This window comes from Mesorhizobium sp. P3_B5, from assembly GCF_056402815.1.
In genome coordinates, this window is record NZ_JBFUGR010000004.1 from 393,254 (window position 1) to 437,260 (window position 44,007).

At 64.0% G+C, this 44,007-nt stretch carries 38 protein-coding genes and 2 pseudogenes; 29 read left to right on the forward strand and 11 right to left on the reverse strand.

Going from position 1 to position 44,007, the window contains the following annotated elements; genetic code table 11:
* The first annotated feature begins 110 nt into the window (after positions 1-110).
* The 12 genes and pseudogenes from AC1DVW_RS13975 to AC1DVW_RS14030 all read left to right on the forward strand — a co-directional run.
* Positions 111-1,103, forward strand: coding sequence for a LacI family DNA-binding transcriptional regulator (locus AC1DVW_RS13975; RefSeq protein WP_477323748.1), 993 nt, complete (start codon positions 111-113; stop codon positions 1,101-1,103).
* A gap of 150 nt (positions 1,104-1,253) precedes the next feature.
* The gene (locus AC1DVW_RS13980; protein ID WP_477244995.1) at positions 1,254-2,225 is read left to right on the forward strand and encodes an NUDIX hydrolase; all 972 of its coding nucleotides are present in this window, start codon (positions 1,254-1,256) and stop codon (positions 2,223-2,225) included.
* Positions 2,226-2,285: 60 nt separating this feature from the next.
* Entirely contained in the window at positions 2,286-3,266 is a 981-nt protein-coding gene (gene nadA, locus AC1DVW_RS13985; protein WP_477323750.1) for a quinolinate synthase NadA, read from the forward strand.
* A complete protein-coding gene (locus tag AC1DVW_RS13990; protein WP_477323752.1) occupies positions 3,263-4,804 on the forward strand; it encodes an L-aspartate oxidase in 1,542 nt (513 codons plus the stop codon). The genes nadA and AC1DVW_RS13990 overlap by 4 nt, the downstream gene beginning before the upstream one ends.
* The gene (nadC, locus tag AC1DVW_RS13995; RefSeq protein ID WP_477323753.1) at positions 4,804-5,658 is read left to right on the forward strand and encodes a carboxylating nicotinate-nucleotide diphosphorylase; all 855 of its coding nucleotides are present in this window, start codon (positions 4,804-4,806) and stop codon (positions 5,656-5,658) included. The genes AC1DVW_RS13990 and nadC overlap by 1 nt, the downstream gene beginning before the upstream one ends.
* A gap of 102 nt (positions 5,659-5,760) precedes the next feature.
* Positions 5,761-6,762, forward strand: coding sequence for a biotin synthase BioB (gene bioB, locus AC1DVW_RS14000; protein ID WP_477323807.1), 1,002 nt, complete (start codon positions 5,761-5,763; stop codon positions 6,760-6,762).
* Positions 6,759-7,898, forward strand: a complete 1,140-nt coding sequence (locus AC1DVW_RS14005; protein WP_477244140.1) for an 8-amino-7-oxononanoate synthase — start codon at positions 6,759-6,761, stop codon at positions 7,896-7,898. Before bioB ends, AC1DVW_RS14005 begins: the two co-directional genes overlap by 4 nt.
* Positions 7,895-8,530, forward strand: a complete 636-nt coding sequence (gene bioD, locus AC1DVW_RS14010; RefSeq protein ID WP_477244139.1) for a dethiobiotin synthase — start codon at positions 7,895-7,897, stop codon at positions 8,528-8,530. The genes AC1DVW_RS14005 and bioD overlap by 4 nt, the downstream gene beginning before the upstream one ends.
* A complete protein-coding gene (locus AC1DVW_RS14015) occupies positions 8,530-9,795 on the forward strand; it encodes an adenosylmethionine--8-amino-7-oxononanoate transaminase (RefSeq protein ID WP_477323754.1) in 1,266 nt (421 codons plus the stop codon). Before bioD ends, AC1DVW_RS14015 begins: the two co-directional genes overlap by 1 nt.
* A complete protein-coding gene (locus tag AC1DVW_RS14020; protein ID WP_477323756.1) occupies positions 9,792-10,775 on the forward strand; it encodes a beta-ketoacyl-ACP synthase III in 984 nt (327 codons plus the stop codon). Before AC1DVW_RS14015 ends, AC1DVW_RS14020 begins: the two co-directional genes overlap by 4 nt.
* A gap of 69 nt (positions 10,776-10,844) precedes the next feature.
* Entirely contained in the window at positions 10,845-11,342 is a 498-nt protein-coding gene (gene panD, locus AC1DVW_RS14025; protein ID WP_477323809.1) for an aspartate 1-decarboxylase, read from the forward strand.
* Positions 11,251-11,454, forward strand: a pseudogene (locus AC1DVW_RS14030) (tyrosine-type recombinase/integrase); the annotation flags it as partial. The gene panD and the pseudogene AC1DVW_RS14030, both read left to right, overlap by 92 nt.
* 317 nt (positions 11,455-11,771) lie before the next feature.
* On the opposite strand, the gene AC1DVW_RS14035 reads toward AC1DVW_RS14030, so the two are convergent.
* Entirely contained in the window at positions 11,772-12,707 is a 936-nt protein-coding gene (locus AC1DVW_RS14035) for a GlxA family transcriptional regulator (protein WP_477323811.1), read from the reverse strand.
* 903 nt (positions 12,708-13,610) lie between these two features.
* On the opposite strand from AC1DVW_RS14035, the gene AC1DVW_RS14040 reads away from it, so the two are divergent.
* Positions 13,611-14,288: an HD domain-containing protein gene (locus tag AC1DVW_RS14040; protein WP_477323757.1), complete on the forward strand. Its 678-nt coding sequence runs from the start codon at positions 13,611-13,613 to the stop codon at positions 14,286-14,288.
* 629 nt (positions 14,289-14,917) lie between these two features.
* Here the strand turns inward: AC1DVW_RS14040 and AC1DVW_RS14045 are convergent.
* Positions 14,918-15,820 (reverse strand): GNAT family N-acetyltransferase, encoded by a 903-nt coding sequence (locus tag AC1DVW_RS14045; protein ID WP_477323758.1) that lies wholly within the window; start codon positions 15,818-15,820, stop codon positions 14,918-14,920.
* Between the two features lie 241 nt (positions 15,821-16,061).
* On the opposite strand from AC1DVW_RS14045, the gene argE reads away from it, so the two are divergent.
* The 6 genes from argE (at position 16,062) to AC1DVW_RS14075 (ending at position 22,637) form a co-directional block, all read left to right on the forward strand.
* A complete protein-coding gene (gene argE, locus AC1DVW_RS14050) occupies positions 16,062-17,186 on the forward strand; it encodes an acetylornithine deacetylase (RefSeq protein WP_477323760.1) in 1,125 nt (374 codons plus the stop codon).
* 11 nt (positions 17,187-17,197) lie between these two features.
* Positions 17,198-18,121 (forward strand): 2-hydroxyacid dehydrogenase, encoded by a 924-nt coding sequence (locus tag AC1DVW_RS14055; protein WP_477323761.1) that lies wholly within the window; start codon positions 17,198-17,200, stop codon positions 18,119-18,121.
* Positions 18,122-18,144: 23 nt separating this feature from the next.
* The gene (locus AC1DVW_RS14060) at positions 18,145-18,498 is read left to right on the forward strand and encodes a cupin domain-containing protein (protein WP_477323762.1); all 354 of its coding nucleotides are present in this window, start codon (positions 18,145-18,147) and stop codon (positions 18,496-18,498) included.
* 146 nt (positions 18,499-18,644) lie between these two features.
* Positions 18,645-20,108 carry an aldehyde dehydrogenase family protein gene (locus tag AC1DVW_RS14065; protein ID WP_477323764.1) on the forward strand — a complete coding sequence of 488 codons (1,464 nt, stop codon included), beginning with the start codon at positions 18,645-18,647 and terminating at the stop codon, positions 20,106-20,108.
* Between the two features lie 10 nt (positions 20,109-20,118).
* Positions 20,119-21,162 carry a tartrate dehydrogenase gene (locus tag AC1DVW_RS14070; protein ID WP_477244119.1) on the forward strand — a complete coding sequence of 348 codons (1,044 nt, stop codon included), beginning with the start codon at positions 20,119-20,121 and terminating at the stop codon, positions 21,160-21,162.
* 17 nt (positions 21,163-21,179) lie between these two features.
* On the forward strand, positions 21,180-22,637 hold the full coding sequence (locus tag AC1DVW_RS14075) for an NAD-dependent succinate-semialdehyde dehydrogenase (RefSeq protein WP_477323765.1): 1,458 nt from the start codon (positions 21,180-21,182) through the stop codon (positions 22,635-22,637).
* 38 nt (positions 22,638-22,675) lie between these two features.
* On the opposite strand, the gene AC1DVW_RS14080 is transcribed toward AC1DVW_RS14075, so the two are convergent.
* The gene (locus AC1DVW_RS14080) at positions 22,676-23,950 is read right to left on the reverse strand and encodes an NAD(P)/FAD-dependent oxidoreductase (RefSeq protein ID WP_477323766.1); all 1,275 of its coding nucleotides are present in this window, start codon (positions 23,948-23,950) and stop codon (positions 22,676-22,678) included.
* A 16-nt stretch (positions 23,951-23,966) separates the two neighbouring features.
* Positions 23,967-24,635 carry a haloacid dehalogenase type II gene (locus tag AC1DVW_RS14085; RefSeq protein ID WP_477323768.1) on the reverse strand — a complete coding sequence of 223 codons (669 nt, stop codon included), beginning with the start codon at positions 24,633-24,635 and terminating at the stop codon, positions 23,967-23,969.
* Between AC1DVW_RS14085 and AC1DVW_RS14090 the strand changes: the two genes are divergently transcribed.
* The 8 genes from AC1DVW_RS14090 (at position 24,634) to AC1DVW_RS14125 (ending at position 33,350) form a co-directional block, all read left to right on the forward strand.
* On the forward strand, positions 24,634-24,774 hold the full coding sequence (locus tag AC1DVW_RS14090; RefSeq protein ID WP_477277947.1) for a hypothetical protein: 141 nt from the start codon (positions 24,634-24,636) through the stop codon (positions 24,772-24,774). The genes AC1DVW_RS14085 and AC1DVW_RS14090 overlap by 2 nt on opposite strands.
* 180 nt (positions 24,775-24,954) lie before the next feature.
* Positions 24,955-25,794, forward strand: coding sequence for a GNAT family N-acetyltransferase (locus tag AC1DVW_RS14095; protein ID WP_477323769.1), 840 nt, complete (start codon positions 24,955-24,957; stop codon positions 25,792-25,794).
* 10 nt (positions 25,795-25,804) lie between these two features.
* Positions 25,805-27,178 carry an aminotransferase class III-fold pyridoxal phosphate-dependent enzyme gene (locus AC1DVW_RS14100; protein WP_477323770.1) on the forward strand — a complete coding sequence of 458 codons (1,374 nt, stop codon included), beginning with the start codon at positions 25,805-25,807 and terminating at the stop codon, positions 27,176-27,178.
* A 267-nt stretch (positions 27,179-27,445) separates the two neighbouring features.
* Positions 27,446-28,138 (forward strand): HAD-IA family hydrolase, encoded by a 693-nt coding sequence (locus tag AC1DVW_RS14105; protein ID WP_477323813.1) that lies wholly within the window; start codon positions 27,446-27,448, stop codon positions 28,136-28,138.
* A 64-nt stretch (positions 28,139-28,202) separates the two neighbouring features.
* Positions 28,203-29,813, forward strand: coding sequence for an ABC transporter substrate-binding protein (locus AC1DVW_RS14110; RefSeq protein WP_477323772.1), 1,611 nt, complete (start codon positions 28,203-28,205; stop codon positions 29,811-29,813).
* A gap of 86 nt (positions 29,814-29,899) precedes the next feature.
* The gene (locus tag AC1DVW_RS14115; RefSeq protein ID WP_477244106.1) at positions 29,900-30,850 is read left to right on the forward strand and encodes an ABC transporter permease; all 951 of its coding nucleotides are present in this window, start codon (positions 29,900-29,902) and stop codon (positions 30,848-30,850) included.
* Positions 30,847-31,698, forward strand: a complete 852-nt coding sequence (locus tag AC1DVW_RS14120) for an ABC transporter permease (protein WP_477323773.1) — start codon at positions 30,847-30,849, stop codon at positions 31,696-31,698. Before AC1DVW_RS14115 ends, AC1DVW_RS14120 begins: the two co-directional genes overlap by 4 nt.
* Positions 31,695-33,350, forward strand: a complete 1,656-nt coding sequence (locus AC1DVW_RS14125) for an ABC transporter ATP-binding protein (protein WP_477323774.1) — start codon at positions 31,695-31,697, stop codon at positions 33,348-33,350. The genes AC1DVW_RS14120 and AC1DVW_RS14125 overlap by 4 nt, the downstream gene beginning before the upstream one ends.
* 128 nt (positions 33,351-33,478) lie before the next feature.
* Here the strand turns inward: AC1DVW_RS14125 and AC1DVW_RS14130 are convergent, their stop codons facing one another.
* Positions 33,479-33,955, reverse strand: a complete 477-nt coding sequence (locus AC1DVW_RS14130) for an Lrp/AsnC family transcriptional regulator (RefSeq protein ID WP_107648477.1) — start codon at positions 33,953-33,955, stop codon at positions 33,479-33,481.
* A 223-nt stretch (positions 33,956-34,178) separates the two neighbouring features.
* Here AC1DVW_RS14130 and AC1DVW_RS14135 point away from each other — a divergent pair, with 223 nt between their 5' ends.
* A complete protein-coding gene (locus tag AC1DVW_RS14135; RefSeq protein WP_477323776.1) occupies positions 34,179-35,504 on the forward strand; it encodes an NAD(P)/FAD-dependent oxidoreductase in 1,326 nt (441 codons plus the stop codon).
* A gap of 37 nt (positions 35,505-35,541) precedes the next feature.
* On the opposite strand, the gene AC1DVW_RS14140 is transcribed toward AC1DVW_RS14135, so the two are convergent.
* From AC1DVW_RS14140 to AC1DVW_RS14160, 5 genes are all read right to left on the reverse strand, one after another.
* Complete coding sequence (locus tag AC1DVW_RS14140) at positions 35,542-36,897, reverse strand: FAD/NAD(P)-dependent oxidoreductase (RefSeq protein ID WP_477323815.1); 1,356 nt, start codon at positions 36,895-36,897, stop codon at positions 35,542-35,544.
* An 8-nt stretch (positions 36,898-36,905) separates the two neighbouring features.
* Positions 36,906-37,208 (reverse strand): (2Fe-2S)-binding protein, encoded by a 303-nt coding sequence (locus AC1DVW_RS14145; protein WP_477323777.1) that lies wholly within the window; start codon positions 37,206-37,208, stop codon positions 36,906-36,908.
* Positions 37,205-39,190 (reverse strand): hydantoinase B/oxoprolinase family protein, encoded by a 1,986-nt coding sequence (locus AC1DVW_RS14150; protein WP_477323779.1) that lies wholly within the window; start codon positions 39,188-39,190, stop codon positions 37,205-37,207. Before AC1DVW_RS14150 ends, AC1DVW_RS14145 begins: the two co-directional genes overlap by 4 nt.
* Before the next feature lie 4 nt (positions 39,191-39,194).
* Positions 39,195-41,273 (reverse strand): hydantoinase/oxoprolinase family protein, encoded by a 2,079-nt coding sequence (locus AC1DVW_RS14155; protein ID WP_477323781.1) that lies wholly within the window; start codon positions 41,271-41,273, stop codon positions 39,195-39,197.
* 91 nt (positions 41,274-41,364) lie between these two features.
* Positions 41,365-42,270, reverse strand: coding sequence for a LysR family transcriptional regulator (locus tag AC1DVW_RS14160; RefSeq protein WP_477323783.1), 906 nt, complete (start codon positions 42,268-42,270; stop codon positions 41,365-41,367).
* 117 nt (positions 42,271-42,387) lie between these two features.
* On the opposite strand from AC1DVW_RS14160, the gene AC1DVW_RS14165 reads away from it, so the two are divergent.
* On the forward strand, positions 42,388-43,506 hold the full coding sequence (locus tag AC1DVW_RS14165) for an NAD(P)/FAD-dependent oxidoreductase (RefSeq protein ID WP_477323785.1): 1,119 nt from the start codon (positions 42,388-42,390) through the stop codon (positions 43,504-43,506).
* A 296-nt stretch (positions 43,507-43,802) separates the two neighbouring features.
* On the opposite strand, the pseudogene AC1DVW_RS14170 reads toward AC1DVW_RS14165, so the two are convergent.
* Positions 43,803-44,007, reverse strand: a pseudogene (locus AC1DVW_RS14170) (3-methyl-2-oxobutanoate hydroxymethyltransferase); the annotation flags it as partial.

Sequence of the window (44,007 nt, forward strand, 5' to 3'; positions counted from 1 at the left end):
GCTACCGGTAGCAAACTGCATGCGTTATAAATTGTCCTATCGAAAAATCAACTGTTCATTTCGGGTTGTGAGAATATGGAATATACATTCCGAAAGCAGGAGACTCGGACATGAAGCGGGCGACGGCTCAGAAGGTGGCAGCGGAGGCCGGTGTATCCAAATGGACGGTGATACGGGCCTTCACGCAGGGAGCATCGATTACGGAAGCGAGCAAGGCAAAGGTGCTGGCCGCCGCCGAGAAACTCAACTACCGGCCTAACCTTCTGGCACGCAGTCTCGCCACCAACCTGACGCATCAGGTCGCGGTTCTCGTCGACGACTTCGAGAACCCCCACAAGCTGCCCTTCCTGGCAAAGCTGACCTTGGGGCTGCAGGCGGAAGGGCTGCTGGCGGTCCTGATCAACATCAACGACCACTACAATCACATCCACGCAATCCTCAACGCCGATCAGCGCCAGGTCGATGCGATCGTTCTGTTCGGCACCGCTTTTCGTGACGAGACCTTGAACGATCGGAAACTCGGGCCCGACGGCGCCCCGCTTTTCGTCGTGGCCAGGGACTGCCAGATCGAGGGCGTGCCGGCGATCACTTGCGATACCGATATCGCCATGGAGGAAATCGGCCGTCACCTTCTGGCGCGAGGGTACCGGCGACCGGGTTTCATGGCGGGGCGGAGAACCTTGTCGACAGCACTCGGGCGGCGGCGCAAATTCAAGGAATTCTGGCGCCGGGAGCGCGATGTCGAGCTGATGGAAATCGCGGCCGAGCGCTACAGCGTCGATGCTGGCGCGGACGCGGCGCGTGCCTATCTCGAGAGGACTCTGCCAGAAGAACGCATCGATGTGCTGATGTGCGAGAACGATGCGCTGGCATTCGGCGCCATGGACGTGATCCGCAGCGAGTACGCGTTGCGAATACCGCAGGACATTGCCGTCGTCGGTTTCGACAACACCGCGTTTTCAGGATCCCCGACCTACGATCTCACGACTTATGAGCAGCCGGAGTCCGAAATGGTTGACGTCATGATCGCCATGCTTCTCGGCCACCGGGAGAAAGTAACAACCTATTTGCCGGGCCGGCTGATCGTGCGGACGTCCAGCTGACTGGAGCCGTATCAGCTGGCATTCCCGGCCTCAGGGAAGGATAGAGTCCCCATCCTTCTGTGATGCACGTTGACGGGCGGCGTGCGGCAGTTCACCTTCGCTCCGCTTGCCCCATTCGAGCGCCTTCACATCAGAATTCCATCGACCCCCATGCAAGACAACACAACACAGGCGACAAGGCAGGCTGCAAGCGACAATCCGAGCCGGGCCGTCAGCGCGGATCTGATCGCCGTTGTGATCGCGGTGACCGACGGTGAACCACGCGTGCTAACCATCGGGCACGCGGACGCTTTGCCGTCCGGCCCTTTTGAATTCGACCATCGCTCCTTGCAGTCGGGTTTGCGGGCGTGGGTAGAGCGGCAGACCGGTCATCCGCTAGGCTATATCGAACAGCTCTATACGTTCGCCGATCGCGATAGGATTGGCGGCAAGGGCGTGCAGCAAGTGATCTCGATCAGTTATCTTGGTTTGACGCGAGAAGAGCAGGCAGAACGTTCACCAACGCATGGTTGGCAAGGCTGGTACCAGTATTTTCCATGGGAAGATCACCGTGCCGGCGTGCCGCCCATGTTGGCCGATACTCTCATGCCTAGACTTTTGGCCTGGGCTGGTGAAGCCGAGGCCCGGAACATGGGCGGCGATCGACGGCAACGCGTGGAATTTGCCTTTGGCCTGGATGATCGCGGCTGGAACGAGGAACTCGTCCTGCAGCGATACGAACTGCTCTATGAAGCCGAGCTGGTGGCTGAAGCCACACGCCGCTCGGACAATGGCAGCCCGCTATCTGTCCCTGGCTGGCCGATGATCGCCGACCACCGCCGTATTCTGGCGACGGGCATCGCCAGGCTTCGAACCAAGATCAAATACCGCCCCGTCGTGTTCGAACTGATGCCGCCAGCATTCACGCTGCTGCAGCTGCAACGCACCGTTGAAGCACTCGCCGGCAGGCTCGTTCACAAGCAGAATTTCCGGCGTCTCATCGACCAGCAGGATCTGATCGAGGAGACGGGCGAGACAATGTCCGACACAGGCGGGCGCCCGGCGAAGCGTTTCCGCTTCCGCCAGACGATTCTGGCGGAGCGAACTGTCGCAGGAACGAAATTGCCACTTTCACGCGCTTGACAATCCTTATGCTCAAGTTAAGCATATGCCTTCGTTATACTCATTTGGAGCATAAGAAGGTTGGCCAAGCTCACCGGTTCCTCACGTACCGCCGCGCTCTATGATCGGGTACGGCGGGTCATCCCACCGATCGAATGGCCGGCATTCACCGATGATATCGACGCCATTCTCGACCTGAAGCGGCAGCGAAATGCCGTCATCCTGGCGCACAATTACCAGACGCCGGAAATCTTCCACTGTGTCGCCGACATCGTCGGAGACAGCCTGGCGCTTGCCCGCAAGGCCATGACGGTCGAAGCCGATGTCATCGTGCTCGCCGGCGTGCATTTCATGGCCGAGACGGCCAAGTTGCTGAACCCGGACAAGACTGTGCTGATCCCAGACACGGCAGCCGGTTGCTCGCTCGCCGATTCCATTACCGCCGAAGATGTCCGTCTCATGCGGCAGCGCTACCCGGGCGTGCCAATCGTCACCTACGTCAACACTTCCGCCGCAGTGAAGGCTGAGTCCGACATTTGCTGCACCTCGGGCAATGCCAAAGCCGTCGTCGAGTCGCTGGGTGTTCCCCGGGTGATCATGCTGCCGGACGAATATCTGGCCCAGAACATCGCCGCCCAGACCGACGTGGAGATCATCGCCTGGAAAGGGCATTGCGAGGTGCATGAGCGCTTCACGCCGACCGACATCCGTCAGCTGCGCGAGGACCATCCGGGCGTGACGGTACTGGCGCATCCCGAATGTCCGCCCGAAGTGGTGGCCGAGGCAGACTTCTCCGGTTCGACCGCCGCCATGTCAGACTATGTCGGGCGGCAAAAACCGCCTCGCGTCGTGCTGATGACGGAGTGCTCGATGAGCGACAATGTCGCGGTCGACCACCCAGAGGTCGAGTTCATCCGGCCCTGCAATTTGTGCCCGCACATGAAGCGCATCACGCTCGCCAACATCCGCATGGCGCTGGAGCAGAACCGCCATGTCGTGACCATCGCACCCGAGATCGCCGGGCGCGCGCGGCTGGCCGTCGAGCGGATGCTGGCCGTATGAGCATTGACGTCCACCATCTCGCTGGGCGGCCGGTCATCATTGGCGGCGGCATAGCCGGGCTGATGACCGCACTGCATCTGGCGCCCGAGCCGGTACTTCTCCTGTCGAGATCGCCGCTTGGCGCTGACGCTTCCAGCGTCTGGGCGCAGGGCGGTCTGGCCGCCAGCCTGGGCGACGATGATGAACCGGCGTTCCATCTTGCCGATACGCTCGCCGCAGGCGACGGCCTTTGCGATGCGGAGGCAGCAAGGCGCATCGTGTACGCCGCGCCCGCGGCAATCGAGAATCTGGCGCGCCTTGGGGTTCGCTTCGATCGGACACCCGAAGGAGCGCTGCGTCTCGGGCTGGAGGCCGCGCACAGCCGACGACGCATCGTTCATGCTGACGGCGACGGCAGCGGGCGCGAGATCATGCGCGCACTTGTCGCCGCCGTGCGCTCCACGCCGACAATAGCAGTCGTCGAGGGCATCGAAGCGCGGCGGCTGGCCGTGGAGGACGGCGGGGTCGCCGGGGTGCTGGCGAACTGTTCGACGGGTCCGGTGTTCCTCGCCACCGGACGGGTCGTTCTCGCCACGGGCGGGATCGGCGGCCTGTTTCATGACTCAACCAACCCGTTGGGCAGTTGCGGACAGGGTCTGGCGCTTGCAGCGCGTGCGGGTGCTGTCCTTGCCGACCTGGAGTTCATCCAGTTCCACCCGACCGCGCTTGACGGGCCGGGCCGCCCGATGCCGCTCATCAGCGAGGCGGTTCGCGGTGAAGGCGCAACGATCGTCGACGAGACAGGGCGGCGTTTTCTCGACGGCGTGCGAGGGGCGGAACTCGCGCCGCGCGACATCGTCGCGCGCGCCGTTTGGCGACATCTTGCCGACGGCCATCGCGTCTTCCTCGACGTGCGGGAAAAGCCCGGCCTGGCATTCGCGCGGCAGTTCCCGACGATCGCCTTAGCCTGCAGCAAGGCCCGCATCGATCCGGGGCGTGATCTCATCCCTATCCGACCGGCCCAGCATTACCACATGGGTGGCGTCACTGTGGATCTGGCCGGGCGCACATCGGTTCCCGGACTTTGGGCTTGCGGCGAGGTCGCCTCGACCGGCCTGCACGGCGCGAACCGGCTTGCCAGCAACTCGCTGACCGAAGCCATCGTTTGCGCGCGCTGGGTCGCCGAGAGTGTAGCCGCTTCGCTTGGGCACCGCGGGGAGCCAGCGATGGCCTTTGACCTGCCCGCGCCAGATCCAAGGCCTGTGCGCCCTCTCCTGTCACGTGCCCTCGGTGTCATGCGAGATGGCAAAGGGTTGAAAGAGGCCGCGCGGGCCTTGCTGCCGCTGTTGCAGCGACATGACATTGCGTCCGATCCCGCCGCCGTCGGGCTGATGATCACCGTTGCCGCCTTGCTGCGCCAGGAAAGCCGCGGAGCTCATTTCCGGACGGACTTCCCCCTCCATGCCGCCGGCGCCCGCCGTTCCCAAATTACGCTCCACGCGGCCATTGCCGCAGCGCGGGAATTCGAATCCTCCCCAATGCTGGAAGGCGTCGCGTGATGAACCTATCCCCACTGCCCGCAATCATGCTCGAGCCGCTGGTGCGGGCAGCTCTTCTCGAAGACCTCGGCAGAGCTGGCGACCTGACCTCGGATGCGGTCGTGCCGAAGGACCGTCAGGCCACAACCGTGCTTCTGGCGCGCCAGGCTGGAACTGTCGCCGGGCTCGATCTGGCGATGCTCGCCTTCCGGCTCATCGACCAGAACATCGACATGACCGTGTGTCGTGCGGACGGCAGCGAGGTCATGCAAGGCGAGATCATTGCATCGGTGAGCGGTCCGGCCAGGGCCATACTCACGGCGGAGCGGACGGCGCTCAATTTCCTCTGCCATCTGAGTGGCATCGCCACGGCGACCGCATCGGTCGTCGCGGCGGTTCGCGGGCATGGTGCAAAGATCGCCTGCACGCGCAAGACGACACCCGGATTGCGGGCGGTCGAAAAATATGCCGTGCGCGCCGGTGGCGGCTCCAATCACCGTTTCGGCCTCGACGACGCGATCCTGATCAAGGATAACCACATAGCCATCGCCGGCGGAATTCGCCCTGCAATCGAGCGCGCGCGAAGCGGTGTCGGCCATCTCGTCAAGATCGAAGTCGAGGTCGATACGCTGGCCCAGTTGGAAGAGGCCCTGGCGCTTGCCCCCGACGCCGTCCTGCTCGACAACATGTCGATCAACGAGCTTCGCCAGGCGGTGGCCATGGTTGCCGGGCGAGCGATTACCGAGGCGTCGGGCCGCATTACGCCCATGACGGCGCCGGCCGTCGCCGCGACCGGTGTCGATTTGATCTCTATCGGCTGGTTGACTCACAGTGCGCCAATCCTCGATATCGGTCTCGACTACCGGCAGCTTTGATCTTCGGACCTGACCATCGGCGGTCGATCGGTCACGTCTCGACGCGGTCCGTTAGGCTCAAGGGCGCCTACGTCGCCACAACGCAAGGGGAACAGCATGGAAATGCACGCAGCGATTTCGGAAAAGACCCTGCCTGGAGATCAAGCCTTCGACGGCCGCCGGTTGTGGACCCTGGAAGAGGCTCGGGCGCTCCACGACGCCCCTTTCAATGACCTTTTGTTTCAGGCGCAAACCGTTCACCGCCAAAATTTCGATCCCAACAAGGTCCAGCTGAGCCGGCTTCTCAGCATCAAGACAGGCGGATGCCCGGAGGATTGCGGCTATTGCAGCCAGTCGGCGCATCACGAAACCGGGTTGAAGGCGTCGAAGCTGATGGAGGTCAGGCGCGTCATAGCCGAGGCGACCAAGGCACGTGACGCCGGCGCCACCCGCTACTGCATGGGTGCAGCGTGGCGCAATCCCAAGGCGCGCGACATGGATGCGGTCGTGGCGATGGTCGAAGGCGTCAAAGCGCTGGGCATGGAGACCTGCATGACGCTCGGCATGCTCGATCTTGAGCAAGCCTCTCGTCTCAAACAGGCGGGCCTCGACTACTACAACCACAACATCGATACGTCGGAACGCTACTACTCAGAGGTCATCTCGACCCGCACGTTCGCCGACCGGCTGGATACACTCGCCAATGTCCGCGACAGCGGCATCAAGGTCTGCTGCGGCGGCATTGTCGGCATGGGCGAAGAGCCCGTGGACCGGATCGACATGCTGGTGACGCTGGCCAATCTGCCGGAGCATCCCGAAAGCGTTCCGATCAACATGTTGATTCCGATCGAGGGCACCCCGCTTGCCGAGGCTAAACCCATCGAGCCGATCGAATTCGTGCGCGTGATCGCGCTGGCGCGCATCATGATGCCGAAATCGCATGTTCGACTTTCGGCCGGTCGCACCGCCATGACCGACGAGATGCAGGCGCTGTGCTTCTTTGCCGGCGCCAACTCGATCTTCGTCGGCGACACGCTGCTGACGGCGGACAATCCCGGCGAGGACAGGGATACTCTGCTGTTCCGCCGTCTCGGCATCGCGCCGATGGAACGCGAGGCGCAATGAACGAAGCACTTCTTGCCCGGTATGATGCATCCTTGCGCGGACTGGCGCGCAAGGATCGCCTGCGGACGCTTGCCCCGCGCGCCGGGCTCGACTTCTCGTCGAACGACTATCTCGGGCTTGCCGCCTCCAAAAGACTTGGCGAAGCGGTTGCGGCGGCGATTGCGCGGGGCACGCCGGTCGGAGCCACCGGCTCGCGATTGTTGCGCGGCAATGCACCGGAGCATGAGCAGTTGGAGGCAGACGCCGCGGCCTTCTTCGGCGCCGAACGCGCACTGTTTTTCGGCAGCGGCTACATCGCCAACTTCGCTCTCCTGACCGCGCTGCCGCAAAAGGGCGACCTGCTGGTCCTCGACGAACTCGCCCATGCCAGCATGCATGAGGGCGCGCAGGCCGGGCGCGCCGAGGCCAGGCTGGCCGCGCACAACGACGTCGACGCCGTCGAGGACGCGATCACAAGCTGGCGCGCCGAAGGCGGAATGGGGCGCGTCTGGATCGCGGTGGAAAGCCTCTACAGCATGGACGGCGACCGCGCGCCGCTGGAGAGCCTCGTCGCGCTTGCCGATCGGCACGAGGCCTTCATCCTCGTCGACGAGGCGCATGCCACAGGCGTCTGGGGACCGGACGGACGCGGCTTCGCCGCCGCCTTCGAGGGCCGCGACAACATCGTCGCGCTCCACACCTGCGGCAAGGCGCTTGGCGCGTCCGGCGCGCTCGTCACCGCTCCACGAACGCTGTGCGACTATCTCGTCAACCGGTGCCGGCCATTCATCTACGCCACCGCGCCATCGCCGCTGATGGCGATCGCGGCGCGTGAGGCGCTGACCATTCTCTCCGACGAGCCCATGCGTCGTGCTCAGTTGCATGGGCGTGTCGCTTCCGCCGGCCGGCAATTGGCCGAGCGCTGTGGCGTGGCGCCGAGCGGCTCGCAGATCCAGCCATTTATCGTCGGCGACGTCGGGCGCACCATGGCGGTGGCGGCGGCACTGCAGGCTCGCGGCTTCGATATACGCGGCATTCGTCCGCCGACCGTGCCCGAGGGCACGTCGCGCCTGCGCATCTCACTGACGCTCAATATCGGCGAAGCCGACATTTCCGCCATGGTCGAGGCGCTCGTCGAGGTGTTGGGCACAGAATGACCAAGCGGATCGTCGTCACCGGAACAGACACCGGAATTGGCAAGACAGTATTTTCGGCGGGGTTCGCCAACCTGCTCGATGGCTTCTACTGGAAGCCGGTGCAATCGGGCCTCGACGGCGAGACCGACAGCGAGGTCGTTGCCCGGCTTTCCGGCTTGCCCGCCGAGCGCGTGCTGCCGGAAGCCTATCGCCTGCAGAGCCCGCTGTCGCCGCATCGTTCGGCCGAAATCGACGGCGTCTCGATCGAAACGGCAGAGCTCTCGCTTCCGGCCGTGCCGGGTCCGCTCGTCATCGAGGGTGCGGGCGGACTGATGGTGCCGCTCAACCGGCAGACAAGGTTCATCGACATATTCGAGCAGTGGCAGCTGCCGGTCATTCTGTGCGCCCGCACCGCGCTCGGCACCATCAACCACACTTTGCTTTCGATCGAGGCCCTGCGGGCGCGCTCCATCCCGCTCATCGGCATCGTCTTCATCGGCGACGAGGTAGCCGATACGCAGAAGACCATCGTGGAATTCGGCGGCGTGCCGCAACTCGGCAGGCTGCCGCACCTCGACCCGCTGACGTCCAAAACACTGAGGGGCGCGATGACTGCCGGCTTCGACCTTGCCTCGATTACCGGAGGCGAATGATGTCGCAGTCCCGTGTGTGGCATCCCTTCACCCAGCACGCGCTCGAGCCGGCGATCCCTGAAATCGTCTTGACCGAAGGCGCCTATCTCCACAAGGCCGACGGCTCCCGCATCCTGGACGCGATTTCCTCCTGGTGGGTCGTCACCCATGGCCATCGCCATCCCCGCATCATGAAGGCCATCGAGACGACCGCGTCGAGCCTAGACCAGATCATCTTCGCCGGCTTCACGCACGAGCCGGCAGAACGCTTGGCCAAGGCGCTTGTCAGCCTCGCTCCCGCCGGGCTCGATTGGGTGTTCTATTCCGACAGTGGCTCGACCGCCGTCGAAGTCGCGCTGAAGATGGCGCTCGGCTATTTCGGCAACATCGGCGCTCGGCGCTCGCGCATCGTCGTCATGGAGCACAGCTATCATGGCGACACGATCGGCACGATGAGCGTCGGTGCCCGCGGGGTGTTCAACGCCGCCTACGAACCCTTGCTGTTCGAGGTCGACACCATCCCCTTCCCGGCCGCCGGGCGAGAGCAGGAAACGCTGGATCGGTTCGAGGCCGTCAGCCGCGACCAGCGCGCCGCCGCGCTGATTGTCGAGCCGCTGGTGCTTGGCGCCGGCGGCATGCTGATGTATCCGGCCTGGGTTCTGACCGAATTGAAGAAGATCGCCGAAGCCTCCGGCACCTTGTTGATCGCCGACGAGGTGATGACCGGCTGGGGGCGCACCGGGACCATGTTTGCCTGCGAGCAGGCGTCTATCTCTCCGGACATATTGTGCACCTCGAAGGGGTTGACCGGCGGCGCCATCCCGCTGGCCGCCACGCTTGCCACCGATGCCATCTTCCAGGCCCATTATTCGACGGACCGGAAGAAGACGTTTTTCCACTCGAGTTCCTACACCGCCAATCCGATTGCCTGCGCGGCCGGCCTCGCCAATGTCGAGATCTGGCGCGACGAGCCGGTGGCCCAGCGGATCGCGACCTTGAGCGCGATGCAGACCGCCGGGCTTCAGCGCTTTCGCGACAACACCTTCTTCAGCGACAGCCGGGCGACCGGCACGATCGCAGCACTCGATTTGCGCGCCGGCTCAGCCGGCTATCTGGCCGAGATCGGGCCAAAGCTGCGCGCGTTCTTCCTCGACCGGGGGCTGCTTGTGCGTCCGCTCGGCAATGTCCTCTACCTCCTGCCGCCCTATTGCGTCACCGGCGACGAGTTGGCCGGTCTGTATGACGCCATCGAGGAGGCCGGCGAACGTTTCGGCTCAAAGTCATGAGCAGGTCGTCGCGCATTCTCGGGTTTGGCCATCATGCGCCTGGGCGCAAAGTGGCGAATGCCGAGATCGAGAACAATCTCGGGCTCGAACCTGGCTGGATCGAGCGGCGCACCGGAATTCGTTCGCGCTTCTGGGCAACGGGCGAAGACACGCTGTCGGGCATTGCCGCGCAAGCCGGCGACATGGCGCTAGCCAACGCCGGCATTGACCGCAGCGACATCGGTCTTCTGTTGCTCGCCACCTCGACGCCCGATCATCTCCTGCCACCGAGCGCGCCGCTGGTCGCACATCGGCTGGGACTGGGCCGTGCCGGTGCGATTGATCTCACCGGCGCTTGCGCCGGCTTCATCTACGCGCTGATGTTCGCCGACGGCTTCACCCGCCTGCAAGGTAAGGCGGCCCTTGTCATTGCCGCCAACATCCTCAGCCGCCGCATCAATCCGGCCGAGCGCGCCAGCTCGGTCCTCTTTGCCGATGCCGCCGGCGCCGTGGTGATTGGCCCATGCGAGGATGCTGATCGGGGGATTCTCGGCGCCTCCGTGGATTCGGATGGCTCGCGCTACGGGCTGATCCAGATCCCGGCGGGCGGAAGCAACATCCCGTTTCATGGCGGCCTGGATCTCGGACAAACCCGCATGACGATGACCGACGGCCGCGAAGTGTTCGCCAAGGCTGTCGAGATGATGACCGATTGCTCGATAAGCGCACTTGCCACTGCCGCAGTGCGATCACAGGACATCGGGCGGTTCGTTCCGCATCAGGCGAATGCCCGCATTTTCGATGCGGTCGGCAGGAACCTCGGCATAGCAGATCAAGCGATCGTCAAGACGATAGCGGAGTACGGCAACTCTTCCGCCGCGACGATCCCGCTGTCGCTGTCGCTGGCCAATCAGACGGAGCCGTTTCGGTCTGGCGAGAAGATTCTTCTGGCGGCCGCGGGTGCCGGTCTCAGCGGGGGTGCGCTCGTCGTTGGAATTTAGCGGGGCGACCCGACCGCCAATGGGACGACAAGACTGACCTTGTACGATCGAGAGGGGACAACGGAACCAATTCGAAAAATAGTCGCCGGCAAACTGCACGGTATCCACGTCACAGAAGCGAACCTCAACTACCATGGTTCGACAACGCTCGACCCTGTCCACTGCGAGGCAGCCGGGATCCTGCCCATGGAATTCGTGGAGATATGGAACAAGAATTCCGGCGCGCGCATTTCGACCTATGTCGTTCTTGGCGAGCGAGACTCGCGGTGCTGCATCCTCAACGGTGCTGCCGCCCGCACCTGTCAGCCCGGCGACCAAATCATAATCTGCAACTCCATTTACCTGGACGAAACGCAAATCACTTCGCTGAAACCGCGGATCGTCACGTTCGACCAGGACAACCACATACGCGACCGCCTGAGCTACTCAGTAGATCTCGATGCAGGCGGGCGATACAGTTTCTCGATCCTTGACGACGCGAACACAGGGATTGCCGAAGGGCCTTACGCTGCACGGTTTGAGGACGTCACTCTGGGTCCATCTTGCCGAAGCGGAGGCATCCATTAGGCAGATGATGGACATTCTCGGCCACGACGACATCGATCATGCAGAGCTCTATTCCCGGGAAGCGTCGCAGGTGCGCTTGGCTGTGCAAGGCATGGACCGAGTCTTACGGCTGGTTACGCGCAACCCACTGCTTGGCGAACCTCGTGGCGAACCGGTCAATAAGGCATTGATAAATAACGATAATGGTAAGCCCGGAGGACGTATTGAGATCGTTGATTTTATTCCCCAGTGTTCCGGATCGTCTCGCGGCCATTGCCACTATTTCAGAACGATGCCGATGGTACCGTTGGCCGGGATCAGCGCATGACGGCTTCTTCGGACTTTTAGCAGTGCCACTCTGTCGTCGGAACTACCCATTGGACCAGTTTGGACGCCTGGTCGTGGCGCTTCTCCACGCACTCGGGCGGTTGTGCTACGACACGCTCAAGCTCAGATCCGAGCGGCCCGCCTGATCGATTGGGGCGGTCGCCCGTAGATCCGGATAAATGCCCGCCTCATGTTCTCGGCGTCGCCAAAGCCCACTGCCTCCGCGATGCGTTCGACAGGTTCGGCTGTCGCCTCTATGCGGCCTCTCGCCAAATCCGCTCGAAGCCGTTCCACGACACGCGCAGGCGTGGTGCCGGTTTGCGCTCGGAATGTCCGGCTGAACTGGCGCAGGCTCATACCAGCCGCCTCAGCCAGCCGCTCGACCGGAAGTTCCTCGGCAATGTGATCTCGTGCGTGGCCAAGGGCAGCGGTGATCCGATCGCTCTTTGGCGCAAGATCGATCGACGTGGCGAATTGCGACTGTCCGCCATGGCGACGGTGGTAGACAACCAGATGCTGGGCCACGGCTTTGGCGATGGCGAAGCCGTGATCTTCCTCGATGAGAGCCAACGCGAGATCGATGCCGGCAGTGATGCCCGCCGACGTCCAAACATTGCCGTCCCTGCAGAAGATGTGGTCGGCCTCGACGCGAATGGCGGGATAATCGCGCTGGAGCCGGGCGGCATGTCGCCAGTGGGTTGTCGCTCGGCGCCGGTCCAACAACCCAGCCGCCGCCAGCGTGAATGCCCCGGTGCAGACGCTCGCAACGCGGCGGGACCGACCCGCAGCCTCGACTATTCCGTTCAAAGCCTCAGCGGGGAGCGTCGGGTCGATCCGTCCCCCGATAACGATCAAAGTATCGAACATGCCGTCGTCGAGTGCTGCAGCAGTCGTGGAGATGCCAAGGCTGCTGGCGACAGCCCCAACGCCGGCCGCCACGATATGGACCTCGTAGGCCGGACCTCCGATCTCGCCATTTGCCGCCTCGAACGCGCCGGCCGGACCAGCCAGGTCGAGCATCTGAAATCCTGGAGAAATGTAGAAGCCGAGCGTATTCATGGCCGAATGATAGGGAAGTTTGACGTTTAGGTCAAACACCCTTTCACGTATTTTTGCTACAGGAGGTAAGCGATGCCACAGCAAATCAGTGTGGTGATGCCGGTGTACGACGGCGTCACCCAACTGGACTTCACCGGTCCGCACCAATTTCTTTCGCGCACGCCCGACCTGGACGTCCGGGTGGTGTCGCTGGGCGGCCAATCGATCACGGCGGACCGTCTCACCTTCTCTGACCTGGAGGACCTTGCCGCCATCGAGTCCTGTGACGTCCTTCTGGTGCCAGGCGGCGGTGGTTGCCTCGCTGCTATCGAAAACTAGCTCTACCTGAACGAGATCATCCGGCTGGGGACGTCCGCTCGCTATCTGACGTCTGTATGCTCGGGCTCGCTCATCCTCGGAGCTGCCGGCTTCCTTGTAGGCCGCCGGGCGGCTTGCCATTGGGCGTGGCGAGAACTGCTGCCGCTCTTCGGTGCCATCGTCGACGACAGCCGCATCGTCCGGGACGGCAATATTCTGTCCGGGGGCGGCGTCACAGCAGGCATCGATTTCGTTCTGGCCCTCATCGCCGAACTGAGCGGCCAACGAGTAGCCGAAATGGTGCAGCTTGGTCTGGAGTACGCGCCCCAACCGCCCTTCAATGCGGGTCGCCCGGATACGGCGTCGCCTGAAATTCTGGAAGCTGTGAACGCGCGCAACGCGACGAACCGAGCGCAACGGCGGGCACGTCTCGAAGGCTGGGTGGCTGCCCGCCAAACGTGAGGTGACAGACATGTGCGGGCTTCACGCCTTTGTTATCGCTACAGGATCGCAAGGCGCCGCATCCTTGGTCTGGGCATCGCGATGCCAATCTCTTCAGCCAACGGGGACGAACCACACGTGTCCGCGAAACGCGTGGAGCGCGAGATGAGCGACTGCGACAAGCCAAACTTCTTTGATGCGCTGGCAGTCGGTCGGGCATTGGATCTTACCCTGCCCGACAGTCGCGCCGTCCGGGATGCCTACGAGGCTGCGCAGACCGAGTCGCCGCCTTGGCTCCTCAATCATGTGGTACGTTCCTGGCTCTATGGCGCGAAGCTCACCCAGAAACGTGCGCTCACCCCGGACGCGGAACTGGTTGCCGTCGCGGTGCTTTTGCATGATCTCGGCCTTGCGCGTGGCGGCGCTCCAGACCGTCGCTTCGAGGTTGTCGGAGCGGACGCTGGCCGCGCCTTCGCCCTCTCCCACGAGATGGGAGAGCGGCGCGCGGACACAATATGGGACGCGATCGCCTTACACACCACCGGATCGATTGCCCGACACAAGGGGATCGACGTCGCATGCTGCCTGACTGGTATCGGGTGTGATTATGGCGGCGCCGGGTATGATGAATTGAGCGACGACAACAAGGACGCGATCTTGTCAGTCTATCCTCGCCTTGGCATGAAGAACCATCTGACGACTTGCCTTTGTGACATTGCGAGAAACCATGCAAATACGACGAGGGACAATTTCATCGCCGACTTCGCTTTGAAATATGTTCCAGGATATACGCGCGGCCGTTTGTCGGTCGACTTCCTGCGTGAATCGCCTTTTGCCGAGTAGCCGGTACAACTGTGGCACGATGTCCATGCCCGGCAGCCCGAAGAAGTGCATTTGCGGCCAAGGTAGAAGAATTCGCGTCCTGACGAGCGGTTGTACACACTGCCGGCCAAGAGATGTCTGCTTCGGGTCACAATTTCCGGTTCCGCCAGGACATGGCGCGCCGAACGCGTCGCCGCCTCGCCAAGCGACGCAAGCCCCGCGCGCTATCGATCACGAACCCCCGCCTTGTATACTGAGTGACCGATTCTCAGGGACCGACGGGGTTCGAGGCCAAAAGGCGGCGTCGAAATGAGTCATAAAATATAGTGAAATCAAACGGTTAAAATGTTGGTGGGCCCGGAGGGGGTAATAAGATCGTTGATTTCATTGGCTTTTTCGTGGGCCAAAATCAGAAGTCTTCCCGTATCGTTCCGTATGGTTCCGCGACGCTTTCATCGTCAAAACTTGGCTAGATATGCGCCACATTGATGCGCGCCTGCCTTGGGTAACTTCGAAGGCTGGGACAATCCACTTTGGTCTGCTGCGTTTGGTCCAGTATAGCTGCAGAAACCGTACTTTTGGACGTTAGTTCTCCTAGCGCCACAAGAATGCGTGTGAAGGCCTGAACAGCAACGCCTGCCTCGACTCAATTACCCTAGAGTTTGACTGGCAAGCGCATAGGTCACCGGTGTGGTTGCACCGCCGACGGCAAAATCGTTGAGGGGCTTGCCCATCGACATGGTGAGCACCGTGTCGAAAACCGGCATTCCGCTGTGCGACAGAAAGGCGGCGAACTCGCCATTGTCCAAGTGAGTGTCGATGCGCAGGAAAGACCCCGAATGGTCGGCCACGTGCGGCCGCACGATCGCCACGGCGTCGGCGTCGCTTTCCGCCACGACCGGCCCCACGACATGGCCCCGCCCGAAGGGCCGACAGAGCGCGAACGCGTTCAGCTTGTCATCCTTGAAAAGACCATATCCGGCCGAGTGCGCGAAAAGCCTTTCGATGAGCGCCGCCCGCCTCACGCCAAATCCTGCCGCGTCGAGCGCGATTGCTGCGGGAATATCCCTTGCGTCCAAAGTCCGGACATCGCCTCGAATATCGGCCGGCCTGGCCATCGTCGGCATCCGGGCGATACCCTGGCATTGATAAACGGTCTTCTCGGGCTGGAAGTCGAGCGAGAGATAGAGCCGCCTTGCCGCGCGCGTTGCATTAAGGCGCAAGTCGCGGCCGACGACCTTGTCGAAGACCCGCTTCATCAGCCATTGCCCCGCTCCCAGCGTCTGGAGTCGCGGCGATGTGATGACCATCCCCACGGTGGCGAAATCGGCACCATGCGCGAACCACATAGCGGAACCCAGGACCCGGCCGATATCGTCGAGCGCTACGAACCCCTCTCCCGATTCACGCAGGAATTGCCAATCCTCGGCGCGATGCGGCCATCCCACGGAGAGCGAGAGTGCGTGCAACCGGTCCAGCTCAACGCCTTCGATGTCGCCGATACGCATCGAGAAGGTGTCGATTTTCAAGTTTCCGGGCGGCTTCAAGTCCATGCCTCTGAAATATCCCCGCAAATTGACCGGCGACACGCCGCAGCCGCCCTTTGTCCACCAACGCTAAACAAACAGGCCCGTACGATTTGCTCGAAAGCCCCCTGCCAACGCAAGATTCAACTGAAACATTTCCGCTTTCGGCACGCAATCGCGGGAGAACGCAGACATTCTCCGCGGAAATGTAGCAGCACACAATCGTCGGCATCGATCCCGGCGATCCCGATATGCCTTGAGGGCTGGAATGGACGTCTTCGACATCCTCGACCGTCTCGTCGCCTTCCCATCGGTGGCCGGCAAGCCGAATGGTGATATCACTGGCTGGATCGAGGCCTATCTCGCGGGGTACTGCGCGCAGGTCACGGTGCTGCCGGGGCCGGAAGGCGACCGTTCCAATCTTTTCGCGACGATCGGCCCTGCCGATGTCCCGGGCTACATCCTGTCCGGCCACATGGACGTCGTCCCCGCCGGCGAACCGCAGTGGAGCTCGGCCCCTTTTGCGCTGCGCCGGGAGGGCGAGCGGCTCTATGGACGCGGCACCACGGACATGAAGGGGTTTCTGGCCGCGGTGCTCGCGGCCGTGCCCACGCTGGCGAAGCTGCGTCTTGCCAGGCCAATCCACTTCGCCTTCTCCTATGACGAGGAAGTAGGATGCCGCGGCGTGCCGCATCTGATCGCCCGCCTCCCCGACCTTTGCGCAAAACCGCTCGGCGTAATCGTCGGCGAGCCGAGCGGCCTGCGCGCCGTGCGCGGCCACAAGGGCAAGGCGGCCGCCCGCGTGACGATCCAGGGCCGCTCCGGCCATTCCTCGCGACCCGACCTCGGCCTCAACGCCGTCCACGCCATGGCCAGAACGCTGGCTGCGGTCGTCAGCGAAGCCGAGCGGCTGACGCATGGCCCGTTCGACCCAGCCTTCGAGCCGCCCTATTCCTCGCTGCAGGCTGGCGTGATCAAGGGCGGACAGTCGGTCAACATCATTCCCGACAGCTGCACGCTGGAGCTGGAGGCGCGCGCCATTCCGGGCGTCGACCCGGCCAGCCTGCTTGCACCGGTAAGGGCGAAGGCAGAGGCCTGTGAGGCCGACGGCTTTCGGGTCGAATGGATGCCGCTCAGCGCCTATCCGGCGCTGTCGCTGGCACAGGACGCGCCGGTGGCGGCGCTGCTACAAGAGCTGACCGGCGAAACGCCGATCGCCGCCGTCAGCTACGGTACCGAGGCGGGGCTCTATCAGGCCGCCGGCTTCGACGCGATCATCTGCGGCCCCGGCGACATCGGCCGCGCCCACAAGCCGGATGAGTACATTCTCACCGACGAACTCATCGCCTGCCAGCGACTGACCGAGGCGCTGGGCGCCCGCTGCGCGGCTTAAGGGGAACCGGAATGACATTCCTGTTCAATTCCGATGCGCGGCGCGGGGCGATCTTCGGCGAAGCCTTCGCTAGAGAACTGCCGGACGTCCCCTTCACGATGGATGCCGCAACGGTCGATCCGGACGCGGTGCGTTATCTCATTTCCTGGACTGCACCAGAAGACCTCGCGCGCTACCGGAACCTGGAAATCCTGTTTTCCCTGGGCGCGGGCGTGGACCAGTTTCGTTTCGATGCGGTGCCCACGAAGGTGAAGATCGTGCGGACGATCGAGGAGGGCATCATGCGCATGATGCAGGAATATGTGACGCTTGCGGTGCTCGCCCTGCATCGCAACCTGCCTGCCTATCTGGCGCAGCAGCGCGCCGGCGAATGGCGCGACATCTCACAGCTGCAGGCCGGGTCGCGCCGGATCGGCGTGCTCGGCCTCGGGCAACTCGGCCAGGCCGTCCTCGATCGCCTGAAGCCCTTCGGCTTTCCGCTCGCCGGCTGGAGCCGCTCGCCGCGGCAGATCGAAGGCGTGACCTGTCATCATGGCGAACCTGGACTGGAGGAGATGCTCGTGGCCAGCGACATACTGGTCTGCCTGCTGCCACTGACGGAGGAAACGCGCGGTTTCCTCGATGCCGCCCTGTTCGCGAAGCTTCCCCAGGGCGCAGCGCTCGTTCACACGGGCCGGGGGCCGCAGCTCGACCACGAGGCGCTTGTCGCCGCGCTCGACCGCGGCCACCTTTCGGCGGCGATGATCGACGTGACGGATCCCGAACCGCTGCCTGCGGGCCATCCGTTCTGGCCGCATCCGAAGATCATCCTTACTCCGCATGTCGCCAGCGTCACCCAGCCCGCGACCGCTGCGCGCGCCGTCATCGAAAACATCCGACGCCACCGCGCCGGGCTCGACCCCATCGGGCTCGTCGACCGGTCGCGCGGTTATTGAAATCCAACCTGAAAGGCCATCCCTTGTCCCTGCTCAAGACCGTCGATACCAGCCCTGCCTTCCCGCCGCGTGAATCCCGGGCGCTGCCCGAACGGCTGATTGCCGGCAACCCCGCTTTCAAGACCTGGGCGCAGGACGCGGCCAAGGGCGATCTCGTCCATACCGGCGTCTGGGAAGCGACGCCCGGCGAGACGCGCTCGATCAAGGGGGAGACTTTCGAGTTCTGCCATATCCTCACCGGCGTGATTGAAATCACGCCCGATGACGGCGAGGCGGTGACCTACCGCGCCGGCGACAGCTTCGTGATGAAGCCTGGCTTCACCGGTGTCTGGAGGACCATTGAAACGGTGCGTAAGATCTACGTCACGGTAGGGTAACGCCCGAGCGAGGTGCTGGCCCCGCAACAGATTTTGCCGTCCCTCATCGCCAGCACGCAACAATCATCCGCGACTGATCGTCGAACGGTGCATGCTGCGCTCCTGCTCGCGCTAGGCTCCCACAGAATGCTGCAAGGTGGTCGCCTATGACGTTGAGCTTCGATCCGGATACCGTCTCCCTTCCCGTCGGCCATTTCATTGACGGAGAGCTGGTCGCGGCCGAGGGTGCGATCGAGATGCGCCGACCCTCGGATGGCAAGGCATACGCCGCCAGCCCCGTCGCCGACCTCGATATGGTCGACCGTGCGGTGGAGAGCGCCAAGGCGGCGTTGAAGGCCAGCAACTGGGGCGGCGTCCGTCCACGCGAGCGCACCAGGACACTCCAGGCCTGGGCCGACCTGATCGAGGCGGAAGCCGAAACGCTGGCAAAAATCGAGGCGCTGTGCTCGACGCGGCCCGTCGGCCAGCTCGTCGCTGGCGACATTGCCATAACCGCCGAGCAGATCCGCTTCTTTGCCGAATTCGCCGACAAGGAAGGCAGCGAACTGGTGCCGACCGATGACGCCAGTCTCGGCATGATCATGAGCGAGCCCTATGGCGTGGTCGGCGCGATCACGCCCTGGAATTTTCCCATCTCTATGGCCGGATGGAAGCTCGGTCCGGCGCTGGCCGCGGGCAATGCGGTGGTGCTGAAGCCGTCGGAAATGACACCCTTCTCGGCCGTCTATATGGCAGAGCTCGCCGTCAGGGCTGGCCTGCCGGCCGGGCTTATCAACGTGGTGCTCGGCGACGGTCCGACGACCGGTACGGCGCTGACCGGTCATCCCGAGATCGCCAAGGTCAGCTTCACCGGCTCGACCCGCGCCGGCTCGGCCATCATGGAGAACGTCGCCCGCACCGGCGTCAAACCGATCACGCTGGAACTCGGCGGCAAAAGCCCCCAGATCGTCTTTGCCGATGCCGACCTGGACAAGGCGGCGACAGCCATCGCCGGCAGCGTCACCTTCAACGCCGGCCAGGCCTGCGTCGCCGGCACGCGCCTGATCGTCGAGAGGAACGTAGCCGACAGGCTGACGGCCGCCATCCTGGAGAAGATGAAGGCGGTGCGGCCCGGCCCGACCTGGGATGAGGCAACCCACTATTCGCCGATCATCTCGGAACGGCAGCGGGCGCGCGTCGATAGCATCGTGCGGACCGCGATCCAGGCCGGCGGCGAATGCCTGACCGGCGGCGCCGCCATGGACAGCCCCGGCTATTTCTACGAGCCGACACTGATCGCCAATGTCGACCAGGCCAACCCGGCGATCGTCGAGGAAATCTTCGGCCCGGTCCTGACCATCCAGACCTTCGAGACCGAGGAAGAGGCGCTGGCGCTGTCCTGCCATCCGACCTACGGGCTGGCTTCCGGCCTGTTCACCTCCGATCTGTCCCGTGCCATCCGCCTGGCACGCAGGCTCGAAGCGGGCACCGTCTGGGTCAACCGCTACAGCCGCTCGCGCGACCATATCCTGCCGACCGGTGGCTACAAGCGCTCCGGCATCGGCAAGGATCTCGGCCGTGACGCCTATCTCGCCAACCGCAGGACCAAGAGCGTCCTGATCAGCCTCTAGAGAGATGCCGATGAAGTCCTACTCGATCGCTTTGATCCCCGGTGACGGCATCGGCCGCGATGTGACCGCCGCCGCCTGGACGGTGCTGGAAACCACGGCCAAGACCTTCGGCTTTGCCCTGACGGGCACCGAGCTCCCCTGGTCCTGCCGCTTCTTCAAGGAGACCGGCCGCATGATGCCGGAAGACGGCATCGACACCTTGCGCGGCTTCGACGCCATTCTTTTCGGCGCCGTCGGCTGGCCGGCGGAAGTGCCGGATTCGGTCTCGCTGCACGGCCTGCTGCTGCCGATCCGCAAGGCGTTCGTGCAATATGCCAACATAAGACCGCACCGCCTGCTGCCGGGGGTCACCGGCCCGTTGCGTGCGGAAAACTTCGACATCCTCTGCATCCGCGAGAACACCGAAGGCGAATATTCGGGCGCCGGCGGGCGCGTGCATCAAGGCACACTGGACGAGGTCGCAGTGGAGACCTCGATCTTCACCCGTGCCGGCGTCGAGCGCATCCTGCGCTTCGGCTTCGAGCAGGCGCGGTCGCGTCGACGCAAGCTGGCCTCGGTCACCAAGTCAAACGCGCAGAAATATTCGATGGTGTTCTGGGACGACATCACGCGAAAGCTGGCCGCGGAGTATCCGGACGTCGAAGTGACGAGCTATCATGTTGATGCGCTCGCCGCGCGCATGATCATGGCACCGGAGAGCCTCGACGTGGTCGTCGCCTCCAACCTGTTCGGCGACATACTGACCGACATCGGCGCGGCGATCCAGGGTGGGCTCGGCTACGCTGCCTCCGCCAATATCAATCCCGACCGCTCGGCGCCGTCCATGTTCGAGCCTGTGCACGGCTCCGCGCCCGACATCGCCCATCTCGGCATCGCCAATCCGATCGCCACCATATGGTCCGGCGCCATGATGCTCGACCATCTCGGCGAAGCGGCCGCCGCCGGCCGGGTCATGCAAGCGGTCGAAGCGACAACCGCGCGCGGCATTGGAACCACTCCGGGCAAAGACAGAACGGAGGCCATCACGGCCGCCGTCGTCGCAGCCCTCTCCTGATTGCAAGGTCGTTTTCGATGAAAAACCTGAAAGACAAAAACCTCTTCCGCGAAGCCGGCCTGATCGGCGGCAAATGGGTCGCGGCCGCTTCCGGAAAGACGGTCGATGTCGTCGATCCGGCGACCCAGACGACGATCGGCACGGTGCCCGATATGGCCGGTCCGGAGACCCAGGCCGCCATCGAGGCAGCGGCGTCCGCTTATGCTGGCTGGAAGAAGAAGACCAACGCCGAGCGCGCTGGCCTGCTGGAGGCCTGGCATGGTCTGATGCTCGCGCATCTGGACGATCTCGCCCTGATCCTGACGACCGAACAGGGCAAGCCGCTGGACGAGGCCAAAGGCGAAATCCGCTACGGCGCGTCCTTCGTCAAATGGTTCGCCGAGGAAGCGCGCCGGATCAATGGCCACACAATCCCCTCGCCGACGCCGGACCGGCGCATCATCGTGCTGAAGGAGCCGGTCGGGGTGTGCGGCATCATCACGCCGTGGAATTTCCCCAACGCGATGATCACCCGCAAGGTCGCGCCGGCGCTGGCCGCCGGCTGCACGGTGGTGATCAAGCCATCCGAATTCACGCCCTATTCGGCGCTGGCACTCGGCGTGCTTGCCGAACGGGCAGGCATCCCCGCCGGCGTCATCAACATCGTCACCGGCATGCCGGCCGAAATCGGCAACGAGATCATGGCGAACGAGACCGTTCGCAAGATCTCCTTCACCGGCTCGACGCGGGTCGGTTCGCTGCTGATGCGCGGCGCGGCCGACAGCGTGAAGCGGCTCAGCCTCGAACTCGGCGGCAACGCGCCCCTCATCGTCTTCGACGACGCCGATCTCGATCTCGCCGTCGAGGGCGCGCTTGTCTCGAAGTTCCGCAATGGGGGCCAGACCTGCGTCTGCGCCAACCGAATTCTTGTCCAGGCTGGGGTCTATGACGCATTCGCTGCGAAGCTCACTGCTCGAGTCAACGCCATGACGGTGGGGCCAGGCACCCAGCCCGGCGTCGCCATCGGGCCGATGATCAACATGGCGGCGGTCGAAAAGATCAACCGCCACGTCGAGGACGCGCTCGCCAAGGGTGCTTCGATCATCACAACGAGGCCGGCATTGCCCGACGGTCCTCAGTATGTGGCGCCGCTGGTGCTGACCGGCGCCACAAAGGACATGCAGCTCGCCGCCGAGGAAACCTTCGGCCCGGTCGCGCCGCTTTTCCGGTTCGAGACGGAAGAGGAGGCGATCACGCTCGCCAACTGTACGCCCTACGGGCTTGCTTCCTACTTCTACACCGAGAACCTGAAACGCGCCTGGCGCGTCGGCGAGGCGCTGGAGTTCGGCATGGTGGGGCTCAACACCGGCTCGGTCTCGATGGAAGTGGCCCCCTTCGGCGGCGTCAAGCAGTCCGGCCTCGGCCGTGAGGGCGCGCAGGCCGGCATCGAGGAATATCTCGAGATGAAGAGCTTCCACATGGGCGGGCTTAGCTGAGGCAATTTGGCTGAAGCCCGAGCCGGCTGGATCGACGATCACTGAATCCGGTCGAGCGCCTTGTAGTAGAGGCCGACCATCGGCAGGAACCAGGGCTTGCCGGAATAGCCGGGAATGGAAGGCCACTCGAGTCCCTTCATCGGATTGCGGTCTTCGCGGCCGAGCATCGCGTCGGCCAGGATCATGCCGAGATGCGTGGAAAGCTGCGCGCCGTGGCCGGAATAGCCCATCGCGTACCAGACACCGTCTTGGTAGCCGGCCCGCGGAAAACGGTCCTTGGTCATGTCGACCAGCCCACCCCAGCAATAGTCGATCTCGACCTTGGCGAGCTGCGGGAAGATCGCAGCGAGGCCGGCCTGCAATATCTGTCCGCTCCTGGCATCGGAGCGCTGGTCCGATGTCGCCGAGAAGCGTGCGCGACCGCCGAAGATCAGCCGGTTGTCCGGTGAAAGCCGGAAGTAGTTGCCGATGTTCATCGAGGTCACGCATGTCCGGTTGCCGGGCATGGTCGCGGCGATCTCGGCGTCACCCAATGGCCGCGTGGCGATGATGAAGCTGCCGACGGAGATGATCCTGCGGCGAAAATAGCCGAAATTCGGCGTGGTATAGGCGCCGGTCGCCACCAGCACATTGTCGGCGCTGATCCGGCCACGGGAGGTCGTCAGCTCATGCCTGCTGCCGACCTGCTTGCGGTCGGTGACCGCCGCGTTCTCGTGGATGATGGCGCCGTGGCGGGCGGCGGCCGTGGCCAAGCCTGCCACATAGCGGCCCATATGCATCATGGCGCTCTTCTTCGACAGCATCGCGCCATGGAAGGGCGAGCCGATCTCGGATTTGAGGTCGGCCGCCGACAGCAGTGCCGTATCCGGATCCACTTCCGCATGGAGGGCTTCGAAGTTGCGGGCGATCGCTTCGAAATGCTGCGGCTTGGAGGCGAGCTTCAGCTTGCCGGCGCGGCGGAAATTGCAGTCGATGCCCTCTTCGGCAACCAGCGCCTCTATGGTGTCGACGGAGTCGTCGAGCGCGCGGTAGAGCGCGATCGCGCGTTCCTTGCCGAGCTCCGCCTTGGCAGAGAGGTAGCTGTGGGCGAGGCCGTTGTTCAGGTGCCCGCCATTGCGACCGGATGCGCCCCAGCCCACCCACTCCGCCTCCAGCACCGCCACCTTCGCGCCGGCCTTCGCCAGTTGGCGCGCCGCGGCGAGACCAGTGAAGCCGCCACCGACGATGACGGCGTTATAGTGCCCCTCGACCGGGCCTGGCGCCCCGCCGGTAAAAACAGGGGCAGTGTCGTGCCAGTAGGAGACCAGTTTCATCGACGATCCGCCTGTTTCAAAGCCCGACCACGCCCGGGAGACCGGAAATGTCCGGTATCTCGACATAGCCATAGTACGGGTTGGCCGGTTCGTGGCCGCGATTGACCCAGACCTTGTTCTTGATGCCGAGATCGTGTGCCGACATCAGGTCGTAGCGGAAGGAGGACGAGCAGTGAAGAATATCTTCCGGGCCGCAACCCAGCATGTCGAGCATGTATTCGAACCCCTTGAACCGGGGCTTGTAGGCCTGCGCCTGCTCGGCCGTATAAACGGCATGGAACGGCGCGCCGAGCTTCTCGACATTGGACATGATCTGCGCGTTCATGGCGTTGGACAGGATGACCAGCGGAATTTCCTTGGCCACCTTCGCCAGGCCGGCCGGAACATCTGCATGGGGGCCCCAGGTCGGGACACGTTCATAAACCAACCTGGCGTCGTCAGGGCTGAAGGCAACACCATTGCGCTTGCAGGCCCGTTCGAGCGCGTTGTGGACAACGTCGGCATAAGGCTTCCAGTCACCCATGATCTCGTCGAGCCGATAGGCGGCGAAGTTCTTGATGAACTCCTTCATACGCGGTTCGTCGAGCCGGCTGCCGTAAAGGTCTCGCGCCACTTCCGCCATCTGGAAATTGGTCAACGTGCCATAGCAGTCGAAGGTGATGTATTTGGGCCTGAAAGAAGCCATGTCCGTCGATCTCCAGTGGAACCACATTCGCGTTGGGATGTATTTCATCATAGGACGGGTGACGGCGACCCACCTGACCGAAATCGCCCTCCCGAAAGCAGAAAGTTCCGTATCCACCATCCGGTTTGGCACGCTGTAGCATCTGGTGTGTCGAACGCGACGCCGCGCGTGACGTGACGCGCGTCCGCCGTGGCGGGCGCCAGCACAAGATGCGGCGTACCCCTCGCGCTACGGCGAAAGATACCGCCGAAGCCGAAGCCTTCAGACGATTTGCGACGCGCCAATGGTCGAGACTTGAGGGCAGACGGAAGGATGCCTCATGCACCAGGGCGAGATCGAGATTCAGGACTTCGGGCCGGACCATATCGAGGGAGCAGTGGCGCTTTCTCGCCAGGAGAATTGGCCGCATCGCCGGCAGGACTGGCAGATGGYGCTGCGGCTCTCCAGGGGCGTGGTCGCGCTCGACGACCAGGGTCGTGTCACCGGAACCATCCTGGTGACGCCCTACGGCACGGATTGCGCCATGATCAACATGGTGATCGTCGACAGGAACGTGCGTGGCAAGGGGCTCGGGCGCCGGCTCATGGATCAGGCCCTCGCCCTTGCCGGCGACCGTCCGCTGCGGCTCGTCGCGACGACTGACGGCATGCCTCTCTATGAGAAGCTCGGCTTTGTATCCTCCGGCACGATCCGGCAGCATCAAGGTACGGTTGCAGCGCTCGGCGCACCCGATGGCGTGGAAGCAGCAGGCGCCGGCGATCTGCCTGACATCAAGACGCTGGACCGCGACGCCTATGGCGCCGACCGGGAAGCCCTGATCGATGCGCTGGCCGAACGCGGCCAATTCGCCGTTATCCGCCGCAACGGCACCATCGAGGCCTATGCCGCGATCCGCCCGTTTGGACGCGGCGAGGTGATCGGACCGGTCATCGCGGGAAGCGCCGACTCCGCCAAAGACCTGATCGCCTTCTTCGCCGCGCCGCGCCGCGGTGCTTTCCTGCGCGTGGACACCGACAGCAGGACTGGCCTTGCCGGTTGGCTCGAGGAAATCGGCCTTGCCCATGTCGGCGGCGGCGTGGCCATGGACCGTCCACCCAAGAACGGCGCGGAACAGGCCAGGCCAAAAGTTTACGCCCTCGCCAACCAGGCGCTCGGCTAGGAGGACAACAATGCTCGCCAATTCCCTGATCGAACTCGACCGCGCCCATCTCATCCATCCGGTCTCATCATATCGCGGCCATGAGGCGCTCGGCGTGCGCGTCTTGAAATCGGCGAAGGGCGCGACCGTGACCGATGCGTCCGGCAAGCAACTCGTTGACGGTTTTGCGGGGCTGTGGTGCGTCAATGCCGGCTACGGCCATGACAGCATCGTCGAGGCGGCGGCCCGGCAGATGCGCGAGCTTCCCTACGCCACCGCCTATTTCGACCTCGGCTCGGAGCCGGCCATCCGCCTCGCCTCGGAATTGGCTGAGCGCGCGCCCGGGGATCTCAATCACGTCTATTTCACGCTCGGCGGGTCGGACGCGGTCGACAGCACGATCCGTTTCGTCCGCTACTACTGGAATGCCAGGGGCGAGCCGAAGCGCGACCAGTTCATTTCCATCGAGCTGGGTTATCACGGGTCATCGGTGGTCGGCGCTGGCCTGACCGCATTGCCCGCCTTTCACGCCGGTTTCGGCATTCCTTTCGAATGGCAGCACAAGATCCCCTCCCCCTATCCCTATCGCAACCCGGTGGGCGAGGACGCGAACGCGATCATCGCCGCATCGCTCGCGGCGCTGAAGGCCAAGATCGAGGAGATTGGACCGGAGCGGGTCGCGGCCTTCTATGCCGAGCCGATCCAGGGCTCGGGCGGCGTCATTGTCCCGCCGAAGGGCTGGATCAAGGCGATACGCGAACTCTGCCGGAAGTACGGCATCCTGTTCATCGCCGACGAGGTGATCACCGGCTTCGGTCGCACGGGACCTCTGTTCGCCTGCACGGAGGAGGACATCGTTCCCGACTTCATGACGACCGCGAAGGGGCTGACCTCGGGCTATGTTCCTATGGGCGCCGTATTCATGTCTGATCATGTCTACAACGTCATCGCCGATGGCGCTGGCGCTTCGGCGGTCGGCCACGGCTACACCTATTCCGCCCATCCCGTCAGCGCCGCCGTCGCGCTCGAGGTGTTGAAGCTCTATGAAGGCGGCCTGCTGGAGAATGGCATCAAGGCCGGCGCTCGCCTGATGGCGGGATTGGAAGGCCTCAGCGATCACCCGCTCGTCGGCGATGTTCGCGGTCGCGGGATGCTTGCCGCGATTGAACTGGTGGTCGACAAAAAGAAGAAGACACCGCTTCCCGCATCGGCCATGCCGGCGCGGCGCGTCTTCGACAGGGCGTGGGACAATGGCCTGATCATTCGAGCCTTTGCCAACGGGGTTATCGGCTACGCTCCTCCGCTCTGCTGCACCGACGACGACATCGACGCGATCATCGAGCGCACGCGCCGGACGCTCGACCAGACGCTGGACGATGCCGACGTCCGCCAGGCCCTGGCATGACGGGCGGCAAATACCACGTGTTTCGAAATAGCGCCGGGGCAGACGATTTCGCAATTTTGTGCCGCAGCCCAGCGCCTTTTCGGCGAATCCAGCGCGGGGGAAGTGCCAGACTGCTCATAAGACAAGGCCAGAAGCCCCGAACTTCCGGGTTTTTGAAAAGGCCGATGCCCCGGACAGCACGGAATTTTGTTCTGTTCAGCACCATGCAATTCGGCCGCGCGCAGAGGAGAGCCAGTCTTGGCCAGGGGCTTTAGCGAATTCAAATACATGACCTTCGACGTCGTCGGCACGCTGATTGACTTCGAAGGTGGCATCACGACCTGCTTGGCCGGGATTGCCGCCGACGCTGGCGTTTCCGTCGATGGCGAAGCCGCGCTGGCCCTGTATCGGCAGGCCCGCTACATGCCCGATGCGGGCCTGTTCCCCGACGATCTCGTACGTGTCTACATGGTCATCGCGCCGCAACTCGGCCTGCCGGTCGAGGAGAAATATGGCGTGCGCCTACGCGACTCCGCCAGCGCCTGGCAAGGTTTCCCCGACAGCGCTGCGGCATTGGCCGAGCTTGCGAAATCGCACAAGCTGATTGCCATGACTAATGCCCGGCGTTGGGCGCTTGACCATTTCGAGAAGCGGCTCGGATCGCCCTTCTTCGCCACCTTCACCGCCGACGATACCGGAACGGAGAAACCGGATCCGGCGTTCTTCCAGAAGATCTTCGATTTCGTCGCCTCCCGGGGTGACAGCAAGGACGACATCCTGCACGTCGCGCAGAGCCAGTATCACGATATCGGCATATCCCGGGCGCTTGGCTTGACCAATTGCTGGATCGAACGCCGGCACGCCCAGAAGGGCTATGGCGGCACGATTGAGCCGGAGCGCTTCACCGCGCCGGACTACCACTTCACCTCAATGGCCGCATTGGCGGCGGCCGTGCGGGAAAGCCTGAAGGAACGAATCTGAGCCCAAGCCCGGAAAGCCGCGACAAGACGAGCATCCCGACCAAACAACCAGAAAGGGGAATACCATGACCGACAAGATCACGAACTGGACCAGCGCAGACGATGCCATGGTCGAAAACGCCATCCGCCGGGGCGCGAGCCGCCGCGAACTTCTCAAGATGCTGTTGGCCGGCGGCGCCGCGATTGCCGCGGGCAGCCTGGTGCTCGGCCGCGCCACCAATGCCGTCGCCGCCGAGCCGGTTTCCGGCGGAACTTTCAAGGCCGCCGGCTGGTCGTCATCGACCGCCGACACGCTCGATCCGGCAAAGGCGTCGCTCTCCACCGACTATGTCCGCTGCTGCTCGCTCTACAACCGCCTGACTTTCCTCGACAAGGGTGGCGTCACGCAGATGGAGCTCGCCGAGAGCTTCGACAGCAAGGACGCCAAGACCTGGACCGTGAAGCTGCGCAAGGGCGTCACGTTCCACGACGGCAAGGACCTCACGGCCGACGACGTCGTCTTCTCGCTGAAGCGTCATCTTGATCCGGCGGTCGGCTCCAAGGTTGCCAAGATCGCCGCACAGATGACCGGCTTCAAGGCGGTCGACAAGTCGACCGTGGAAATCACGCTCGCCGACCCGAATGCCGACCTGCCGACCATCCTGGCGCTGCACCATTTCATGATCGTCCAGGACGGCACCACGGACTTCTCCAAGGGCAAAGGCACCGGCGCCTTTGTGCTGCAAACTTTCGAACCGGGCGTGCGTTCGGTGGTCACCAAGAACAAGAACTACTGGAAGTCGGGCAAGCCCTATCTCGACTCCTTCGAGTTCATCGCCATCAGCGACGACAGCGCCCGCGTCAACGCCCTGCTTTCCGGCGACATCAATTTTGCGGCCTCGATCAATCCGCGTGCGATGAAGCTCATCGGCGGCCAGCAGGGCTTCGAATTGTCGAAGACGACTTCGGGCAACTACACCGACCTCAACATCCGGCTCGACATGGATCCGGGCAGCAAGGCCGACTTCGTGGCGGGCATGAAGTATCTCGTCAACCGCGAGCAGATCGTCAAATCGGCATTGCGCGGCCTCGGCGAAATCGGCAACGACCAGCCTGTCTCGCCGGCGAATATCTTCCACAATCCCGACGTCAAGCCGAAGGCTTTCGACCCGGACAAGGCGAAGTTCCACTTCCAGAAGGCCGGCCTGCTCGGCCAGTCCATCCCGGTGATCGCCTCCGACGCCGCCACCTCGTCGATCGACATGGCGGTGATCATCCAGGCCGCCGGCGCGGATATCGGCATGAAGCTCGACGTCCAGCGTGTCCCGGCCGACGGCTACTGGGACAATTACTGGCTCAAGGCGCCAATCCATTTCGGCAACATCAATCCGCGCCCGACGCCGGACATCCTGTTCTCGCTCCTCTACGCTTCCAACGCGCCGTGGAACGAAAGCCAGTACAAGTCCGAGAAGTTCGACAAGATGCTCATCGAGGCGCGCGGCTCGCTCGACCAGGCCAAGCGCAAGGAGATCTACGGCCAGATGCAGGCTATGGTCTCCGAGGACGCCGGCACCATCATCCCGGCCTACATTTCCAACGTCGACGCCCTCTCCAGCAAGGTGAAGGGTTTGGAAGCGAACCCGCTCGGTGGCATGATGGGCTATGCAATGGCGGAATATCTCTGGCTCGAAGCCTGAGAGAAGCCAGCCGGGGGCCGGTCAGCCAGCCCCCGGCACTTCATTGCGCAAGATTGCTTGGCCGAACAACCGCAGGGAGCGCTTCCATGACGTCTGGGGTTCTCAACCTCGTGCTGAAGCGGCTGGGGATCGCGGCCGTCACGCTTTTGATCGTGCTGTTCGCTGTCTTCTTCGCCACCAGCATGCTGCCAGGAGACACCGCATCGATCCTGCTTGGCCAGGCGGCGACTCCGGAAGCGGTCGCCGGCCTGCGCGAGGCCATGCATCTCAACGATCCGGCGATCCTGCGCTTTCTGCTCTGGCTTGTGGGACTGCTCCACGGCGACCTCGGCACCTCCTATGCCAATGAGATGCCGGTCGCGACGCTGATCGGCGGACGCCTGGTCAACACCATGAAACTCGCGGGCATCACTACGCTGCTCTCGGTGCCATTGGCGCTGACGCTCGGCATCACCGCCGCCATGCTACGAGGGTCCGTCTATGACCGCACCGTCACCATCCTGTCGATCGGCATCATCTCCGTACCGGAATTCATGGTCGCGACACTCGCGGTCCTGCTCTTCGCCGTTTATCTCAAATGGCTGCCGGCGCTGTCCTCGGTCAACGAAGCGCATTCGCTGACTGACCTCGTGCGCATCTATGCAATGCCGGTGATCACGCTCACCTTCGTCATCTCCGCCCAGATGATCCGCATGACGCGCGCCGCGGTGATCGAAACGCTTTCCACGCCTTACGTGGAGATGGCGCTTCTGAAAGGCGCCTCGCGCGGCCGCATGGTGCTGAGGCACGCGCTTCCCAACGCTCTCGGCCCGATAGTGAACGCGGTCGCGCTCTCGCTGTCCTATCTGGTCGGCGGCGTCATCATCGTCGAGACGATCTTCAACTATCCCGGCATCGCCAAGCTGATGGTCGATGCCGTCGCCACCCGCGACCTGCCGCTTATCCAGAGCTGCGCGATGATCTTCTGCCTTGGCTATCTCTTCCTCATCACCGCAGCCGACATCGTCGCCATCATGTCCAACCCGAGGCTCAGATGACGATAGCGCGCGCGACAACCTCCCGACGGTCCTTCCTGGGTCACAGCTACAGCCTGGTCGGCGTCTTGGCCGCACTGGTCATCCTGGCCTGGACGCTCATCGCGATCCTGGCGCCCTACGCCATTCCCCATTCGATCGGCGACATTGTCGACGACGACTATTTCGGCCCGATGCGCCAGGGACTGTGGCTCGGCTCGGACTATCTTGGGCGCGATATGCTCTCGCGGGTTCTGATGGGCGCCCGCTACACGGTCGGCATATCGCTCGCCGCCGTCTCCATCGCCTGTTTTTCAGGTGTCGTTCTGGGGATGATCGCGGCCGTCACCGGTGGCTGGCTCGACACCTGCCTCAGCCGCTTCCTGGACGCCATGAACTCCATTCCCAGCAAGCTGTTCGGCCTTGTTGTCGTCGCCGCGGTCGGCTCGTCGATCCCGGTGCTGATCCTGACACTCGCCGTCATCTATATCCCCGGCGCTTACCGCTTCGCGCGCGCGCTCGCCGTCAACATCAACACCATGGACTTCATCACCGTCGCCCGCGTCCGTGGCGAGAGCACCGTCTACCTCATCGGCTCCGAGATCCTGCCCAACATCATCCGCCCGGTGCTTGCCGACTTCGGCCTGCGCTTCGTCTTCATCGTGCTGTTGCTTTCTGGCCTGTCCTTCCTGGGGCTCGGCCTCCAGCCTCCGCTCGCCGACTGGGGCGCGCTGGTGCGCGAGAACATCGGCGCCCTGCCCTTCGCGGCCCCCGCCGTCATCGTGCCGTCGCTGGCAATCGCCAGCCTCACCATCAGCGTCAACCTGCTGATCGACAACCTGCCGCAGAAGATCAGGGACCGGGACGCATGAGCAATCTCGTCGAGGTCAGAAACCTGAGGATCGAGGCGAAGACCGACTCCGGACGGCTTGTCGAAATCATCAAGGGCGTCAGCTTCGACATCGCCGACGGCGAGATCGTTGCCCTGATCGGCGAGAGCGGCTCCGGCAAGACGACGGTAGCGCTCTCGCTCATGGGCTATGCGCGGCCCGGCTGCCGGATCGTCGGCGGCGAAATCAACGTCAACGGCAAGAACATGGTTGCCCTTTCCGAAAAGGAACGCGCCAGGCTGCGCGGCACCGACATTGCCTATGTTCCGCAAAGTGCCGCCGCCTCGTTCAACCCCTCCTCCACGATCATGGAGCAGGTCATCGAGGTCACGCGCATCCACAAGCTGATGCCACCCGAGCAGGCGCGCCAGCGCGCGGTCGAGCTGTTCCGGGCCTTGTCGTTACCAGATCCGGAAGGGATCGGCGCGCGTTATCCGCACCAGGTTTCGGGCGGGCAATTGCAGCGGCTTGCCGCGGCCATGGCGCTCATCGGCGATCCCAAGCTGATGATCTTCGACGAGCCGACGACAGCACTCGACGTGACGACGCAGATCGACGTGCTGAAGGCATTCAAGTCGGTCATGCGGGCGGGCGGGATAGCGGGTGTTTATGTTTCCCACGACCTCGCGGTCGTCGCCCAGATCGCCGATCGCATCGTGGTGCTGAAAGGCGGCGAAGTGCAGGAGACCGGCACCACGGCGGCAATCCTTTCGGCCGCCCAGCACCCCTACACGCGCGAACTGCTGGCCGCCTTCGAACCGAAGCCGCGGCAAGCACATGCAGACGCGGACGCCGGAACGAAACAGCTGCTGCGTATCGACAATGTGACAGCCGGCTATGGCGCGGTGCGGGATGACGGACTGCCACTTATCCGCGCTGTCGATTCTGTCAGCCTCGTTGTCGAGAAAGGGCGCAATCTCGGCATCATCGGCGAATCCGGTTGCGGAAAATCGACGCTGGCGCGCGTCATCGCCGGCATCCATCCGGCGGCCGCCGGTGACATCGTCTTCGACGGTGAGGAACTGCAGCGTGCCGCCAGGAAACGCAGCCAGAACCAACTGCGCGAGATGCAGATTGTTTTCCAATATGCCGATACCGCGCTCAATCCGGCCAAGCCGGTGGAGGACATCATCTCCCGCCCGCTGGCCTTCTATCACCGGCTCGACAGGCAGGCGCGCTCGAAGCGCGTCGACGAACTGCTCGACATGGTGCGCCTGCCCAAGACGCTGCGCTATCGTCACCCATCGGAGCTCTCGGGCGGCCAGAAGCAGCGCGTGAACTTCGCGCGTGCGCTGGCGGCCGACCCCAAGCTCATCATCTGCGACGAAATCACCTCGGCGCTCGACACGGTGGTGGCGTCCGCCGTGATCGAGTTGCTCAAGGAACTTCAGCGCGAGCTAGGCCTCTCCTACATCTTCATCAGCCACGACCTCTCCGTAGTCGAGGCCATCTGCGACGAGATTATGGTCATGTACAATGGCGAGCGGGTGGAGCAGATCACGCCCGACAAGCTGACGGCGCCCACCCACCCCTATTCCAAGCTTCTGTTCTCTTCGGTGCCGAAGCTTGACCCGACCTGGCTCGACGGCCTCGTCCGCGACCCCGAACTCGTCAGCCAGTACGGCCACCGATAGAGCGGTTCGCCATTTCACGGAAACCGCGAAACGCTCTATCTCTTTCCTTTCTGCCGCAATTCCAAAGGGAAAGCGTTGCGCGCTTTTCCCGGAAAAACCGCTTCACACTTTTCCTGGAATTGCTCTGACTACATCGGAAACAGGCTGGGTAGCGGCATGTGCGCCTTGACGATGGGGGATTTCAGCACCACGAAGCTGAAATACTTGTCGATGCCGATATCCATGTCGGTCAGCCGCTCCATGATCGTCTGATACTCACTAATGCCGGAGGTCACGAATTTCATCAGATAGTCGTAGCCGCCCGACACAAGATGGCATTCGATGACCTGCTCGATCTTCTCCACGACAGCGAGAAAGCGGGCGAAGTCAATCTGACGATGGTTCTTCAAGGTGATTTCGGTGAACACAGTCAGCGTCTGGCCAAGCTTGCCGATATTGATCTGAGCGGAATAGCCTTCGATGTAGCCTTCCGACTGCAGTTTCTTGACCCGCATCAGGCACGGGCTCGGCGACAGATGCACCAGATCGGCCAGTTCCACATTGGTGATGCGGCCGTTCTTCTGCAATTCGTGAAGAATTCTGATGTCGATCCGATCCAGTTTCACGGCCGTCTCCGAAGAACGCATGCCGCAGCACAAAATGCTGCCCTGCCAACAACCATTGACACTACCACAGCCCGCTGGCCTGTCCATCCGAACGGATACCCGCTGAATGGCAGGGACTCCCGATTCCGATGGCGCTTCCAGAATAAAATACTGCTTCGGCCTCAACTGCAGCAGCGGCTGCCTGCGCAAAGCACTAGATTGTAGCGTCAATGTAGAGAAGACCATGCCCGCGCCACTGCAGCAAATCGAGACATCCGGCGAACTACCAAGGTCCGCTGACGCGGTGGTGATCGGCGGTGGCATCGTGGGGGCTTTCGCAGCTTACTATCTGGCGAGGCGCGGCGTGCAGGTTGCGCTTGTCGAAAAGGGACGCATCGGCGCCGAGCAATCCAGCAGGAACTGGGGATGGTGCCGCCAGCAGAACCGCGATGCCCGCGAGCTGCCGATGGCGATGCGAAGCCTCGATCTTTGGGAGCGTTTTGCCGCGGACGCCGGCGAGGATACCGGCTTCCGACGCTGCGGCTTACTCTATCTTAGCAATGACGAGGCGGAACTGGCCGGCTGGGCGCGCTGGCGTGACTTCGCCCGCACGGCCGGTGTCACCACACATATGCTCGACAGCGCCGAGGCCAGTGAGCGAGGCCACGCCACGGGCCGGACCTGGAAGGGCGGCGTCTTCTCGCCAGCCGACGGCATCGCCGATCCATCGCAGGCTGCGCCCGCCGTCGCCCGCGCCATCCTTAAGCTCGGGAGCAGCGTGCACCAGAATTGCGCCGCGCGCGGCATTGAGACCGAGGGCGGGCGCGTGAGCGCCGTGGTTACGGAGAGCGGAACGATCCGAACCAAGGCGGTCGTCCTGGCTGGCGGCGCCTGGGCCTCCTCGTTTTGCCATCAGTTCGGTTTCCGCTTTCCGCAGGTGTCGGTCCGCTCCTCCATCCTGTCGGTTTCGCCGGGCGCAGAGGGCCTGCCGGATGCGCTTCACACGGCAACGATCTCGGCCACGCGTCGCAGCGGCGGCGGCTACACGCTCGCCATAAGCGGACGCGGCCGCGTAGACTTGACGCCGCAGCAGCTGCGTTTCTCGTCGCAATTCCTGCCGATGTTCCTGAGGCGGTGGCGAAGCATCGCACCCGGCGGGCTGGAAGGCATGCGTTCGGGCCACGAAACGCTACGGCGCTGGCGGCTCGACCGGCCGACGCCTATGGAGCGGATGCGCATCCTCGACCCGGCTCCGGACCAGGCGACGATCCGCTTGACCCACGCCCGCGCGCTTGAGCTGCTGCCGGCACTGCGCCAAACCAGGATCAGCGCGACCTGGGCCGGCTACGTCGACAGCACACCGGACGGCGTGCCTGCCATTGGCGAAATCCAGACCATTCCGGGTTTCTTCCTGGCTGCCGGATTTTCGGGACACGGCTTCGGCATCGGGCCCGGCGCCGGGCATCTCGTCGCCGATCTGGTGACCGGGTCGGAGCCGATCGTCGACCCGACATCCTATGATCCCAGGCGCTTCGACGCTTCGGCCTGGGGCAAGGTCGCCGATTTCTAGCATCTGATCCTCGTCATGCGCGGCCTCCGCAATTGCATCAGCCGTTGCGCAGAAAGGCGCCAATAGGCACCGGCCGGACAGGCGCCTGCCCGCGAAACCGGCCGACAGCGTCGGGCATGCAGCCGGCTTGCGCCGCCACGAGTTCGGCGGCGGCCAATTGGCAATAGCGCCCCTGGCAGCGCCCCATACCGACGCGCGACAGCGACTTCACCCTGTTGGCTTCGCCGCCACCGAAAGTCACGCTCTCTCGTATGTCTCCGGCACTCACGTTCTCGCAGCGGCAGACGATCGTGTCGTCGGGGAGTGCCCGCGCCATCGCTGCCGGCCAGGGAAAGGCCCGAGCCAGGCCGCGGGCAAAGCGCTCGAGCCGCGCGAGCTTGTGCAGATCGGCGCCGGCGGAGGGCGACGGATGTCCGAGATCGACAAGGCATGCCGCCGCAGCGAGACGCCCAGCGATCTCAGCGCCGTCCGCGCCAAGAAGACGTACCCCATCGCCCGCAAGATAGACGCCGTTGCCGGCACGACCCATCCGGTCGGTCTTTGGCAGCCATTGCCGCCACTGTTCGTCATAGGTGAAGCCGCATCCCGCGAGGTCGGCCAGATGCGTTTCCGCCCGCAGGTGCCAGCCCATGCCGATCATGTCGCATGGGGTGAGGCGCTGCCTTCCGCCGGCGTCGCGCCAGCGCATCGCTGACACGCCCTTCCCGTCGGCCTCGATCCGTTCGAGCGTCACGCCCGCGTGGTAGCGGCCGCCGAGCCTCGCCCGCAGGGCCAGACCGCGCAGTGCGACGAACGGGCGGGCGGCAAGCTGCCAGAGCCCTCGCATCTGCTGATGCCAGGGAGAAGTGTCCAGCACCGTCGCCACATCAGCTCCAGCCTTGACGAGTTGGGCGCCGACCAGCGTCAGCAAAGGCCCCGACCCGATCAGCACAATGCGCCGCCCAAGCGCCACGCCCTGCGCCTTCAGCGCGATCTGCGCCGCGCCAAGGCTGTAGACGCCGGCGCTCTGCCAGCCCGGCACCGGAGCGACGCGGTCGGACGCGCCGGTGGCAAGGATCAGGCGGTCATGGAAGACTACCTGCACACCGCCCTCCCCCAGCACGTGCAGTCGCCCCTCCTGCGCAGCGATAACTGAACTCGCTGCGCAATGGGTAAGCCGCCCGTCTTTGGCCAGCCGGTCGAACAGCGCATGCAGCGCGTCCGCCTTCGCCGCCTCCGACCCGTAGAGCTGCTTCGCGGTGCGGGTGAACCCGGTGGGCGGGCGGCGATAGATCTGTCCGCCTGCGCGCTGCCCTTCGTCGATCACCACCGGGTGGAGCCCGGCCTCCACAAGCGTCGCGGCGGCCCTTATGCCAGCCGGACCGGCGCCCACGATCACGATCCGCGGCGGCATGGTCCCGCTCACGGCCAGCTCTCCGGTGGCATCGTGCGCAACCGCATACCTTGGCTGACAAATGTCGAGCACGCCCGCAGGCGCGGTCCCTCGTCCTGCCATACCCAGCAATCCTGGCAGGCTCCCATCAGGCAGAAGCCGGCGCGCGGCTCGGCTCCGAACTCGGATTTTCGCAACGCGTGTCCTGATGCCAGCATGGCGGTCAACACGGTGTCGCCCGCAAGGGCGCCGCACACCTGCCCGTCGAGAAAGAAATGCACCACTGCGCGGTCGCGCTCGGCCAGCCGGACGATGCGGCCGGCGGTGATCATTCCGCTGCCTCTCGCACGGTGGGAGGACGGGGCAGTTCGGGGAACCGTTCGCAGACCGCATCGAACGCCGCCTGGACGCCTTCCGGTCCCGAGCGCCCCTTCATGCGACGGAAGATCTCCGTCTTGGCGAAAAATCGCCAGTGGATCGGCAAGTCCCGCAGAATGGCGGTCAGCAGGTCATAGGCGGCCGGCGTCCACTGCGCTTCGTAGCCATCGCGCTCCGGACCGAAATGAAAATGGCCGGCGGCTGGCCCCTGCCGCGCGCGCAGTCTTTCCGTCGCCTGCACGTCGACCAAGCCGTCGCGGATGACGACCCCATAGTCGCGCTCGGCAGCCGTTGGCGAGACATAGCCCCGCCGCACGTCCTGCGCGACGCGCCAGGGCTCGCGCTTGCGCGGATCGCCGCGCCCGCCGCCTCCGGCGGAGCGGATATCGAGCACGTCGCCAGGCTGCAGCACCGCGGTGTCGATGTTGCCCAGCCGCCGCTCGTGCTCGGTCCCTGGATTGACGACCATGTCCGATAGGCCGGCCGCCTTGCCGCCCAGCACGCCCCACGGACGAAAGAAGCTGCGATCGCGGTTGCGCGCCGTGATCCTGGAGTCGGGGGCGAAGACACGGAAGGCCATCTCGGTCGCCAGGCCGCCGCGCCAGCGCCCTGCACCGCCGCTGTCCCTGGCGAGCCCGTATTTCACGAACTCGACCGGGGTCTCGGTCTCGGTGATCTCGATCGGCGTGTTTTTGAGATAGGCGGCATCGGCGCCCGACCCGTTGGTTCCGTCGCGATGCGGCATCGCGCCACCGCCGCCCACCACGGGATTCACCGCCGTGATGACAGTCTTGCTCGTCCGCTCGTCCGTGGTCATGACATTGACGATGCAGTTGTTGCCGGCAGGTGCTGCGGGCAGGCGCTCCGGCACGGCTTGCGAGAAGGCGCCGAAGATGACCGACCGCAGCCGGGCGCAGGTGAGCGAGCGCATGCCCACCGCGGCGGGATGGACCGGATTGAGCACCGAACCTTCGGGCGTAATGCAGGTGAACGGCCTGGTGAGGCCCGTATTGAGCAGGAGCTTCGGGTTGAGCGTGTAAAGCACGTAATAGACGCCCACCAGCAGCATGGTGTGTCGCGGGTCGCCGCCTGAAGGCACATTGAGCGAGGAGCCGAGCTGCGGATCGGAGCCCGTGAAGTCGAGCACCGCCTCGTCGCCTTTGATCGTCAGGGTCAGCTTCAGCCTGCAGGGATTGGCCTCGACCGAATCCTCGTCAGCATAATCGGCGAACTGCCATGTGCCGTCGGGCATGGCGCGCAGCATGTCGCGCGCCTGCGCCTCCGCATGGTCGAGAAGCGCGGAAACGCCTTCGATGAAGCCGGCCTTGCCGAACTTCCGCACCATCGCCTGGATCTTGCGTTCACCGGTGTTGAGCGCGCCGACCAGCGCCTTGATGTCGCCGATGTTGAGGTCGGGCTTGCGCACATTGGTGCTCATGATCCGCACGATCGTTTCATCGAAGACGCCCTCGTTCACCAGCTTCATGGGCGGGAAGCGGATGCCTTCCTGATGGATTTCGGTCAGCGCCCGGCTGAGCGAAGCCGGCACCGCGCCACCCATGTCGGTGTTGTGGATGTGCCCTCCGGTCCAGGCGACGATCTCGCCGTCGACGAAGACCGGCTTCCACAGATGCGTGTCGGGCGCGTGCGTGGCGACGTGGCCGGAATAGGGATCGTTGGTGAACGCAACGTCCCCCGGCCGGTAGTCGTCGACCATCGCGATCGCGCGGTGATATGAAAGCCCGGGATACCAGGTGGCGCCGAGTTCCATCGGCACGGCGAAGGTCGCGCCTGAACGATCCATCAGCATCACCGTAAAATCCTGCGTCTCCTTGACGAAGGCGGAGTGCGCGGTGCGGTGCAGCGTATGGGCCATGTTCTCGGCGGCCGCGCGGGCGTGGTTCGCCAGAACCTGAAGGTTTGTCCGGTCAAACATGGCTTTACTCCGGGAAGGTCAGCAAAAGGTTGAGGTGACGGTCGACCCTTGCTTGTGCTCCCGCGGGAATGGCGAAGGTGGTGTCTTCCTGCACGACCACGGCAGGACCGTGGAACGTGCTGCCGGATACGAGGGCCTGCCGATCGTAGAGGTCGACGGTCTCGACGCTCAGGCCGGTGTAGACCGGGAGCCGACGCGCTGGGATGGCCGAGCCGCCGATCTCGTCGATCTCCGGGAAGGAGAGCTTCGGCCCCGCGCCTACGGCGGATAGCCGGACATTAACAAGCTCTATCTCGCCGTCCGGGTCGTGGAAATCGTAGAGCTGCTGATGGGTGAGGTGGAAGGCCTGTGCGATGGCGGCCGCATTCCCGTCCGTCAGCCATTCCGGCTGAAGGACGACCTCGATTTCATAACTTTGTCCGAGATAGCGCATGTCGCAGGAGAGGTTGAGCTCCGCCTCCCCGTCATGACCTTGCTCCGCAAGCCAGTCGCGCCCCTCTTGCGCGAGAGCCTCGAAAGTCTCGCGAATTCCGGGGAGCGACGTACCCGATAGGGGGCTGAAGATCGTGCGAATGAAGTCTCCGCGCAGATCAGCCACCAGCCCGCCCAGCGCCGACACCACGCCAGGGCGGCGGGGCGCAATGACGCGCCTCATCCCGAGTTCGCGGGCGAGGAAGGCGCCGAGCATGGGGCCGCCGCCGCCGAAGGGCATCAGCGTGAAATCGCGCAAGTCGACGCCGGCGCGCGAGGTGAGTTTCTCGACCTCGACGAACATTTCCGACACCGCGATGTCGAGGATCGCCTGCGCGGTCTGCTCGATCGGGCGGCCAAGCCGGGCGGCAAGGTCGCCGACCGCGCGATGCGCCAGTCCGGTATCGATTCTGAGCTGGCCGTAGGCCATCTCGCTGTGGCCAAGCCATCCGCATGCCACCATGGCGTCCGTTACCGTCGCCCGCTCGCCACCCCGGCCGTAGCATGCCGGTCCTGGCGTCGAACCTGCCGACTCCGGTCCGACGCGCAGCACCCCTTGCACGTCGACACTGGCGATCGAGCCGCCGCCGACGCCGATCGAGCTCACCGACACGGAAGGGATATGCAGTGGAAATTCGCCGATCAGTTCGCCGGTTCCGAATTGCGCCTCGCCGCCGATGATGAGCGCGAAGTCGGCCGAGGTTCCGCCAATGTCGAGAGTAAGAATCTTGTCTTCGCCTGCCTGGCGCGCCAGCCACGAGGCGCCGATGACGCCAGAGGCCGTTCCCGACAAGAGCATGTTCACGCAGGCACGCTTGCCTTCGGCAGCGTTCATCAGCCCACCGTTCGACTTCGTCAGCATCGGGCGGGCCGGCACGCCGCGGTCCTTCAGCCGCTCTTCCAGCGCCGTCAGATAGCCCGAGACGCGCGGATGGACATAGCCGTTGAGAATGGCGGTCGAGCTGCGCTCGTATTCGCGGATGACCGGCCACACCTCAGCCGAGGAGAAGACGAAGAGGTCTGGCGCGAGACGCGCGATCGTCGCCTTGACGGCGGCCTCCTGCGCGGCATTGCGCCATGAATGGAGGAAGGAGACGATGATCCCCTGCGCCCCATTCGTTTTCGCCGCCGCCACCGCCCTGGCCACCGCCGCCATGTCCGGTGCCTTGGATTCGCTTCCATCGGCACGCATGCGAACCGGAATGCCGAACACCATGTCGCGAGAGATCAGCGGGTCCGGGCGCGAGCAGAACAGCGAATACATGTCCGGCATTCGCAGCCGCGCGAGTTCGATCACGTCCTCGAAGCCCGCATTGGTGAACAGCGCCAGCGGCGCGCCCTTGCGCTGGATGATCGTGTTGATGCCGACGGTGGTGCCGTGCACGAAGCGCGTCATGAGCGTAGGATCAAAACCTTCGCGTTCGGCCAGAAGGGTGAGGCCGGTCATCAGCTCGGCACCTGGATCTTCCGGCGTCGTCAGCACTTTCAGCGAGGCGACCCGACCGGAACGGGCTTCGAGCGCGCAGAAATCGATGAATGTCCCGCCAATATCGACGCCGACCTTCCAGTCGGCCCCGTTTTGCGCTGCATCCGCCGCGATGGCACTGTCCATGATGCGTCCCTTCCTGTCTGCCAAACGCAAAACTGGCATGACTGGACGGTGGGGGTCCAAGATGGATGAGAGGCAAGGATATAAGTCTTGCTTATGCTTTGGTGCGATGTTCGCCGAGGATCGCGGAACAGGCCGCGCGGATTTGGTCGCGCATCATCTCATCTGCCCGCGAAAGAGCCCGTGTGCGCGAGGTCAGCAGCGCGATCGGAAATTCCGGCCCCGCCGCGAGCGGCCTGACGGCAAGCCCGGCAAACTGGTGCCACGGCAGCAACGCATCGACGAGTGCAATGCCTAGACCGGCCTGGACGAAGCCGACGGCGGAGATCGACACGTCGATTTCGATCGACGCCGAAAGCGTGACGCCCTGTGCGCGGGCCGCATGGGCCAGTTCGTCGGCAGGACGGGTGTTTCCGCGATAGGTTATCAATTCTTCGCCGACGAGATCGGCGAGCGCCAGCTCGGTTTTCCCGGCCAACACATGCCCGGCAGGCAGCAGACATGAAAAGCCGACGCTGCCGATCACTTCCGCCTCGATATCGGGAGGCAGGCGGTCGTCCATGGCCACGCCGAGGCTTGCATCGCCGGCGCGCAGCATGTCGATAATCGCGGCAATCGGCGCCACATGGGAACGCAGCAAAATGTTGGGATGCTGCGCCCGGAATCCGGTGAACGCGCGCGGCAATATCGCCATGGCCGGCGGCGGCGAAGCCGCGACCCGCACCAGCCCAGTTCGGCCCAGACGCAGGTCGGTGGTCTTGCGGCGCAAGCCTTCAAGCCCCGCCGACAACCTCTCGGCATCTGGAAAGATCTCGAGCGCCTCCGGAGTCGGTCGCAGCCGGCCTTTGACCCGCTCGAACAGGGTGAAGCCGAGTTCGTCCTCGGCGTGAAGCAGGATCTGGCTCAACGCAGGCTGGGAGATGTTCAGCATCCGCGCCGCGGCGGTCACGGTGCCCGCGCGCATGACGGCGATGAACACTTCGAGCTGCCGGGCCCGCATGGCCACTCCATAGGTAAAGCTTATGGCTTCTGTCCAAACCCATCTTTGACGCAATGCCGGGGCACCGACAAGATGGATACATCCAAGGAAGCAGCTGCTCTACGCTAAGGAACGACTATGGATGTGATCGTGCTGGGCGGCGGCCTGATGGGGACGGCTTCGGCCTATTTCCTCGCCAGGCGCGGGGCGCGCGTGACGCTTATCGAGCGCAACCGGATCGGCACCGGAGCAACGGTCGCTTCCTTTGGCAACATCCGGCGTACGGGGCGTCATCTGTCCCAGCTTCCGCTGGCCCATCGCTCGCTCAGGCTGTGGGGCGAGGCCGAGAAGATGCTTGGCCGCGACGTGGAATTCCGCGCTACCGGCCATATCCGGCTGATCTTCGATGAAGATAGCCTCGCCGACATGCGGGCCTACGCCAAGGCGGCGCGCCCCGAGGGGCTTGAACTGGAGGAACTCGGTCCACGCGAGATTCGTGCCCGCTTTCCCGGCCTCGGTCCCGAAGCGATCGCTGCGTCGTTCTCTCCGCAAGATGGCAGCGGCAATCCGCGGCTGATCGCGCCTGCCTTTGCCGAGGCAGCCCGCAAGCTCGGTGCGGAGATCATCGAAAGAGCGGAGGTCGAGAAGATCACTCACACGGGCTCCGGTTTCCTTGTCGCGGGTTCGAAAGGCAAATTCGCCGCGGGCTGCCTGCTCAATACCGCCGGAGCCTGGGGCGCGCGCATCGCCGCGCAGTTTGGCGAAGAGGTCCCGCTGGACGCCTATGGCCCGCAGATGGGCGTGACCGAGCCGCTGCCGCATCGGATCCTGCCAGTCGTCGGCATCTGGACGCGCGACAAGGACTATGGCGCCTATCTGCGCCAGGTCGAGCGCGGCAACATCGTCTTCGGCGGAGCGGCCGAAAGAGTAGCGGTGGAGCTTGACCCAGGCCACGCGGCCGCCGACCCTATGCGCCTGCCCATGCAACTGCGCGCCGTCGCGCGGCTGCTGCCGGCGATCGCGCAGGCTACGGTCATCCGCACCTGGTCCGGTTGCGAGGGCTATGTCAGGGACATGCTGCCGGTCATGGGACGCTCGGCGACGACGCCAGGCCTGTTCCACGCCTTCGGCTTCAGCGGACACGGCTTCCAGCTTGGTCCGGGCGTGGGCGACGCCATGGCCGAACTCATCACGACCGACCGTTGCGAAACGCCGCTCGACGACTTCAGGGTCGATCGCTTCGCCCGTGCTGCCTGAACGAGCAGAAAAAGAACGGAGGCGTAGCGAGATTTGGGCGTGGCGTCGGAGCTCGGTCCTAGCCACTCTCACACACTCGCTGCGAGTGCCTTCCAACGGGAGGCAGGAACTCTTCCCGACTGAGCCGCCTCATCGTGACAAAGAGAGTACTGTCAGGTGCACACGGTTGGCCATCAAGGCGTCAAATACCGCCGCCCGCAACGCGGAAGTGCTCTCGCCGTAGTTCGCGTCTCCCGTTCGGTCCTTTCTGACCCGCCGATTTGCACCATTGGCGCGACGTTCCAACTGCGCATATTTCAAGCCACGCCATCGACCTTGTTCAGGAACAGGCGAAGCTGCTGCGGGTCCATATGCACGACGTGCCTGTCTTCGGGATAGGCGAGGCTGTTGACGTCTGCGACATATTCCGAGAACGCGGCGATGCGCTCCGCCTGCAAGCGATCATATTCGGCGGCGAAATTGCGATAGACCTTGGAGTGACGAGGCATGTGACCACGGTTC

What these genes read in the sequence shown, in the direction of transcription:
- AC1DVW_RS13975 (WP_477323748.1), top strand. Translation starts at nt 111, where the DNA reads ATGAAGCGGGCGACGGCTCAGAAGGTGGCAGCGGAGGCCGGTGTATCC.
- AC1DVW_RS13980 (WP_477244995.1), top strand. Translation starts at nt 1,254, where the DNA reads ATGCAAGACAACACAACACAGGCGACAAGGCAGGCTGCAAGCGACAAT.
- AC1DVW_RS13990 (WP_477323752.1), top strand. Translation starts at nt 3,263, where the DNA reads ATGAGCATTGACGTCCACCATCTCGCTGGGCGGCCGGTCATCATTGGC.
- nadC (WP_477323753.1), top strand. Translation starts at nt 4,804, where the DNA reads ATGAACCTATCCCCACTGCCCGCAATCATGCTCGAGCCGCTGGTGCGG.
- bioB (WP_477323807.1), top strand. Translation starts at nt 5,761, where the DNA reads ATGCACGCAGCGATTTCGGAAAAGACCCTGCCTGGAGATCAAGCCTTC.
- AC1DVW_RS14005 (WP_477244140.1), top strand. Translation starts at nt 6,759, where the DNA reads ATGAACGAAGCACTTCTTGCCCGGTATGATGCATCCTTGCGCGGACTG.
- bioD (WP_477244139.1), top strand. Translation starts at nt 7,895, where the DNA reads ATGACCAAGCGGATCGTCGTCACCGGAACAGACACCGGAATTGGCAAG.
- AC1DVW_RS14015 (WP_477323754.1), top strand. Translation starts at nt 8,530, where the DNA reads ATGTCGCAGTCCCGTGTGTGGCATCCCTTCACCCAGCACGCGCTCGAG.
- AC1DVW_RS14020 (WP_477323756.1), top strand. Translation starts at nt 9,792, where the DNA reads ATGAGCAGGTCGTCGCGCATTCTCGGGTTTGGCCATCATGCGCCTGGG.
- AC1DVW_RS14035 (WP_477323811.1), bottom strand. Translation starts at nt 12,707, where the DNA reads ATGAATACGCTCGGCTTCTACATTTCTCCAGGATTTCAGATGCTCGAC.
- AC1DVW_RS14040 (WP_477323757.1), top strand. Translation starts at nt 13,611, where the DNA reads ATGAGCGACTGCGACAAGCCAAACTTCTTTGATGCGCTGGCAGTCGGT.
- AC1DVW_RS14045 (WP_477323758.1), bottom strand. Translation starts at nt 15,820, where the DNA reads ATGGACTTGAAGCCGCCCGGAAACTTGAAAATCGACACCTTCTCGATG.
- argE (WP_477323760.1), top strand. Translation starts at nt 16,062, where the DNA reads ATGGACGTCTTCGACATCCTCGACCGTCTCGTCGCCTTCCCATCGGTG.
- AC1DVW_RS14055 (WP_477323761.1), top strand. Translation starts at nt 17,198, where the DNA reads ATGACATTCCTGTTCAATTCCGATGCGCGGCGCGGGGCGATCTTCGGC.
- AC1DVW_RS14065 (WP_477323764.1), top strand. Translation starts at nt 18,645, where the DNA reads ATGACGTTGAGCTTCGATCCGGATACCGTCTCCCTTCCCGTCGGCCAT.
- AC1DVW_RS14070 (WP_477244119.1), top strand. Translation starts at nt 20,119, where the DNA reads ATGAAGTCCTACTCGATCGCTTTGATCCCCGGTGACGGCATCGGCCGC.
- AC1DVW_RS14075 (WP_477323765.1), top strand. Translation starts at nt 21,180, where the DNA reads ATGAAAAACCTGAAAGACAAAAACCTCTTCCGCGAAGCCGGCCTGATC.
- AC1DVW_RS14080 (WP_477323766.1), bottom strand. Translation starts at nt 23,950, where the DNA reads ATGAAACTGGTCTCCTACTGGCACGACACTGCCCCTGTTTTTACCGGC.
- AC1DVW_RS14090 (WP_477277947.1), top strand. Translation starts at nt 24,634, where the DNA reads ATGTCCGTCGATCTCCAGTGGAACCACATTCGCGTTGGGATGTATTTC.
- AC1DVW_RS14085 (WP_477323768.1), bottom strand. Translation starts at nt 24,635, where the DNA reads ATGGCTTCTTTCAGGCCCAAATACATCACCTTCGACTGCTATGGCACG.
- AC1DVW_RS14100 (WP_477323770.1), top strand. Translation starts at nt 25,805, where the DNA reads ATGCTCGCCAATTCCCTGATCGAACTCGACCGCGCCCATCTCATCCAT.
- AC1DVW_RS14105 (WP_477323813.1), top strand. Translation starts at nt 27,446, where the DNA reads ATGACCTTCGACGTCGTCGGCACGCTGATTGACTTCGAAGGTGGCATC.
- AC1DVW_RS14110 (WP_477323772.1), top strand. Translation starts at nt 28,203, where the DNA reads ATGACCGACAAGATCACGAACTGGACCAGCGCAGACGATGCCATGGTC.
- AC1DVW_RS14115 (WP_477244106.1), top strand. Translation starts at nt 29,900, where the DNA reads ATGACGTCTGGGGTTCTCAACCTCGTGCTGAAGCGGCTGGGGATCGCG.
- AC1DVW_RS14120 (WP_477323773.1), top strand. Translation starts at nt 30,847, where the DNA reads ATGACGATAGCGCGCGCGACAACCTCCCGACGGTCCTTCCTGGGTCAC.
- AC1DVW_RS14125 (WP_477323774.1), top strand. Translation starts at nt 31,695, where the DNA reads ATGAGCAATCTCGTCGAGGTCAGAAACCTGAGGATCGAGGCGAAGACC.
- AC1DVW_RS14135 (WP_477323776.1), top strand. Translation starts at nt 34,179, where the DNA reads ATGCCCGCGCCACTGCAGCAAATCGAGACATCCGGCGAACTACCAAGG.
- AC1DVW_RS14140 (WP_477323815.1), bottom strand. Translation starts at nt 36,897, where the DNA reads ATGCCGCCGCGGATCGTGATCGTGGGCGCCGGTCCGGCTGGCATAAGG.
- AC1DVW_RS14145 (WP_477323777.1), bottom strand. Translation starts at nt 37,208, where the DNA reads ATGATCACCGCCGGCCGCATCGTCCGGCTGGCCGAGCGCGACCGCGCA.
- AC1DVW_RS14150 (WP_477323779.1), bottom strand. Translation starts at nt 39,190, where the DNA reads ATGTTTGACCGGACAAACCTTCAGGTTCTGGCGAACCACGCCCGCGCG.
- AC1DVW_RS14155 (WP_477323781.1), bottom strand. Translation starts at nt 41,273, where the DNA reads ATGGACAGTGCCATCGCGGCGGATGCAGCGCAAAACGGGGCCGACTGG.
- AC1DVW_RS14160 (WP_477323783.1), bottom strand. Translation starts at nt 42,270, where the DNA reads ATGCGGGCCCGGCAGCTCGAAGTGTTCATCGCCGTCATGCGCGCGGGC.
- AC1DVW_RS14165 (WP_477323785.1), top strand. Translation starts at nt 42,388, where the DNA reads ATGGATGTGATCGTGCTGGGCGGCGGCCTGATGGGGACGGCTTCGGCC.